Genomic DNA, 56,196 nt, shown 5'->3' with positions numbered 1-56,196 from the left:
CGGCTACCCGGACTTCTCCATCTCGGTGGAGACCCAGGCCGACTGCTTCGCCGGTGCGTGGACCTCGTGGGTCGCCGACGGCGAGGCCGAGTTCTCCACGATCCGGGCGCCCGAGCTCGACGAACTGCTGCGCGGCTACGTGCTGCTCCGCGACCCGCCGGGCACCAGCGCCACCGTGGACGCGGCGCACGGGTCCTTCTTCGACCGGGTCTCGGCGTTCCAGGAGGGCTTCGAGAGCGGCCCGACCGCCTGCCGCGACAACTTCACCGCGCAGCGGCCCTACACGCAGGGCCGGTTCCTCGACCCCCAGGACCAGGCCAGCCAGGGCAACGCCTCCTTCGACGAGGCCCAGCGGATCGCCGGCACCGCCCTGCCGGAGTTCTGGACGCGCGCGTTCTCCGAGGTCTTCGGCGAGACGTTCGACCCGCCGGCGCTGGAGCCCTTCGCGGGCGACCCGCCGGCGTGCGCCCCGGACGACGAGCGCGACCTCGTCTACTGCCCGGACGACAACCTGGTCGCCTACGACCAGCGGGACCTCGCCGGGCCGGTCTACGAGCAGTTCTTCGACTACGCCGTCGTCACGGCCCTGTCCCTGCCCTACGCGCAGGCCGCGCGCGACCAGCTCGGGCTCTCCGGCGACGACGCCGACGCCGTCCGGTCGGCGGTGTGCCTGACCGGATGGTTCTCGGCGGAGTTCCGGGACGGCGAGCTGGGAGCCACCATCTCCCCCGGCGACCTCGACGAGAGCGTGCAGTTCCTGCTCGAGTACGGCCGCGACCCCGCGGTGCTGCCGGAGACCCAGCTGTCGGGCTTCCAGCTGGTCGACCTGTTCCGCAACGGCTTCTTCCAGGGGCCCAGCGCCTGCGACGTCGGCGTCTGAGAGAGGACCCTCCTGCCCCCCACCGCTCGCACGCTCGCGCCGGGACCCTGCAGGAGGGCCAGAGAACTTAGTAGAGGGCGAGGGTGAGCGCCCGGCGGGCCTGACCGACCCGCGGGTCCTGGTCGCCGACGACCCCGAACAGCTCCACCAGGTGCTTGCGGGCCTGGTCGCGGTCCTCCCCGCTGGTGCGCCGGACGACGTCGAGGAGCCGGTCGAACGCCCCCTCGACGTCCCCGGTGCCGAGCAGGAAGTCGGCGGCGCGGGTCTGCGCGGTCACGTCGTCCGGGGCGGCGTCGGCGCGGGCGAGGGCGTCGGGGCCGGCCTCGTCGGCGCGGCGGAACAGCTGCACCTGGCGCAGTGCCAGGCCGGCGACGGGGTGGTCGGGCTCCACGTCGACGATCGCCTGGTAGGCGGCCTCGGCGGCGGTCAGGTCACCACGCTCGAGGGCGGCCTCGGCGGCGTCCAGCCGCGGGTCCTCGACCTCGGCCGCCTCCCCCTCGACGTCGGGGACGGCTCCGCCGGTGGTGGCGCGCACGAGCTCGGTGACGAACTGCCGGGCCTGCTCCTCGGGGATGGCGCCGGTGAACTCGGCGACCAGCTGCCCCTGCCAGACCGCCTTCACCGCCGGGATGCCCTGCACCCGCAGCCCCTGGGCGAGCGCCGGGTTGGCATCGACGTCCACCTTGGCCAGCACCCACGAGCCGCCGCCCTCGGTGGCCAGCCGCTCGAGCACCGGGGACAACTGCTTGCACGGCCCGCACCACTCGGCCCACAGGTCGAGCACGACCGGCACCTGGAAGGAGCGGTCGAGCACCTCGGTCTGGAACGTCTCCTCGGTGACGTCGACGACCGCACCGGCGGCGCCGGGAGCGCCGGTCGGGGCGGCAGCGGCGGGCGGGGGCGCGGCCTGAGCCCGCGCCGCCGCCTCGGAGCGGGCCTTCACGGCGGCGAGGTCGACCGCGCCGGCGAGTGAGGCGGCCAGCTGAGCCTGCTGGGCCTGGGCGCGCGGGTCGGGACGTCCGGGACGGGAGGGCTGCATGACCTCGATCATCCCACCGCCGCGCGGGCGGTGTCGGGGGGTACCGGGGCAGCCGGTCCGGCGGTCAGCCGACCGGGGACTCGGCCTCGGCGACGTCGCCGGCGCCGAGGCGGACCCGTTTGAGGACGGCGAAGAGCGTCTCCAGCTCGTCGGGCGGGATGTCGCCGAGCCCGAAGTCGAGCACGGTGAGCGCGGCGGTGGCCGACTCGACGACCTCGCGCCCCCGCTCGGTGATGCCGGCCAGCACGCCGCGGCCGTCCGCGGGGTTGGGCCGACGGTCGACGAAGCCGGCCGCGACCAGCCGGTCGATCGCGTTGGTGACGCTGGTCGGGTGCACCATCAGCCGGCTGCCGATCACCTTCAGCGGCAGCTCGCCGGTGCGGCTGAAGGTCAGGAGCACGAGGACCTCGTACCGGGCGAAGGTCAGCCCGTGTGGCCGCAGTACCTCGTCGAACCGGGCGAGCAGGATCTGCTGCACCCGGAACACCGACGTCGCGGCGCGCATGGTCGCCGCCGGCCCGAAGCGTGCCTCCCACGACTCCCCGGCGCGCTCGATGGGATCGAAGGGCAGCCCCAGCGGTCGCACCATGTCCACAGAGGCTACGGCGCACCCCCCGGCCGCCGGGACGCGCCCGGTGGCTGCCTCCCGCCGCCGGGAGGCCGCCGTCGGACGCTTCTCGGTCGCCCCTGTGGACGGCGACCGCACGCGCCGGTACCGAGCGGGCAGGGTGCCCCGGTGCCCGTGCCCCCGTCCCGCCCACCGGAGCTGCGAGGAAAGCTCTTCCGGGGCTCCCGGGCGGTGGCGGCCGGCACGCTCACGCGGGCCCAGCTGCGCAGCTCCGCGTGGGCGCGGCTCTTCCCCGACGTCTACGCGTGCACGAGCCTGCCGGTGACGCACTTGACGCGGACGCTGGCCGTCACCCGCGTCCTGCTGCCCGGCGCCGTGGCCAGCGGGCGCAGCGCCGCCGTCGTCTGGGGCGTCGACCTCGTCGGACCGGAGGACGACGTCGAGTGCACCCTCCCCCGTGGGTGCCGAGCCGGTGCGGCGGCCGGCGTGCGGGGGAACCGCAGGGAGCTCGCGTTCGACGACGTCACCGTCCACCGGGGCGTGCCGGTGACCACCCCACTGCGGACGGCACTCGACCTGGGCCGGATCCGGCCCGCGGACGAGGCGGTCGTCGCCCTCGACCGGTTCCTGCGGGCCGGTGCGGTCAGCCGGGCCGACGTCTGGGCAGCCGCCGTCGGGATGACCGGCCGCGGGTGTCGCGAGGTCCGCGCAGCCGTCTCGCGGGCCGACGGTCTGGCCGAGTCACCCCAGGAGACCCGGCTCCGCCTGCTGCTGCACCGATCGGGCCTCCCGGCACCGGTCGCCCAGCACGTCGTCCGGGACGAGCGGGGATTCGTCGCCCGCGTCGACTTCGCCTGGCCCGCGCACCGGCTGGCCGTGGAGTACGAGGGCGCCTGGCACGGCGAGAGGCAGCAGGTGGCGAAGGACCGGCAACGGCTGAACCGGCTCACGGCCGCCGGCTGGCGGGTCGTCTTCGTGACGGCGACGGACCTGCGCCGGCCCGAGCAGCTGGTCGCCCGGATCAGCGCGGAACTCTCCCGAGCGAGTTCCGTCTGAGGGCTGCCTCGGGACGGCGGGAGGCAGCTCTCAGCCGGATCTCGACGAGGCGAGCGACCTGGCTCCGGTCAGGCCGGCGGGGCGGGGCGCAGCGGCGGGACGTGCCGGACCCCGAACACCTCCCGCAGCGCCACCCGGGCCGAGAGGTCGCCGCAGGCGCCGTGCACGGCCGGCCCCGGCGGCGTCGCCGACGACGCGAGGTACACGCCCCGCACCGGCGTCTTGTAGGTGTTCCAGCGCGGGACCGGCCGGGCCAGCATCTGCCGCAGCGTCGCCTGGCCGTTGGAGATGTCCCCGCCGAGGTAGCTCGGGTTCCACCGCTCCATCGCGACCGCGTCCTTGGTGACCCGGTCGACGATCGTGTCCTTGAACCCGGGCGCGAAGCGCTCGACCTGGTTCTCGATGGCCTCGGTCATGTCGACGTCGGCTCCGTGCGGCACGTGCACGTAGGCCCAGAACACGTGCCCACCCTCGGGGGCCCGGGTCGGGTCGGGCACCGTCGGCTGGACCGCGAGGACGTACGGACGGTCGGTCAGCCGGCCCTGGTTGGGCGCCCGCTCCCCGGCGATCGTCTCCTCCAGGGTGCCGGCGACGTGGATGGTCCCCGCGCGACGCACGTCGGGGTTGGTCCACGGCACCGGCTCGGACAGGATCCAGTCGACCTTGAAGACGCCGGCGCCGTGCTTGTAGCGCCCGACCCACCGGCGGTAGCCCTCGTGCACGCGGTCCCCGGCCATCGAGACGAAGGCCTCGGGTGTGGTGTCCAGCAGCACGGCCGGCACCCCGTCGAACTCGCGCAGGTCGGTGACGAGGTGACCGGTGACGACCTCCCCACCCTGCTGCTCCAGCGCGGTGACCATCGCGTCGGCCAGGTTCTGCGAGCCGCCCTCGACGAGCGGCCAGCCGGCGTGGTGGGACAGCATGGTCAGCAACATGCCGAGCGCGGAGGTGAGCGGCTGGGTCAGGTCCAGCATCCCGTGCGCGGCGGCCCCGCCCAGCAGCGCGCGGGCCTCCTCCGTCTCGAAGTAGCGGTGCGCCAGCCAGCGCACGTTGGGCAGCCCGGTGAGCCCGAACTTGGTGATGGCACCGACGCTGCGCGTGGGCAACCGGCGCAACTGGCTGGTCAGGAAGAAGTCGACGACGTCGGTCCCGTGGTCGACCAGCGGCTCGAACAGGCGGCGGTAGGCCGGGCCGTCGGGCCCGAGCCCGTCGGCGGTCTCCACCAGCGAGCGCCGCGAGACCGAGGCCCGCCCCCCGTCGAGGGGATGCGCGAAGTTGATCTCGGGCTGGACGAGCCGGACACCACGGCTGGCCAGGTCGAACTCCCGGAAGAACGGCGCCGCGGCGGCCATCGGCTGGACGATCGAGCAGACGTCGTGCCGGAAGCCGGGGCGCATGAGCTCCTCGGTGCGCATCCCGCCGCCGGGGCGCTCGGCCGCCTCGACGACCTGGACCCGCAGCCCGGCGGCGGCCAGCCGCAGGGCCGCCGCCAGCCCGTTCGGGCCTGCTCCGACGACGACGGCATCCGGCTTCCCGTTCACCCGGCCATCGTGCCCGTCGCGGCTCAGACCTGCGCGAGGAGCGCGTCGGCCGCGCTGAAGGGGTCGGTCGCCCCGGCGGCCACCCGCTGAGCCAGGGCGTGCAGGGCCGCGGAGCCGCGGACGGCGGCCATGCGCTCGCGCAGGCCGGTGAGGGCGATGGCCTCGATCTCGCGGGCCGCCCGTCCGGTGCGGCGGCGGTGCCCCTCGCCCGAGGCGTCCAGCCACCGGCGGTGCGCGGCGGTCGCCTCCAGGACGACGTCGATGCCGTTGTCGGCCTCGCGCACGGCCACCGTCGCGCAGATCGGCGGCCGCCACGCGCCGTCGCCCCGCCCGCCCAGGGCGGTCATCGCCCGCAGGTCGCGCACCGTCCGGTCGGCGCCGTCCCGGTCGGCCTGGTTCACCACGAGCACGTCGGCGACCTCCAGGATCCCGGCCTTGGCCGCCTGGACGCCGTCCCCCATCCCGGGCGCGAGCAGCACGAGCGTCGTGTCGGCGAGCGAGGCGATCTCCAGCTCCGACTGCCCGACGCCCACGGTCTCGACCAGGACGACGTCGCAGCCGGCGGCGTCGAGGACGCGCAGCGCCTGCGGGGTGCCCCAGGCCAGCCCGCCCAGGTGCCCGCGGGTGGCCATCGACCGGATGTAGACACCGGGGTCGCCGGCGTGGTCGCCCATCCGCACCCGGTCCCCGAGCAGCGCCCCGCCGGAGAACGGCGAGGAGGGGTCGACGGCGAGGACGCCGACCCGCCGCCCGGCCCGCCGGTGGGCGCGCACCAGCGCGGTCGTGGTGGTGGACTTGCCCACCCCGGGCGGACCGGTCAGGCCGACGACGTGTGCGCGTCCGGCGTGCGGCGCCAGCGCGGCGGCCACCTCGCGGACCGCCGGGCCGCCGTCCTCGACCAGCGAGATCAGCCGGGCGACCGACCGGGCGTCGCCGTCCCGGGCGCCGGCCACCAGCTCGGGGACGCCGACCGCGCGACGGCCCCGCACCGCCGTCCCGCCGGGGACGTCGGTCACCGGCTCAGGAGCGCGCGGGCACGTGCAGGACCAGCGCGTCACCCTGACCGCCACCACCGCAGAGCGCCGCGGCGCCGACCCCACCGCCACGGCGGCCCAGCTCGAGGGCGAGGTGCAGCACGATCCGGGCGCCGCTCATGCCGATCGGATGGCCCAGGGCGATCGCGCCGCCGTTCGGGTTCACCTTCTCCGGGTCGATGCCCAGCTCGCGGGTCGAGACGATGCCGACCGCGGCGAAGGCCTCGTTGAGCTCGACCAGGTCGAGGTCGGCGGGGTCGATGCCCTCCCGCGCGCACGCCTTCGCGATCGCCCGCGACGGCTGGCTCTGCAGCGTCGCGTCGGGGCCGGCGACCACGCCGTGCGCGCCGATCTCCGCGATCGGGGTCAGCCCCAGCTCGGCGGCCTTCTTGGCACTCATGACGACCACCGCGCAGGCGCCGTCGGAGATCTGCGACGCGGAGCCCGCGGTGATCGTGCCGTCCGGCGCGAAGGCCGGCTTCAGCTTGGACAGGCTGTCGGCCGTCGTGTCGGCGCGGATGCCCTCGTCCTCGCGGAACTCGATCGGGTCGCCCTTGCGCTGCGGGATGACGACGGGGGTGATCTCGTCGTCGAACAGGCCGTTCTTCTGCGCGGCGGCGGCCTTCTGGTGGCTGGCGGCGGCGAAGGCGTCCTGCTCGGCGCGGGTGAGGTCGTAGCGGCTGTTGGCCTGCTCGGTGAGGACGCCCATGGCCACCTGGTCGAAGGTGTCCGACAGGCCGTCGTGGGCCATCGAGTCCAGGAGCGCCGTGTCGCCGTACTTGGTGCCCGTGCGGGAGCCGGCGAGCAGGTGCGGTGCCTGGGTCATCGACTCCATGCCACCGGCGACGACGACGTCGAACTCGCCGGCGCGGATGAGCTGGTCGGCCAGGGCGATCGCGTCGATGCCCGACAGGCAGACCTTGTTGAGCGTCAGCGAGGGCACCGACATCGGGATGCCACCCGCGACCGCGGCGGGCCGGGCCGGGTTCTGGCCCGCCCCGGCCTGGAGCACCTGACCCATGATCACGTAGTCGACCTGGTCCCCGGCGATGCCGGCCCGCTCCAGCGCCGCCTTGATGGCGACCCCGCCGAGCTCGGCAGCGGAGAAGTCCTTGAGCGACCCCAGCAGCCGGCCCATGGGGGTGCGGGCGCCGCTGACGATGACCGAACGGGGCATGGGTGCCTCCAGTGCGCAGGCCGCCGTCGGAGGCGGCCGGTTTCTCGGGCGACCGCGCGGAGCACGCGGTCGCCGGGCTCCGCCCAGGATAGGACGCCGCGGCCCCGGTGCGGCCCCGATCGGCGACCCCGGGGGCCGACGTGACTCGTGACACAGGGAGCTGTCGTCCTGGACGTCTCTTCGGGAGGATGCCGCCGTGACCACCCCCGACCCGAGCGCCGCGGGCACCGGCCTGCCCGCCGAGCTGTTCACCACCATCGACCACGTGGGCATCGCCGTCCCGGACCTCCGGGAGGCGATCGCGTTCTACGAGCTGGCCTTCGGGATCACCTCCGTGCACGAGGAGGTCAACGAGGAGCAGGGGGTGCACGAGGCGATGCTGGCGGTCGGCGACGGCGGCACCCGCATCCAGCTGCTCGCCCCGCTGACCCCCGAGTCGACGATCGCCAAGTTCATCGGCCGCTCCGGCCCGGGCCTGCAGCAGCTGGCCTTCCGGGTGGCCGACGTCGAGGCGGTGAGCGCGACACTGCGGGAGCGCGGCCTGCGACTGCTCTACGACACCCCGCGGCGGGGCACGGCCGGGAGCCGGGTCAACTTCGTGCACCCCAAGGACGCCGGCGGGGTGCTCGTCGAGCTGGTCGAGCCCGCCGCCGCGCCGCACTGAGCCGCACGGCGCCGACCCACACAGCCTGCTCGCCGACGACGACCCGGGAGACGCACGTGTTCGAGATCAGGGACGCCATCCTCGCCGACGAGCTGGACGCGATCGGAGGACTGCCGACCCCGGCGTCCTACCGGGCGGTGCTGGTGCGCAAGGACGAGCAGGACCTGTTCGCCGGGCTGCCCACGCGGGACAAGGACCCGCGGAAGTCGCTGCACGTCGAGGAGGTGCCCACCCCGGAGCTCGGCCCGGGCGAGGCGCTGGTCGCGGTGATGGCCTCCTCGGTCAACTACAACACCGTCTGGACGTCGATCTTCGAGCCGGTGTCGACCTTCGGCTTCCTGGAGCGCTACGGCCGGCTGCACGACTTGGCCCGCCGGCACGACCTGCCCTACCACGTGGTGGGGTCCGACCTGGCCGGCGTCGTCCTGCGCGTCGGGTCGGGGGTCAACAGGTGGAAGCCCGGGGACGAGGTCGTCGCGCACTGCCTGTCGGTGGAGCTCGAGGACCCGGCCGGCCACGACGACACGATGCTCGACCCGCAGCAGCGGATCTGGGGCTTCGAGACGAACTTCGGCGGCCTGGCCGAGCTGGCCCTGGTCAAGAGCAACCAGCTGATGCCCAAGCCGGCGCACCTGACCTGGGAGGAGGCGGCCGCTCCCGGGCTGGTCAACTCCACCGCCTACCGGCAGCTGGTCAGCCCCAACGGCGCGAACATGAAGCAGGGGGACGTCGTCCTCATCTGGGGCGCCTCCGGAGGACTCGGCTCCTACGCGACCCAGATGGCCCTCAACGGCGGAGCGATCCCGGTCTGCGTGGTCAGCAGCCCGGAGAAGGCCGCCATCGTGCGCACCATGGGCGCCGAGCTGGTCATCGACCGCTCCGCGGAGGGCTACGCGTTCTGGTCGGACGAGCACACCCAGGACCCGCGGGAGTGGCAGCGCCTGGGCAAGCGGATCCGCGAGCTCACCGGCGGGGACGACGCCGACATCGTCTTCGAGCACCCCGGCCGGGAGACCTTCGGCGCCAGCGTCTACGTGGCCAAGCGCGGCGGCACGATCGTGACCTGCGCCTCGACCAGCGGGTTCCAGCACACCTACGACAACCGCTACCTGTGGATGAACCTCAAGCGGATCATCGGCTCGCACTTCGCCAACTACAAGGAGGCGTGGGAGGCCAACCGGCTCATCGACCGGGGGCTCGTCCACCCGACCCTGTCCAAGGTCTACCCGATGGCCGACGTCGGGCAGGCCGCCTATGACGTGCACCGCAACCTGCACCAGGGCAAGGTCGGCGTGCTCACCCTGGCGCCCGAGGAGGGGCTCGGCGTCCGGGACGCCGAGAAGCGCGCACGTCACCTCACGGCGATCAACCGCTTCCGTGGCGTGTAGCCACGCCGGTCCGCTCGCGGGAGGCCATCACCGTCCGCGCCGGCTGCCGGCTGCGGCGGACGGACGCAGGTGGCGCGGGACGTGGCGCTCCCCCCGGACGGGCTGGCACCCTGCAGGGAGGGCGCTGGTGACCCGCCGGACCCACGCCGCCGACTCTGCGAGGATGACCGCATGAGCGATGCCCGCCGCGACCTGATCCCGATGCGCGAGGCCCAGCACTCGTTCGACGTCGTGCTCCGGGGCTACGACCGGCACCAGGTGGCCGAGACGATCGAACGCCTGGAAGCCGACATCCGTGTCGCCCTCGCCGATCGGGACGCCGCGGCGAACCGGTCGACCGACCTCGCCGGCCAGCTCTCGAGCATGCACGCGGAGATCGAGTCCCTCCGGCGCAAGGCGGCGTCGGCCGGGCCGGCCACCTTCGAGAACATGAGCGAGCGCATCTCGCACATGCTCCGGCTGGCCGAGGAGGAGGCCGCCGACATCCGGCAGAGCGCCGAGCGGGAGGCCGCGGCGCTGCGCGAGCAGACCGCCGCGGAGGAGCGGGCCATGCTCGAGCGGCACGCCGCCGGGCAGGCCGAGGTCGAGCGCATGATCGCCGAGGCCCGCCAGAGCGCCGAGCAGATCGCCAGCAAGGCGCAGATCCGCGCCGACGAGCTGGTCAGCAAGGCGCAGGAGAAGGCGGCCCGGCTCGACGCGGAGTCCCAGGCGCGGCGCGCGAAGGTCGAGGAGGACTTCGAGCTCGCCCAGCGCTCCCGCCGGCAGGAGGCGGCCCGCATCGACGAGGAGCGTGACCGCACCTCGGCGGAGGCGGCACGGCAGCGGATCGCCGCGGCCGAGAAGCACGCCGCGCAGGTGGTCGGCGAGGCGGAGGCCGCCGCGGCCGCCGTCCGGGCGGTCCGCGACGAGCTGACCGGCCGGCTGGTCGAGGCGCGCCGCGTGCTCGAGCAGCTGCCCGACCTCGGTGACCGGCGGCCCGAGTCGCGGCCCGCCGTCCCCGGTCAGCCGCCGGCGTCCTCGGCCCAGGGCGCGCAGCAGGGCTCGCCACCGCGGCCGCAGCCCTCGCCGCGGCACGGCAACCCGACCCCGCCGGCGCAGGCCCAGCCGGGTCATCCCGAGCCCCACCAGGTCGGTCCCCCGACGGCGCAGCAGCCGGCGATCCGCACGAGCACCGCGCCGCAGCCCGCGGTGTCCCGGCCGGTGGAGTCGCCGAGCGCCGGGAACGGCGAGGCGGCCGCGGCCCGGCAGCCCACGCGTCCCCCGGCCCCGCCGACGCAGCCGGCCGTCACCCCGGTCAGCGGCGAGCAGCCGCTGGTGCGGCAGCCCTCGCCCCAGCAGACCCAGGTGATCCGCCCGGTCTCCGCCGAGCAGGCCGCGGCCCCGCCGGTGCTCGGTCCGCCGACGCTGGTCCAGCCGGTGGCCGCCCAGCCAGCCGGGACCGATCGCACCGACACCGACGGCCAGTCGGTCTCCCCTGGGCGCCGCTGACCGCCGCGGTACCAGGTCCGCGAGTCCGGGCACCAGCGGACGGTCCGCGGGACGTAGCCGGGTCTCCCCCGGCCGTCCCGCCCACGGCAGACGGGGGACGGAGGTGCGGTGCCCGCCCGCCACGCCCGTCGTCCTCGTCACCTCGCGGCCGGGCGTCGCCGCCTCCTCGGATGGGGCGCCGCCGCCCTCGTCGTCGCCGTGGCGACGACCGTGGCGCTCCTGCTGACCGGCCAGCCCGGGTCCGCTCCCCCCGCGCCGGCCGGCGTCGCCGCGACCGGCGCCGCCGACCAGGCATCGGCCGACCTGCTGGCCTGGGCGGCGCAGGAGCTCCCGACCGGCGCCCGCCTGGAGGCCGCCGCGGACGTCCGCGCCGACCTGGTGGCCGCCGGCGCACCGGAGGAGCTCGTCACGACGACGGGCCCCACCGGCCCCGACGACGTCCTCCTCGAGGTGACGACCGGGGTTCCTCCGCCCGGCGCCCGGGTGCTCGCCCGCTTCGGGGACCTGCTGGTGGTCGACTCCTCCCCCGGCGTCCCGACCCCGGCGCAGCTCGACCGCCGACGCAGCCTGGCCGCAGCCCTGCTCGCCAACCCGACGGTCCGGGTGGATGCGCCGGCGGCAGCGGTGCTGGAGGGCGCCGAGGTCGATGCGCGGCTGCTGATGCTCCTCGCGGCGCTGGGGGCGCAGCAGGGTGTCGGCGTGGCGGCGTTCCCGGGCGTGTCGGGCACCGACGGACTCCCGGCCCGCAGCGTCCTGCTCGACTCCTTCGGCGGAGCCCCCGTCGGCACCGGCGCCGAGGGCACCGACACGCTCCTGACCTGGCTGGACGCCCAACTGCCGCCGTTCGCGCCCGACGGGGTCACGGTCACCGCCGACGGCGTCGTGATCAGCCACCGGTACGCCGCTGACCCGGATGCCGTGGTGTCGGCCCCGGGACCGTGACCCTCGGTTGGACAGCGCGGGCGCAGAGTGCGGGGATGGGGCGGGACAGGTCGGTCCCACCTCGATCGCATGGAGGAGAATCGTGCAACGGATGGCCCGCGCGCTGGGCGTCGTCCTGCTCGGCGCCGGGCTCCTGCTGGCCGGCATGCCCACCGCCGCAGCAGCCGAGAGCGGCCTGCTCCGCCTGGTGCACCTGTCACCGGACACCCCGGCGGTCGACGTCTACGTCGACTCGGTCTCCGACCCCACCGCGGGAGCCGCGCTGCTGACCCTGCCGGGCGTCGGCTACGGGACCATCTCCGACTACCAGGACGTACCACCGGGCGTCTACGCGGTGAGCATGCGCACGGCCGGCGCCGAGCCCACCAGTCCCCCGGTGCTGTCCACGACCGTCGAGGTGGCGGCGGGCACCGCCCGGACCGTCGCCGGGGTGGGACGGATGGCCGACCTCGGGCTCGCCGTCCTCGACGACGACCTCACCCCGCCGCCGACGGGTTCCGCCCGGGTCCGGGTGGTCGCCGCGGCCGCCGGCGCGCCGACCCTGGACGTCTCGGTCGCCGGGGGTGGGCAGCTGGCCGAGGGCCTGCAGTTCGCGGCGGCCGGGGAGTACGTCACCGTGCCCGCCGGGTCGACGACGCTGCAGCTGACCGCCGGGAGTGCACCGACCGAGGTGCCGGTCGACCTGCGGGCCGGCGCGGTGTACACCGTGCTGGTCCTCGACCGCCCGGAGGGCGGCCTGACGGTGCGACCGGTGCTGGACGCCGCCGGCGCCGCGATCGTGCCCAGCGGCGGCGTGGACGCCGGTGGAGGCGGTACTGCGGGCCGTCCGGCCGCCGGGCCGGTGGCCGTCGGTGCGACCCTGCTGGTGGGTGCCGCCCTCGGGCTGGGCGTGGGCCGGCACCGGTCGCGGCCGGGCCGTCGGTGAGCCGTCGGTGAGCCGCCGGTGAGCCGGCACCGGCTGCCCAGCCACCACGCGCCCCGCCGCCGGCGCCGGCCGGCCACCCTCGGGTCGCTGGCCGGGGCCGGCCTGGTCGCCGGCGGGGTCCTGTTGCTCTCCCCGTCCGCGCCCCCGGCGGCAGAGGCGGGGACGTCCGCACCCCTGCCCGTGGTCACCGAGAGCGTCGACACCGCCGGTGCGGCCCAGCCGATCCGGGTCCGGGTGCCGGCGATCGGCGTGGACCATCCGCTCGAGCGCCTGGGCGTGGATCCCGCCGGTGCCCTGGTGCCGCCCGCCGACCCCGACCAGGCGGGCTGGTTCACCGGCGGGCCGGCTCCGGGCGACGTCGGACCCGCGGTCATCGCCGGGCACGTCGACACCGCGCACAGGCCGGCGGTCTTCCACCGCCTCGGGGAGCTGACGCCCGGGGCCGAGGTCCTGGTCGACCGCGCCGACGGGACGACGGCCCGGTTCACGGTCACCGACGTCGGCCGGTACCCCAAGGCCGACTTCCCGACCGAGGCCGTCTACGGGCCGACGCCACGGGCGGAACTGCGGCTGGTCACCTGTGGCGGCGACTTCGACCGCTCCCGCCGCAGCTACACCGACAACGTCGTGGTGACGGCCCGGCTCACCTGAGTGGCCGGCCCCGTCCCGGGCACCGCCCCGCGCGTGGAGGGCTCGGGAGGACGGGGCTCGCCGTCACCGCCGCCGGTCGCGGGCCCGCCAGCAGGCGGTGTGCCAGTGCCGTCGCCAGTCCGCCGCCGACCCGGTGTCCCAGGGCTCGAGGTCGGAGTCCCGCGCGTAGGCGGGCCAGGTCACCACGTGCGGCGTCCCCGGTCGGATCTCCTGGTCGCACCCCGGGCACCGGTAGGTCTTCCCGGTGCCGGCGCCCGGGACGGGGCGGACCACCCAGTCGCCGTCCCCCGCCTCCTCCACCGGATCGGCAGGCCGCAGGGGGCCACGCCCGCCGGGACGTGACCCGCCCCGGGGGCGACGGCGGGGCACCGGCGTCAGCGACCGGCGTGGTCCCGGAACCCGCGGCCGGTCTTGCGGCCCAGGTAGCCGGCGGTCACGAGGTGCTCGAGCAGCGGCGCCGGCGCGAAGCCGGGCTCCCGGAACTCGGTGTACAGCTCCCGTTCGATGGCCAGGGAGACGTCCAGGCCCACGACGTCGAGCAGCTCGAAGGGCCCCATCGGGTAGCCGCAGCCGACCTTCATCGCCGCGTCGATGTCGTCGGCGGTCGCGTAGTGCGCCTCGAGCATCTTCACCGCGTCGTTGAGGTAGGGGAACAGCAGGGCGTTGACGATGAAGCCGGCGCGGTCGGTGCAGGAGACGGGGTGCTTGCCCAGCCGCAGCGACACCGCGTGCGCGGTCGCGGCGACCTCGGGCGCGGTGGCGATCGTGGACACGACCTCCACCAGCGCCATGACCTGCGCCGGGTTGAAGAAGTGCATGCCGACCACGTCCGCCGGCCGGCCGCTCGCCCGGGCGCACTCGATGACCGGCAGGCTGGAGGTGGTCGTGGCCAGCACCGCGCCGGGCTTGGCGATCTCGCCGAGGTTGGAGAACAGCGCCTCCTTGACCGGCATCGACTCGACCACCGCCTCGATGACCAGGTCGCGGTCGGCGAGGTCCTCCACCGACGCCGACCCGCTGACCCGGGCGAGCACCTCGTCCCGGCCGGCCTCGTCGAGCCGGCCGCGCTGCACCTGCTTCTCCAGCGACTTCGCCAGCGCCTTGTGCACCGCGGCCACCTTGTCCGCCGAGCGGGCGACGAACCGGACGTCGTAGCCACCCTTGGCCACCACCTCGACGATCCCGGTGGCCATCGTGCCCGAGCCGACGACGCCGACCGTCGCCACGTCCCGGGCCCCCTCGGCGGCACCGCCGGGGGCCGGCGTCCCGGCGTCGGGGACCACCTCGGCGGAGTCGCGGCCGGCGTAGGTGTAGAAGCCGCGGCCGGTCTTCCGGCCCAGGAGCCCGGCGGTCATCATCTGCTTGATGACCGGCGTCGGGGCGTGCAGCCGGTTGCGCGACTGCTTGTACATCGTGTCGAGGATCTCGTAGGCGGTGTCGATGCCGATGAGGTCCATGAGCGCCAGGGGGCCCATCGGCAGGCCGCACCCCAGCCGCATGGCCGCGTCGATGTCCTCGCGGGTGGCGTAGCGATTCTCGTACAGCGCGACGGCGTGGTTGAGGTAGCCGAACAGCAGCGCGTTGGCGATGAAGCCGGCCTTGTCGCCGATCGTCACGTCCACCTTGCCCAGCCGCGCGGCCAGGGCCTCGACGTCCTCGACGACCGAGGGCTCGGTGACGACGGTGCGCACGACCTCGACCAGCTTCATCACCGGCGCCGGGTTGAAGAAGTGCATCCCGATGACCTTGCTCGGCCGGCCGGTGGCGACCGACAGCTCGGTCACCGACAGGCTGGAGGTGTTGGTCGCCAGGATGGTGTCCGCCGGGCAGATCTTGTCGAGGGCGGAGAAGATCTCGCGCTTGAGCTCCATGCGCTCGGGCACGGCCTCGACCACCAGCTCCGCGTGCGCGAGGTCCTCCAGCGAGGTGCTGAACCGGATCCGCTCGAGGACGGCGTCGCGGTCCTCGGCCGCCAGCTTCCCGCGCGCCAGGGCCTTGCCGGTGGACTGCTCGACGTGGCCGCGGCCGCGTTCCACCGCCGCCTCGTCGACGTCCACCGCGGTCACCGACAGGCCGGCGCGGGCCATCACCTCGGCGATGCCGGCCCCCATGGTGCCCAGCCCCACGACGCCGACCTCGGTCAGTTCTCTGGCCACGCTGCCACTCCTCCGCCGTCCGGTGATCGCACGCAGTCTCCCACCCGGGCGGCCCGGCACCGGTGCGGCCCGGCCCCTCTGCAGGAGCCCGCCGCGAGCTTGCGAGGGGTGGGGGGCAGAGGGGTCCTCTCTCAGAAGAGGCGCTGGGAGGGGTCGTCGGTGCCCTTGAGGACGGCGTAGTCCACGGTGAGGCAGTCGATGCCGCGGTCCCCGGCCAGGACCCGGGCCTGGGGCTTGATCTCCTGGGCGGCGAACACCCCGCGGACCGGGGCCAGCAGCGGATCGCGGTTGAGCAGCTCCAGGTAGCGGGTGAGCTGCTCCACGCCGTCGATCTCCCCCCGGCGCTTGATCTCCACCGCGACCACCGCGCCGGCGGCGTCCCGGCAGAGCAGGTCGACCGGGCCGATCGCGGTCGGGTACTCACGGCGGACCAGGGACCAGCCGGCCCCGAAGGTCTCGACGTGCAGCGCCAGCAGCCGCTGCAGCTCGGCCTCGACGCCGTCCTTCTGCAGGCCCGGGTCCACACCCAGCTCGTGCGAGGAGTCGTGCTCCACCGACTCGATGGTGATGATCAGCTGCTCACCGGTCTTGTTGGTCACCGTCCAGGTGCCGCTGCCGTCGCTGAGCTCGTCCCGCAGCGAGCAGGGCGGGCTCATCCAGTTCAGCGGCTTGTAGGCGCGGTCGTCGGCGTGCACCGACACCGAGCCGTCGGACTTGACCAGCAGCAGCCGGGAGGCCATCGGCAGGTGGGCGGTGAGCCGACCGACGTAGTCGACCGAGCAACGGGCGATGACCAGGCGCACGGGGACCGACGGTACCGAACCGGCAACGGTCGGGCCGCGCACCGGGGACGAGCGCCCGGCGAGCGGCATCCTGGCGGACGTGACCGTCGCCAGCGTCGTCCGGCCCGCCGCCCTGGCCCTGCTCCTGGTGCTGTGCGGCTGCGCGCAGCGAGGCGGGGACGCCGGTACCCGCCCGGCGCCGCCACCGGAGGGGCCGGGCCGGCTGGTGCTGCAGGTCGAGCACGTGGGGGGCTTCGTCACGCCGGAGATGCTGGCCGCCCGGATCCCGCTGGTGAGCGTCTACTCCGACGGGCGGGTGCTCGCCGAGGGCCCGCAGATCGCGATCTACCCGGGTCCGGCGCTGCCCAACGTGCTGGTCTGGCAGCTGGACGCCGACGGGGTGCAGACGGTCGTGGACCGGGCGCTGGCCGCCGGCGTGGCCGAGACGGGCGACCTGGGCAGCCCGCCGGTGGCCGACGTCCCCGCGACCCGCTTCACCCTGGTCACCGACGCGGGCACGTCGGTGCGCGAGGTGCAGGCGCTCTTCGACCTGCCGGACGGCGGTGGCCTGAGCGCGGAGCAGCTGGCGGTGCGGGGCGAGCTGCAGGGGCTGGTCGACGTCCTCACCTCCCCGGAGGACCCGCTGGGCGCCGAGGGCCCGGAGAGCTACCGGCCCGAGGTCCTCACCGCCGTCGTCCGGCCCTGGACGTCGGGGCCCGACCCCGAGCTGGCGCAGCCCGACGTCCCCTGGCCCGGGCCCGCGCTGCCCGGGGAACCGCTGGACGCCCGCCTGGAGCTCTCCTGCGTGGCCGCCCGCGGCGCGGACGTGGAGCCGGTGCTGCAGGCCGCGGGCGGGGCCAACACGCTCACCCCCTGGGTCGCCGGGGACGGCAGCCGCTGGGCGCTGACCTTCCGGCCGCTGCTCCCGGACGAGACCGGCTGCGCGGACCTGGGCTCCTGACGACGACGGGCCCGGCCCTCCAGGTGGAGGACCGGGCCCGCGGCCGCCCCCTGCAGGGTCCCGCCGCGAGCTCGCGAGCGGCGGGGGCAGGGGGTGTTCGTCAGACGGTGGCCGGCTGACGCAGGTCGGCGTCCACGCCACCGCGCTCGTCGACGCGGGCCAGCGGGTCGATCGTGGAGGTCGACCGGTACCGCTCGACGTCCAGGATGCCCTCCCGCTTGGCCACGATGGTCGGGACCAGCGCCTGGCCCGCGACGTTCACCGCGGTGCGGCCCATGTCGAGGATCGGGTCGATCGCCAGCAGCAGGCCGACGCCGGCCAGCGGCAGCCCCAGGGTCGACAGCGTCAGGGTCAGCATGACCACGGCGCCGGTGACCCCGGCGGTGGCGGCCGAGCCGATCACGGAGACCAGCGCGATCAGCAGGTAGTCGGTGATCGACAGGTCCACGCCGAAGAACTGGGCGACGAAGATCGCGGCCAGCGCCGGGTAGATGGCCGCGCAGCCGTCCATCTTGGTGGTCGCGCCCAGCGGGACGGCGAAGGACGCGTAGGACCGCGGGACACCGAGGTTCTGCTCGGTCACCCGCTCGGTCACCGGCAGGGTGCCGATCGAGGACCGCGAGACGAAGGCCAGCTGGATCGCCGGCCAGGCGCCCGCGAAGTACCGCAGCGGCGAGAGGCCGTGCAGCCGGAGCAGCACCGGGTAGACGACGAAGAGCACCAGCGCCAGGCCGACGTAGACGGCACCGGCGAAGACACCGAGCGAGCTGAGCGACTCCCAGCCGTAGCTGGCCACGGCGTTGCCGATCAGGCCGACGGTGCCCAGCGGCGCGAGCAGGATGACCCACCACAGCACCTTCTGCACGATCGCCAGCGCGGACCGGACGAAGCCCACGAACGGCTCGGCCGGCTCGCCGATCTTGAGCGCCGCGACGCCGATGGCGGCCGAGATGACGATCAGCTGCAGCACGTTGAAGGACAGCCCGACCGAGCCGTCGGCACCCGCGGACGCCTGCAGGCCGAAGATGTTGCCCGGGACGATGCCGGTGAGGAAGTCGAACCAGGAGCCGGTGCTCTCGGGGGCCTGCTGGGCGGCGGCGTCGACGGAGCTGTTGCGGCCGGGCTCGGTCAGCAGGCCGAGGCCGATGCCGATCGCGACGGCGATCAGCGCCGTGATCGCGAACCACAGGAGGGTCTGGCCGGCCAGCCGCGCGGCGTTGGAGACCTGCTTGAGGTTGGCGATGCTGACGATGACGGCGGTGACGATCAGGGCCGGGACGAGCGCCTTCAGCAGCGTGACGAAGGTGCCGCCGATGGTCTGGAGGGTGCTGGTCAGCCAGTTGGGCGACCCGTCGACGACGGGGCCCAGGTCGCGGGCGACGAGGCCGAGGACGATGCCCAGCACGAGGGCGAGGAGGACCTGCGCCGCGAACGGGACGCGGCGGAGACGGGCGAGCACGAGGAGGGGGGCCTTTCGGGGGGACGGAGGGGGACGACGAGCCTGGCCGGCGTCAACAGCCGGCGGTCGTCATCCGTCCGAAGTCCAGGGCACGCCGACGCGTGAGCCCCCACAGGTTCTGCACAGGATGGTCAATGCAACCGGCCGGGACGGTCATCCCCCTGTGGCCGGACTCACCCCCGTGGCCCCGTCCGGAGGCTCGCGCCGAGCGCGAGAGGCGTGAGGACCGGGTCCTCTCTCATCCGGACCAGACCGGACGCCGCTTCTCCAGGAACGCGGTCATCCCCTCGCGGGCGTCCGGGAGCTGGCTCGCGGCGGCCATGACCTCGACCGCGGTCGTGTAGGCGTCCCGCTCGGGCCGGTCGAGCTGGGCGTACATGGTCTGCTTGCCCCACGCCTTGCTGGCCCGCGAGCCGCGGGTGGCCCGCGCCATGAGGTCGGCGACGGCCGCGTCGAGCTCCGCGTCCGGGACCACCCGGTTGACCAGCCCCCAGTCCAGAGCCGTGGCCGCGTCGATGACGTCGCCGGTCAGCGCCAGCTCCATGGCCCGCTTGCGGCCGACGTTGCGGGCGATGGCGACCATCGGCGTGTGGCAGAACCAGCCGCCCTTGCCGCCCGGGGCGGCGAACCCGGCCGACTCGGCCGCCACCGCGAGGTCGCAGGAGGCGACCAGCTGACAGCCGGCCGCCGTGGCCAGGGCGTGCACCCGGGCGAGCACCACCTGGGGCACCTGCTGCACGGTCTGCATCAGCTCGGTGCACAGCAGCAGCAGGCTGCGGACCTCGGGCACCGGCCGTCCGGCGACGTCGGCGAAGTCGTGGCCGGCACTGAACACCGGGCCCTCCGCGGCCAGCACGATGCCCGCCGCGTCGCTCTCGCCCGCCTCGGTCACCGCCGCCAGCAACTGGCCGAGGTGTTCCCGCGAGAGCGCGTTGCGCCTGGCGGCCCGGACCATCGTGATGGTCACGACGTCGCCGTCGCGCTCGACCCGTGGCGCGCCGTCTGCAGTCATGGCCCGACTCCACCACGACCGGCCCCGGGCGGGCAACGAGAGGCCGCGGGCGCCGCGCACCCGGTCCCCGGGGCATGATCCCGGCATGGAGCCCGTGCGGTTCGGACTGGTGGGATACGGCTTCGGCGGCCGGTGGTTCCACGCGCCCCTGCTGGCCGCCGCCCCGGAGTGCGCGTTCCTGGGGGTGGTCACCTCCTCCCCCGAGCGGCGCGCCCTCGTGGCCGGCGAGCACCCGGGTGCGCGCACCTTCGGCTCGCTCGAGGAGCTCGTGGCCGGCGGGGCCGAGGCGGTGGCGATCTCGACCCCGGCGGACACCCACACCGCCCTGACCGAGCAGGCGCTGGGCCTGGGCCTCGCCGTGGTGTGCGACAAGCCGTTCGCGCTGGACGCGGAGGCCGCGCGCGGCTCCGTGCGGTCGGCGGCGGAGCGCGGCCTGGCGCTGGCGCCGTACCAGAACCGTCGCTGGGACTCCGACTTCCGGACGGTCCGGGCACTGGCCGACGGGGGCCGGCTGGGCACGCTGCGGCGACTGGAGTCCCGGTTCGAGCGGTGGGCGCCCGAACCCGGCCCGCCGGCCTCGGGCGGGGGCACCCTGCTGGACTTCGGCAGCCACCTGGTCGACCAGGCGCTGGTCCTGCTCGGCCCGGCGACCTCGGTCTACGCGGAGTGGCGGCCGCGCGCCGGCGGCCTGGACGACGACGTCTTCGTGGCCCTCTCCCACGCCGGCGGCGCACACTCCCACCTGTACGGCGGCTGGAGCGAGGGCGCCCCGGGCCTGCGGTTCCGGGTCACCGGCAGCGAGGGCAGCTACGTCGTGGACGGCCCGATGGACGGCCAGGAGGACGCGCTGCTCGCCCGGCGGACGCCGGCCACCGAGGGCGACCGGTGGGGCGCCGAGCCCGAGCACCGCTGGGGGCGGCTCCTGCGCGGGGACGACGGCGGGACGGTGCCGTCCGAGCGCGGCCGCTGGGACACCTTCTACCCCGCGTTCGCCGCCGCCGTCCGCGGGCTGGGCCCGGTGCCGGTCGACCCGCAGGACGCCGTCGCCACCGCCACCGTCCTCGACGCCGCCCGCCGCAGCGCCACCGAGGGCGTCGTCGTCCGGCTCCCGTGACGTGCTGGAGCGGCCTGCCCGCAGGGGCCCGCGCCGAGCTGGCGAGGCGTGGGGGGCGGGGAGGTCCTCCTACAGACCGTTGGCGGCGCGGACGACGTCGACGATCTGGCCCATGATGTCGGTCAGGCCGAAGTCCTTGGGCGTGAAGACCCGGGCCACCCCCTGCTCGCGCAGCAGCCGGGCATCGGCGTCGGGCACGATCCCGCCCACCACCACCGGGACGTCGTCCAGCCCGGCCGCGCGCAGCCCCCGGAGCACCGCCGGCACGACCTGCAGGTGCGACCCCGACAGCACCGACAGGCCGACGACGTGCACGTCCTCCTCGACCGCGGCGGACACGATCTGCGCCGGTGTGAGCCGGATGCCCTGGTAGACGACCTCGAAGCCGGCGTCCCGGGCGCGGACGGCGATCTGCTCGGCACCGTTGGAGTGCCCGTCGAGGCCCGGCTTCCCGACCAGCAGGCGCAGCCGCCGGCCCAGCTCCGCACCGGTGGCCCGCACGCGTTCCCGCACCTCGGCGAGCGTCGCGTCGGCCGGACCGGCGGAGGCGGCCGCGACCCCGGTCGGCGCCCGGTACTCGCCGAACACCGCGCGCAGGACGCCGGCCCACTCCCCCGTCGTCACCCCGGCCCGGGCGCAGTCGAGGGTGGCGGCCATGAGGTTGGCGTCGCCGGCGGCGGCCGTCCGCAGCGCGTCGAGCGCGGCCCGCACCGGCTCGGGGTCGCGGCGGTCCCGCCACGTCCGCACCGCCGCGCAGGCCGCCGCCTCCACCGCGGGGTCGACCACCGTGATCGCCCCGTCGAGGTCGGCGGTGAGCGGGCTGGGCTCCGTGGTCTGGAACCGGTTGACGCCGACGACGACGTCCTCCCCGCTCTCGATCCGCCGGCGGCGCTGCGCCAGCGAGCCGACCAGCTGACCCTTCATGTAGCCGGACTCGACGGCCGCCACCGCGCCGCCCATCTCCTCCACCCGCGCGATCTCCGCGCGGGCACCCGCGACCAGCTCGGCGACCTGCTGCTCCACCACGACCGACCCGGTGAACAGGTCCTCGTACTCCAGCAGGTCGGTCTCGTGGGCCAGCACCTGCTGCAGGCGCAGCGACCACTGCTGGTCCCAGGGGCGCGGCAGCCCGAGCGCCTCGTTCCAGGCCGGCAGCTGCACGGCGCGGGCGCGGGCGTCGCGGGAGAGGGTGACGGCGAGCATCTCCAGGACGATGCGCGCGACGTTGTTCTCCGGCTGCGCCTCGGTCAGGCCGAGGGAGTTGACCTGGACGCCGTAGCGGAACCGGCGGAGCGTGGGGTCCTGGACGCCGTAGCGCTCCTCGGTCAGCTCGTCCCACAGCTGGGTGAAGGCGCGCATCTTGCACATCTCCTCGACGAAGCGGACGCCCGCGTTGACGAAGAAGGAGATGCGCGCGACGACCTCGCCGAAGCGCTCCGGCGGCACCTGCCCGGAGTCCCGGACCGAGTCCAGCACCGCGATCGCGGTGCACATGGCGTAGGCGATCTCCTGCACCGGCGTCGCCCCCGCCTCCTGCAGGTGGTAGCTGCAGATGTTCACCGGGTTCCACCGCGGCAGGGCGGTGACCGTGTAGGCGACCATGTCGGTGACCAGCCGCATCGACGGCCCGGGCGGGAAGACGTACGTCCCGCGCGAGAGGTACTCCTTGATGATGTCGTTCTGCGTCGTCCCGGCCAGCGCCGCGACGTCGTGCCCGTTCTCCTCCGCGACGACCTGGTAGAGCGCGAGCAGCCACATCGCCGTCGCGTTGATCGTCATCGACGTGTTCATCTCGTCGAGCGGGATGCCGTCGAACAGTGCCCGCATGTCGCCGAGGTGCGTGACCGGGACGCCGACCTTGCCGACCTCGCCGACCGCCAGCTCGTCGTCGGGGTCGTAGCCGGTCTGCGTCGGCAGGTCGAAGGCCACCGAGAGTCCCGTCTGGCCCTTGGCCAGGTTGCGGCGGTAGAGGGCGTTGGACTCGGCCGGCGAGGAGTGTCCGGCGTAGGTGCGCATCACCCAGGGACGATCGCGCTCCGGTGACGACGGGAACGGCATGTCCGCGGAGTGTAGGTGCCGTTACCGGCCAGTAGCCCCGGCGCCCGCCGCAGTCGCCGGTGGCACACTCGCAGGGGCGCGCGGGAGGAGGACACCGATGCCGATCGGAGCGGGCAGCGACCTGCACTTCCTGGTGGGCCCGAGCATCGCCTTCCTCGCCCTCGGGCTGCTCATCCTCTTCCTGCGCTGGGCCTTCGCCTCCGACGAGCGCAGCCACCCCCCGGTGGACGACGGCCTGCTGACCCGGGTCGCCACCCTGTCCCGGCGGGAGTCGGCTCTGGCGCTCCGGGCCGTGCTCTCCGACGCCGGCATCCGGTCGACGATCCGCTTCCCGGCCCCGCACCGCGCCGACGTGCTGGTGTTCCCCGAGGACGCCGAGCGGGCCCGCCGGCTCGCGTCCTCCTTCCCGGCCAACTGAGGAGCGCTCCGATCGAGCAGATCGGGACGGCCCTCGTGCAGGGGCCGGAGCGAGGTCCGGGGGCACGAGGACCCCGTCTCAGTCGGGGCGCTGCACCCGTTCGATCTGGACGCCCAGGCCACGCAGCTGCTGGACGAAGTCGGGGTAGCCGCGGTCGACGTGGTGCACGTCCTGCACCTCGGTGACACCGTCGGAGAGCAGCCCCGCCAGCACCAGTCCGGCCCCGGCGCGGATGTCGGTGGCGACCACCGGCGCGCTGGAGAGCCGCTCGCGGCCCCGGACGACGGCGTGGTGGCCGTCGATGCGCACCGAGGCGCCGAGCCGGACCAGCTCGTTGACGAACATGAACCGGCCCTCGAACACGTTCTCGGTGATCAGCGCGGTGCCGGTGGAGACGGCGGCCAGGGCCACCGCCATCGGCTGCAGGTCGGTCGGGAACCCCGGGTAGGGCAGCGTGACGACGTCCACGCAGCGCGGCCGACCGTCCATGGCCACCCGCACGCCGTCGGCCAGCGGCTCGACGTGCGCCCCGGCGTCGGTGAGCTTGGCCAGCGCGACGGTGAGGTGGTCGGCGACGGCCCGCTCGATGACGACGTCGCCCCTGGTCATCACCGCGCCGATGGCCCAGGTGCCGGCCACGATCCGGTCGGGGACGGTCGTGTACGTGACCGGCTTGAGGTCCTCGACCCCCTCGACGGCGATCGTCGAGGTGCCGGCGCCCTCGATGACCGCGCCCATCGCGGTCAGCATCGAGCAGAGGTCGACGATCTCGGGCTCACGGGCGGCGTTGTCGATCACGGTGGTGCCCTCGGCGAGGACCGCGGCCATCACCAGGTTCTCGGTGGCCCCCACGGAGGGGAAGTCCAGCCACAGGGAGGTGCCGGTCAGCCGGGGCGCCGTGGCCACCAGGAAGCCGTGCTCGCTCTCGATCGTCGCGCCCAGCCGCTCGAGGCCGGAGATGTGCATGTCCAGCCCGCGGGATCCGATCGCGTCGCCGCCGGGCAGGGCGACCCGGGCAGATCCGCAGCGGGCGACCAGCGGGCCCAGCACGCTGATCGACGCGCGCATCTTGCGCACGAGGTCGTAGTCGGTCTCGGTGGCCGGCTCGTCGGGCACGTCGACCACGACGCGGCCGCCGCCGCCCCCGTGGGGGTAGCGCTCGTACCGGACGTCGCAGCCCAGCCGGCGCAGCACCTCGCTCATGATCGAGACGTCGAGGATGTCGGGGACCTCCTCGATGGTGGTCCGCCCGGCGGCCAGCAGCGCGGCGGCCATCAGCTTGAGGGCGCTGTTCTTGGCGCCGGTGACCCGCACCCGACCGGTCAGGGCCGTGCCGCCGGTGACCTCGAAGCACTCCACCGGCCCACCCTACGGGTGGCCCCGCTGGAGCAAGCCGCCGCGAGGGGACGGACCCCGTCCTCCTCGTCCCCGCGCGCTCGGGACGCCCAGCGGGACTCGGCCGGGGGCAGCGGGGTCCTCCTCTCCTAGGCTCGCGGGCATGACCGTCCGGTTGACCCGCATCTACACGAAGACCGGCGACGCCGGCCAGACGCACCTCGGCGACATGAGCCGGGTGGCCAAGACCGATCCGCGGCTGGTCGCGTACGCCGACGTCGACGAGGCCAACAGCGTGCTCGGCGTCGCCCTGGCGCTCGGCTCGCCGGCGGCGGACCTGGCCGAGCTGCTGCGCGAGGTCCAGAACGACCTCTTCGACGTCGGTGCCGACCTGTCGACGCCGATCACGCCCGCTCCGGAGTACCCGCCGCTGCGGGTGACGGCGGCCTACACCGAGCGGCTCGAGCGCGCCTGCGACGTGCACAACGAGGCCCTGGCGGCGCTGACCAGCTTCATCCTGCCGGGCGGCACCCCGCTGGCCGCCCTGCTGCACCAGGCCCGGGTCGTCGTGCGCCGGGCCGAGCGCAGCGTCTGGGCGCTGCTGGCGGCCGACGGCGACCGCACCAACCCCGAGACCGCGCGCTACCTCAACCGGCTGTCGGACCTGCTGTTCATCCTCGCCCGCGAGGCCAACCCCGGCGGCGACGTCCTCTGGGAGCCGGGCGCGCACAGCGGGGCACACACCCAGCGCGCGGCCCGCGGGACCTGAGAGAGGGCCCCCTCCTCCACACCGCTCGCACGCTCGGGGCGGTGCCCAGGCTGCCCCCTGCAGGGTCCCGCCGCGAGCCTTCGAGCGGTGGGGGGTCCTTCCTCATCGGACGGGGGGCGCGGACTCCACCCAGGAGAGGAACCCGGTCACCGTCGAGAGGTCCATGGCCAGTTCCCGGGGGCCGTCCGCGGTGGCGCAGGAGAGCACGACCACGTCCGCGGGCAGGGACACGTCCTCGACCGCGACCTGGCGCCGACCCTCGACCTGCAGCTCGGCCCGGCACAGCCGGTGCTGGGGGCGGACGGAGAGCGACAGGGCGCGGTACCAGAGCAGCGCGTCCCCGCCGTACCAGGCGACCCCCACCGACCAGCGGGGCGACCCGGTCGGCCGCAGCCACATGGTGACCGCGCCCAGACCGGAGAGCAGGAACCGCCGGCGGAGCAGGAAGGCGACCACCAGCGCGACGACGAGCGCGCCGGCCAGGACGAGCAGGAAGGTGGTCATCCCGGGGGCCGGCGGGTCACGGGCGGTGGGTCAGCTCGCGGCTCAGGCGTCCTGACCAGCGGCGGCCAGCCGGGACTGGGCCCGGCGCGCGGCAGCCATGGCGTCGGGGTCGTCCCCGCCCTCCTCCGCGCGGCGCAGCGCCTCGCGGGCCCGCTCCACGTCGATCTCGGAGGAGATCTCCGCCGTCTCGGCGAGGATCGACACCCCCCGCTGGGTCACCGACAGGAAGCCGCCGTGCGCGGCGACGATCATGTCGTCGCCGTCGGTGGTCCGGATGCGGACGACGCCACCTGGTGCCAGCTCACCGAGCAGCGGCGCGTGCCCGGGCAGGACGCCCAGCTCGCCCTCGGTCGTGCGCGCGATGACCATGCTCGCCTCGCCGGACCAGATCAGCCGCTCGACGGCCACCAACTCGACCTGCAGGGTCGCCACGACACTCCTCGGGGTCCACCGACGGGGCGGTGCTCAGATCGCCGGGAACCACGGCTCCGGCGACGGGTCGTCGTCCACAATAGCGGCGGAGCCGGCGCACCCGTGCGGCGGTGCCACACAGTGGAGGAGGGGCGGATGCGCATCCTGGTGGAGCTGGCGTCGCCGGTACCCGAGGGGCCGGCCGCCGGCCCGTCCGTCCCGGCCCTCCGCGTCCGGCCGCTTCGGGCCGGGTGATGCCGCCGTGTCCCTGCACCGGCACTACCCCCCGGACCTCTACCGCGGCAGCACCGGCGAGGTCAGCGCCTGGACCCGACGCGCCGACCAGGCACCCGACACCACGTCGGCCAGCGGTGTGACCTGCGAGTTCCTGGCGACCGGCGACCAGACCCAGGGCCGGTTCGGCCTGTACCGGTGGACCTTCGGCCGCGAGGAGTCCGGACCCGACGCGCACTTCCACCGGGCGATCTCGGAGCAGTTCTACGTGCTCTCCGGTGAGGTACGGCTGTTCGACGGGACCACCTGGCTGACCGCGACGACCGGGGACTTCCTGTACGTCCCGGAGGGCGGCATCCACGGCTTCCGGGGCGGCGACCACGCCTCGATGCTGCTGATGTTCGCGCCGGGCGGGCCGCGCGAGGACTACTTCGAGACCCTGGCGCGCGGTGAGCAGATGAGTCCCGAGGAGCGCGCGGAGTTCATGGTCCGCCACGACACCTACTGGCTGTGACCGCCTGGCTGTGACCGACCGACCGGGACCGCGGCCGGCTCAGGCCGCGCGGCGGTAGAGCAGCGTCCAGCGGCCGACGCGCACCCACGGGTGGCGCACCGTGGACGCCGGCGCCCAGTGCTCGGTGACGAACTGCTGTCCGCTGGTGTAGGGCACACCGCCCGACGGCGGCCAACTCCAGTCGGCTCCGTCCGGCATGACCCCGCTCGTCCCGTCCACCATCGTCTCCCGCACGTCACCCGGGCTCTCCGGGCGTCCTCGCTGTCTGATCGGCACCGAGCATCCCGCGCTTGAGGCGGGGGACACCAGGTCTTTCGTCACTGGTGCCCAGGTCTGGGGGTCTCCATGCACCGACACGCGCGACGGCCGGGTCCCCCGTGGGGGACCCGGCCGTCGTCGTGGTGGCCTCCGCAGAGGGCCGGCCACCCTTCAGGGCTCCCCGCCGGACGTGCGAGGCATGGGGCCCTGAAGGGTGGGCCTCACCCCTTCTTGAGCTTGTCGGCGTTGCGCTCGAGGTCCTCGAGCCCGCCGCACATGAAGAACGCCTGCTCGGGCAGGTGGTCGTACTCGCCCTCGGTCAGGGCCTTGAACGACTGCAGGGTCTCCGACAGCGGCACGAACGAGCCCGGCTGACCGGTGAAGGCCTCGGCCACGAACATGTTCTGCGAGAGGAACCGCTCGATGCGCCGCGCCCGGTTGACGGTGACCTTGTCCTCCTCGCCGAGCTCGTCGATGCCGAGGATGGCGATGATGTCCTGCAGCTCCTGGTAGCGCTGCAGGATGCGCTGCACCTCGCGGGCGATCGAGTAGTGCTCCTGGCCCACGTACTGCGGGTCGAGGATCCGGCTGGTGGAGTCCAGCGGGTCCACGGCCGGGTAGATGCCCTTCTCCGAGATCGGCCGGGAGAGCACGGTCGTCGCGTCGAGGTGCGCGAACGTGGTGTGCGGGGCCGGGTCGGTGATGTCGTCCGCGGGGACGTAGATCGCCTGCAGCGAGGTGATCGAGTGACCGCGCGTCGAGGTGATCCGCTCCTGCAGCTCACCCATCTCGTCGGCCAGCGTCGGCTGGTAGCCCACCGCGGAGGGCATGCGGCCGAGCAGCGTGGAGACCTCGGAACCGGCCTGGGTGAACCGGAAGATGTTGTCGATGAAGAGCAGCACGTCCTGGTTCTGCTCGTCCCGGAAGTACTCCGCCATCGTCAGCGCGGAGAGGGCCACCCGCAGCCGGGTGCCCGGCGGCTCGTCCATCTGGCCGAAGACCAGCGCCGTGGACTCGATGACGCCGGACTCGGTCATCTCCGTGATGAGGTCGTTGCCCTCGCGGGTGCGCTCGCCGACGCCGGCGAACACCGAGACGCCACCGAACTCCTGGGCGACGCGGCGGATCATCTCCTGGATCAGCACGGTCTTGCCGACGCCGGCACCGCCGAACAGGCCGATCTTCCCGCCCGCCACGTACGGCGTCAGCAGGTCGATGACCTTGATGCCGGTCTCCAGCATCTCGGTGCGGCCCTCGAGCTGGTCGAACCGGGGGGCGTGCCGGTGGATCGTCCAGCGCGGCAGGTCGGCGCCGTAGCCGGGCTCGTCCAGGCACTCGCCCAGGGCGTTGAACACGTGCCCGGTGACGCCCGGGCCGACCGGCACGTTGATCGCCGTGCCGGTGTCGATCACCTCGGCGCCGCGGACCAGGCCGTCGGTCGGCTGCATGGAGATGGTGCGCACCACGTTGTCGCCGAGGTGCTGGGCGACCTCGAGGGTCATGGTCTTGCCCAGGTCGGCGAGGGTGACCTCCACCTTCAGGGCGTTGAACAGGTCGGGCATCGCGTCGCGCGGGAACTCGACGTCGACGACCGGCCCGGTGACCCGCACGACGCGGCCGGACCCCGTCGTCTGCTGGTTGGTCGGACGGTCCTCGGTGACGGTCATCTGAACTGCTCTCCTGCCCTCGGGCTCGCTTGCTCGTCGCGTGTCAGTGTCCCCGCCGGAACGGGGAGGGGGTCAGTCGTCGGCGCCGGCCGACACGAGCGCGTCGGCACCGCCGACGATCTCGCTGATCTCCTGGGTGATCTCCGCCTGGCGGGCCTGGTTGGCCTGCCGGGAGAGGTTCTTCGCCAGCTCCTCGGCGTTGTCCGACGCCGACTTCATCGCCCGCCGCCGCGACGCCGACTCCGAGGCCGCGGCCTCCAGCATCGCCGCGTAGATGCGGGTGGTGACGTACTTGGGCAGCAGCGCGTCCAGCAGCGCCTCGGCCGAGGGCTCGAACTCGTAGGAGGTCGGCACCCCGCCGTCGCCGGACACGCCCTGCTCGCGGTCCTCCCGCTCGTAGTCGAACTCCTCGACCTCCTCGACCTCCAGCGGAGCCATCCGCTTGGCGACCGGGACCTGGGAGAGCAGCGAGCGGAACTCGGTGTAGACGATGTGCAGCTCGTCCACGCCGTCGACGTCCGACCCGTCGTCGTCCTCACCGGCGGTGAAGGCGGCGATGAGCTCCTCCCCCACCCGCTGGGCGTCGGGGTAGTTCGGCTGCTCGGAGAAGCCGGTGAACGTGTCGGCCATCGGACGGTCGCGGAAGGAGTAGTACGTCTCCCCCTTGCGGCCGACGACGTAGAGGACCGGCTCCTTGCCCTCCTGGCGCAGCAGCGCGAGCAGCTCCTCGGTGCGGCGCAGCACGTTGACGTTGTACGACCCGGCGAACCCGCGGTCGGACGTGATCACGAGGACCGCCGCCCGGCGCGCGTTCTGCCGCTCGGTGAGCAGCGGGTGGTCCAGGGACGCCGAGGACGCCAGCGCCGACAGCACCCGGGTGATCTCCCGGGCGTAGGGCTTGGACGCCTCCACCCGGGCCTGGGCGCGCACGATGCGGGCACCGGCGATCAGCTCCTGCGCCGAGAAGATCTTCTTCGTCGACTGGGTGGAGCGGATGCGGCGCCGCAGCGCGCGGAGGGAACCGGCCATGGTCAGGCGCTCCGCTTGACCTGGACGCGCTCCTGGCCGCGCTGGGACGCGTCCATCGCCTCGGCCTCGGGCTCGTTGAGGTGCAGCGTCCCGCCGTCGGACAGCTGGAACTGGCCGTAGAAGTCCTCCACCGCCGCCTCGAGGCCGCGGGTGGCGTCGTCGCCGAGGGTCCGGCTCTGCCGGATCTCGTCGAAGATGCCGTTGTGGCTGCGGCCGACGAAGTCGAGGAACTCGGCCTCGAACCGGCGCACCTCGGGCACCGGGACCTTGTCGAGCTTGCCGGTGGTGCCCAGCCACAGCGAGACGACCTCGCGCTCGACCGGGAACGGTGAGTACTGGCCCTGCTTGAGCAGCTCGACCAGGCGCTGACCGCGGTCCAGCGTCGCCCGGCTGGAGGCGTCCAGGTCGGAGGAGAAGGAGGCGAAGGCCTCGAGCTCGCGGAACTGGGCCAGGTCCAGGCGCAGCCGGCCGGCGACGGACTTCATCGCCTTGATCTGCGCCGATCCACCCACGCGGGACACCGAGATGCCGACGTTGATCGCCGGGCGCACACCGGAGTTGAACAGACCCGTCTCGAGGAAGATCTGCCCGTCGGTGATCGAGATGACGTTGGTCGGGATGTAGGCCGACACGTCGTTGCCCTTGGTCTCGATCAGCGGCAGCCCGGTCATCGAGCCCGCGCCGAGCTCGTCGGAGAGCTTCGCGCAGCGCTCCAGCAGGCGGGAGTGCAAGTAGAAGACGTCGCCCGGGTAGGCCTCGCGGCCCGGCGGACGGCGCAGCAGCAGCGAGACGGCGCGGTAGGCCTCGGCCTGCTTGGACAGGTCGTCGAACACGATGAGGACGTGCTTGCCCTCGTACATCCAGTGCTGGCCGATGGCCGAGCCGGTGTAGGGGGCGATGTACTTGAAGCCCGCGGCCTCCGACGCCGGAGCGGCGACGATGGTCGTGTACTCCATCGCGCCGGCCTCCTCGAGGGCGGAGCGGATGGCGGCGATCGTGGAGCCCTTCTGGCCGACCGCGACGTAGATGCAGCGCACCTGCTGCTTCGGGTCGCCGGTCGCCCAGGCCTCCTTCTGGTTGATGATCGTGTCGGTGACGATCGCCGTCTTGCCCGTCTGGCGGTCACCGATGACCAGCTGGCGCTGACCGCGGCCGATCGGGGTCATGGCGTCGATCGCCTTGATCCCGGTCTGCATCGGCTCGTGCACCGACTGCCGCTGCACCACGGTCGGCGCCTGCAGCTCGAGGGCGCGACGGCCGGTGGTCTCGATCGGCCCCGCGCCGTCGATCGGGTTCCCCAGCGGGTCCACGACACGACCCAGGTACCCGTCGCCGACGGCCACGGAGAGGACCTCACCGGTACGACGGACCTGCTGGCCCTCCTCGATGCCGGCGTAGTCGCCGAGGACGACGACACCGACCTCGCGCACGTCCAGGTTCAGGGCCAGCCCACGGACGCCGCTCTCGAACTCGAGCAGCTCGTTGGTCATGACCGAGGGCAGGCCCTCGACCCGGGCGATGCCGTCGCCGGCCTCGGTGACGATCCCGACCTCTTCCCGCGAGACGTCCGGGGAGTAGTCGGTGACGTAGTTCTGGATGGCACTGCGGATCTCGTCTGCGGAGATCGTCAGCTCGGCCATGGGTGGCGTCCTCTTCCCTGCTGGGTGGTGTCTGTCTGCTGGAGTGGGGCCGGGATCAGCCGACGAGCCGCCGGCCGGCGGCCTCGAGTCGGTGCACGATGCTGCCGTCGATCACCTCGTCACCGACGCGGATCACCAGGCCGCCGAGGACGCTCGGGTCGACGGTCACCTGCAATCCGATGGGACGGCCGTAGAGCCGGCTGAGCACGCCGGCCAGCCGCTGCTCCTGCGCCGCGGTCAGCGGGACGGCCGAGGTCACGTGCGCGACCGACCGGCCGCGGCGGCTGGAGGCCACCTCGGAGAGCCGCTCGATCGCGGTCTCGGCGTTCCCGACGTGCCGGGTGGTGAGGTGGTTGCGCAACAGCAACGCGGTGATCGGGCTGACCCGGTCGGCGAGCAGCCGGTCGAGCAGCGCGGTCTTGCCCGCTGCCGGGGCGGCGCGGTCGGTGAGGATCCGCGACAGGGCGGGGTCACCGGCGACGATCCGGCCGAACCGGAACAGCTCGTCCTCGACACCGTCGAGCTCCCCGCGGGCGTCGGCGGCGTCGAGGGCGGCGTCGGTGGCCAGGATCTCGGCGGCCTCCACCAGGTCCAGCGGCCGCGACCAGCGCTGCCGGGCCACCGTCTCGACCAGGTCGAGCGCCGCGTCGGACACCTTGCCGCCGAACACCCGCCGGGCCAGCGCCGACCGCTCGGCCGGCTTGCCCGACGGGTCCGAGAGCGCCCGCCGGAGCCCCACCTGCTCGCCGAGCAGCCGGGCCACGGCGAACAGCTCGTCGGCGAGACCGACGATCTCGTCGCCGGAGTCGACCCTCGGCTGTCCGGTGAGGCGGTCCCGGGCCTTCTCGATCAGGCCCGAGGCCGGTCGGGTCAGCTCGTCCAGGCGCTCGCGCGCCTGTTCCAGCGCCGCACGGCTCGAGGCGTCCATCAGCGGTTGCCCTCCGGGGCGTACACCGAGCTGCCGGTGCGTCCGTCGGGCGAGCCGGCGGACATGCCGTCGAGCTGGTCGAGGAACCGGTCGACGGTGCCGCTGCGGCGGGCGTCGTCCTCCAGGGACTCCCCGACCACCCGGCCGGCGAGGTCCACGGCCAGCGCGCCGATGTGGCCGCGCAGCTCGTTGACCACCTGCTGCCGCGAGGTGGCCAGCTGCTCCTCGCCGCGGGCGACGATCCGCGCGGACTCCTGCTGGGCCTGGGCCCGCAGCTCCTCGAGGATCTGCTGGCCCTCCGCGCGCGCCTGGTCGCGGATCTGGGCGGCCTCGGTGCGGGCCTCGGCCAGCTGCGCGCGGTACTGCTCCAGCGAGGCCTTCGCCTCGGCCTGCATCGCCTCCGCCCGCTCGATGCCGCCCTCGATCGCCTCACGGCGAGCGCGGAACACCTGCTCCAGGCGGGGCCAGACGAACTTGGCCAGCACGAAGAACGCGATGGCGAAGGTGATCGTCCCGACGATGATCTCCCCCAGCGGGGGGAGCAACGGGTTGGTCGACTCCGCAGCCAGGACACTCATGCTCGTTCCGTCCCTACGTCAGGTGGGTGCGATCCGGCGCGCCGGCTCACTGACCGAAGATGAAGGGCACGACCAGGCCGATGAGGGCCAGGGCCTCGGAGAGTGCGGCACCGAGGAAGGCGTAGGTGCGGGTGAGGCCGGCGGACTCGGGCTGCCGGGCGGTCGCCTGGATGTAGGCGGCCCAGACGATGCCCACACCGATACCGGGTCCGATGGCGGCGAGGCCGTAACCCACCGAGCCGATGCTGCCGGTCAGCTCTGCGAGGACGTCGAGGTCCATGACGAGGTCTTCCTCCTGTGTCGGTCGCCCGGGATCGTTCCCGAGCGGCTGGCGGGGGTGGTGCGGGTGGAGCGGTCAGTGGGCGGGTTCGACGGCGCCGTTGAGGTAGGTCGCCGTGAGCACCGTGAAGACATAGGCCTGCAGGACGATGACCAGCAACTCGAAGAAGGTCATGACCAGCGCCATCAGGAACGCGAACGGGCTGAAGATCACCGAGAAGTTGCCGACCGTCAGCAGGTACGTCGTCCCGAGGGCGAACACCACCAGCAGCATGTGGCCGGCGAACATGTTCGCGAAGAGCCGGACGGCCAGGGTGAACGGCCGGATGACGAAGACCTGGAGCAGTTCGATCGGCGTGACGAGGATCAGCGCGCCGATCGGCACGCCCGGCGGGATCGCGGCGTCCTTGAAGTACCTGCCCGCGCCCTGCTCCCGGATGCCGACCCAGTTGTAGAGCACCCAGACGATCACCGCGAGGACCAGCGGGATGGCGAACTTGGAGTTCGGCGAGATCTGGAAGAACGGGACGATGCTCATGAAGTTGTTCGCGAGGATGAAGAAGAACAGCGACGCGAGGAACGGCGCGAACGGCAGGCCCTTGGGGCCGATGACGTCGCGGGCCATGCCGTCGCGGATCAGCGAGTAGCCGCTCTCGGCGATGTACTGCAGCTTGCCCGGCACGACGGTCGCCTTGCGGGCGGCCATGACCAGCAGGATCACGATCGCGGCGGTGGCGATCCACATGATCACGGTGATCCGCGTGATGTCGAAGTCGATCCCCAGGAGGGAGAACGAGACGAGCGGCTCCGGGTAGAACTCCTCGATGCTCGGAGACTGGAAGCCACTGTCGCCGCCGCCTTCGGCGGCGAGCACGTCGGCGAGCGCGAGGGCGCTGGAGGTCACCGTTGTCCCTTCTGCGTCCTGGTCGGGCGGCGTCGCCCGGCCTGGCTGGAGCCTGTGCCCCGCGCCCCCTCGGCTGGGGGCACGGCACCGTACTTGACGACCACCAGGTAGATGGCCACCGTCAGGCCGAGGAGAACGCCGATCAGGGCGACGAAGCTCGTGCCCCACCAGCGGTCGAGCAGCAGCCCGACCCCGCCCCACACGATGATCCCGGAGAGCATCGTCCCGGTGATCCCCCAGCCGATGTCGGCCCCACTGGGCTGACGAGCTGGATCTGCAGGTCGAGGTCCGGAGTTCCCGCGAGAGGAGCTGTCCCCGGCCATCGGTTCCGGACACTATCAGCCGCGTGTCGCGGCGCCTCCCGGCGGCGGGGAGGTCCCCCGGTCGGGCGGTCCTGGGGCCGGTTCAGGTCGGCGGAGCGGGGGGTTGCACGTAGTACAGGCGCCGGGTCCACACCCACCGCTGCTGGACGCCGCTCCACAGCAGCGCCCCGGCGATCACCGTCCAGGCCAGCGTCCGGCGGTCCGCCCACCCGTCGGCCGGGAGCGCCTGCAGCACCGTGGCCAGGACCAGGACCTTGACGAGGAAGGACCCCAGGGCCGCCGGCAGGGTGAAGGCCTCTCCGTACCGACCGGCCCAGGCGATGACCACCCCCGAGACGGCGAAGAAGGAGGTGACGACCGCCGCCCCGACCAGCACGGCGAGGGCGTCGTCCCAGCCGCCGAGGACCCCGGCGAGCGGGGCGGCGACGGCGGTCAGCGCGGCCGTGACCGCCGTCCCCACGCGCAGGAAGGAGAGGTCCCAGGGGATCTCCCGGGACGTGTCGGCGCTGGTCATCGGACTCCCTGCCCCGCGCCCGCGGCACGCGGGGCGGGCTCGGCGGCCGGGTCGGTGGACCGGCCGGGGACGGTCGGGGGGACGGCTCGGACCGCGCGCGCCGTGGGGTGGTCGGCCCGGCTGCGCTGCCGCTGGGCGACGAGCTCCGCGGCACGGGCCTCACGGGCGGCCCGGCGGGCCCGGGGGCTGAGCACGACGACGACGCCGACGACGAGCAGGACGGCGATGGCGACCAGGAGCTCGGCCCGGCCCCCGGTGATCGACAGCGCCACCGCGCCGAAGGACAGCAGGGCGGCCCAGAAGTACATGACCAGCACCGCCCGGCGGTGGGAGTGGCCGATCGCGAGCAGCCGGTGGTGCAGGTGCATCTTGTCCGGCGAGAACGGCGACTGGCCGCGCAGGCTCCGGCGGATGACGGCCATCACCAGGTCGATGAACGGGATGAACAGGACGGCGATCGGCACCAGCAACGGCAGGGCGAGGGGCAGCAGGCTCGCCGCGGAGTCGAACGACTGCGGGTCCACCCGTCCGGTCGCGCTCACCGCGGCCGCCGACAGCATGAGACCGACCAGCATCGACCCCGAGTCACCCATGAAGATCCGGGCCGGGTTGAAGTTGTGCGGCAGGAACCCCAGGCAGGCGCCGGCCAGGACGGCGGTGATCAGTGCCGGGGCGCTGGCCACCTGGTCGTAGCCGACGACGCCCAGGTGGTAGCTGTAGGCGAAGAAGGCCAGCGCGGCGAGCGCCGACACCCCCGCCGCCAGCCCGTCCAGGCCGTCGATGAAGTTCAGCGCGTTGACCGTGAGGACGGTCAGCAGGATGGTCAGCGGCACGCCGATGGACGGACCCAGGGACAGCGTGCCGATGTCGGCGACCGGCAGGAAGACGAACGCCAGTTGCACGCCGAGCAGGACCATCACGCCGGCCGCGGCGATCTGGCCGGTGAGCTTCGTCAGGGCGTCCAGGCCGAACTTGTCGTCGAGGACGCCGAGCGCGCAGATCAGCCCACCGGCGACGAGGACCGCCGCGGTCTGGGAGTCCTCGAAGGTGCGCTGCAACGCCGGCAGCCGGGTCGCCACCAGGATCGCCGCGGCGACGCCGAGGTACATGGCGACGCCGCCACCGCGCGGGGTCGGGATGACGTGCACGTCCCGCTCGCGGGGGGCCGCCATCATCCGCAGCCGGATCGACGCCATCCGCACCACCGGGGTGGCCAGGAAGGTGACCAGCCCCGCGGTGAGCAGGACGACGGCGTACTCGCGCATGGGTCAGGCGGGGCGGCGCGGGCTCGCGCCCGCGGACGTCCGGCCCGCGCCGGGGCCCCCGGAGGACGTGCTCATCGCGGCGGGACTCCTGGGATCGGGACGACGGCGGTCGTCCCACGGTAACGCTCCGGTGGCCGGCCGAGCGGGACCGCGCGCGGCCCCTCCCCTCCTCGGCGTGGCCGAGCCCTCGTGGCCCCGTCCCCGAGCCCGCGGAGACCGGGCGGGCCCTCCCTCAGTCGGTGAGCTCCGGCACGACCTCGCGCAGCCGGTCGACCGGCAGCGCGCCGATGCGCAGCACCCGGGGGACCGGGCCGGTGCAGTCCACGATGGTGCTGGCGCCCGACCCGGTACGCGGGCCCCCGTCGAGGACCACCGCCGCGTGCAGGCCGAGTTGCGCGATCGCCTGCTGGGCGCTGGTCGCCGCCGGGCGCCCCGACCGGTTGGCGCTGGACACCGCCAGCGGGCCGGTGCGGCGCAGCAGGTCCCGCGCGATGTCGTCGTCGGGCAGCCGGACGGCGACGGTGCCCTCGGCGTCCCCCAGGTCCCAGGCCAGGGACGGCGCGTGCTCCAGGACGAGGGTCAGCCCACCGGGCCAGAACGCCTCGGCCAGCTGGGTGGCCACCGGCGGCACGGCACCCACGAGGCCGGCCAGGGTGGACGCCTCGCCGATGAGCACGGGCACCGGCATGGTGCGGCCGCGGTTCTTCGCGGCGAGCAGGCGGAGGACCGCGGCCGGGGTGAACGCGTCGGCGGCCACGCCGTAGACGGTGTCGGTGGGCAGCAGGACCAGGTCCCCCTGGCCGATCGCCGTCCTCGCGGCCTCCAGCCCGGCGGCGCGGGCGTCGGGGTCGGTGCAGTCGAAGGTCGCCGGGGTGGAGGGAGTGGACACGTCGCGGGAGTCTGTCATCCCGCCGCGCGGCGGGCGGTGGTGAACCGGGGTCGCCCGGCCAGGTCGGGGTGGTCCTCGACGTCGGCGAACCCGCCGTGCGCGCGGACGACGGCGGGCAGCGCGCTGCCCTGCTGGTCGGCGTGCTCGATCCCGAGCCAACCACCGGGGTGCAGCAGCCGCGCGGCGACGGCCAGCAGTCCGCGGACGACGTCCAGCCCGTCGGGGCCGCCCCAGAGCGCCAGCGGCGGGTCGTGCTCGGCGACCTCCCGGGGCACCCGGGCGCCGTCGGGCACGTACGGCGGGTTGGACACGACGAGCGCGACCCGCCCGTCGAGCTCCGACAGCAGGCCCGGATCGGTCATGTCGCCCTCGACGACCCCCACGGGGGTGTCCCCAGCCCCCACGCGGGTCAGGGCGTTGTGCCGGGTCCAGGCGATGGCGCCGGGGTCGCGCTCGACCGCGGTCACCCGGGCACCGGGGTGCTCGTGCGCGATGGACAGCGCCAGCGCGCCGGAGCCACTGCCCAGGTCGACGACGATCGGTCCGTCGGTGCCGGCCAGCCGCTCCAGCGCCCAGCCGGCCAGGAGCTCGGTCTCCGGCCGCGGCACGAAGACGCCGGGGCCGACGGCGAGCTCCAGGAAGCGGAACGGTGCCCGCCCGGTGAGGTGCTGCAGCGGCACCCGGTCCGCCCGCTGCCCGACGAGCGCCTCGAACCGCGCGGCGGCGTCGGCGGGGACGTCGTCGAGGGTCAGCAGCCGGGTCCGGGGAACGGCCAGCACGTGGGCGAGCAGCAGTTCGGCGTCCACCCGCGGGGACTCGACGCCGGCGTCGGCCAGCTGCCGCGCGGCGTCGGCGAGCAGCGGACGGGTGTTCAGGAGCCCGCCGCCATGAGCTCGGCGGTGTGCGCGCGGGTCAGCGCGTCGATGACCGCGTCGAGCTCGCCGTCGAGGACCTGGTCGAGGTTGTGCGCCTTGAAGCCGACCCGGTGGTCGGCGATCCGGTTCTCCGGGAAGTTGTAGGTGCGCACCCGCTCGCTGCGGTCCATCGTCCGCACCTGGCTGCGGCGCTGGTCGCTGGCCACGGCGGCGGCCTCCTCACGGGCGGCCGCCAGCAGCCGCGAGCGCAGGATCCGCAGGGCGGACTCCCTGTTCTGCAGCTGGCTCTTCTCGTTCTGGCAGCTGACCACGATGCCGCTGGGCAGGTGCGTGATGCGGACGGCGGAGTCGGTCGTGTTCACGCTCTGCCCGCCCGGCCCCGAGGACCGGAAGACGTCGATGCGGAGGTCGTTCGGGTCGACGGTGACGTCGACCTCCTCCGCCTCGGGGAGGACCAGGACACCGGCAGCCGAGGTGTGGATGCGGCCCTGCGACTCGGTGACCGGCACCCGCTGGACGCGGTGCACGCCGCCCTCGAACTTCAGCCGCGACCAGATGCCCTCGTCCCCGCGTGACTTCACCGCGACCGAGACGTCCTTGTACCCGCCCAGGTCGGCCTCGACCGCGTCGATGACCTCGGCCGACCAGCCCCGCCGCTCGGCGTAGCGCAGGTACATGCGCAGCAGGTCGCCGGCGAACAGGGCCGACTCCGCGCCGCCCTCCCCCGCCTTGATCTCGAGGATGACGTCCTTGTCGTCGTCGGGGTCCTTGGGCAGCAGGAGCTCGCGCAACCGGCCGGTCAGCTCGTCGATCCGCAGCTCGAGCCCGGCGGCCTCGGTGGCGAAGGTCGGGTCCTCGGCGGCCAGCTCGCGGGCGGTGCCGAGGTCGCCACGCGCCTCGTCGAGGGCGCGGGCGGTCTCGACGAGCGGCGCGAGCTGTGCGTACCGGCGCCCCAGGCGCCGGGCGCGCGCCTGGTCGGCGTGCACGGCCGGGTCGGCCAGCTCGCTCTCCAGCGCGGCGTGCTCGGCCAGCAGCCCGCTCAGCAGGTCGGGCTGGCCGGTCGGCCCGGCCACGGTGCTGCTGCTCATGGGGGCACCTCTCGGGACGTGCGGTCATGCGAACGGGGTCCGGACATGGCAACGGCGCCCGCCCCACCGTCGAGGGTGGGGCGGGCGCCGTCGGGTGTGCTACTTCTCGGCGCCGGTGCCGGCGTTGCGCTTGCCGAACCGCTTCTCGAAGCGGGCGACGCGGCCGCCGGTGTCCAGGATCCGCTGCTTGCCCGTGTAGAAGGGGTGGCAAGCGGAGCAGGTCTCGACGGTCAGCGTGCCGCCGGGCGCCGTGCTGCGGGTGGTGAACGTGTTCCCGCAGCCACAGGTCACCGTGGTGGTGTGGTAGTCGGGGTGGATTCCCTGCTTCATCTCGCCTCTTCCGAAGTCTGTGTCGTTCGAGTGGTGGAACGCCGGCGGCCGGCCGGTCATTCCGGCCACGCCGCGGGGCTCGATCGCCCAGTATCCCCGACGGCCCACACCCGCCGGTGACGGCCCCGCTGCGGGGCCCCACGCGAGCTCGCGAGCGGTGGGGCCCCGGGGTCCTCGTTCAGTCGTTGCCGGGGCCGAGCGTCGTCTTCTGGATCTGCATGAGGAACTCGATGTTGTTGCGGGTCTTCTTCAGCTTGTCGAGCAGCAGCTCCAGCGCCTGCTGCGGCTCGAGCGCGGCGAGCACCCGGCGCAGCTTGATGACGATGGCGAGCTCGTCGGGCGACATGAGGATCTCCTCCTTGCGCGTGCCCGACGCGTTGACGTCGACGGCCGGGAAGACCCGCTTGTCCGCCAGCCGGCGGTCGAGCTTGATCTCCGCGTTACCGGTGCCCTTGAACTCCTCGAAGATGACCGTGTCCATCGTGGAGCCCGTCTCCACCAGCGCCGAGGCGATGATGGTCAGCGAGCCGCCGTTCTCGATGTTGCGGGCGGCGCCGAGGAAGCGCTTCGGCGGGTACAGCGCCGTGGAGTCCACACCACCGGACAGGATGCGCCCGCTGGCCGGGGCCGCCAGGTTGTAGGCGCGACCCAGCCGGGTGATCGAGTCCAGCAGGACGACGACGTCGTGGCCCATCTCGACCAGGCGCTTGGCCCGCTCGATGGACAGCTCCGCGACCGTGGTGTGGTCCGACGGCGGCCGGTCGAAGGTCGAGGCGATGACCTCGCCCTTCACCGAGCGCTGCATGTCGGTGACCTCCTCGGGCCGCTCGTCGACGAGGACGACCATGAGGTGGCACTCGGGGTTGTTCGTCGTGATCGCGTTGGCGATCGACTGCAGCACCATCGTCTTGCCGGCCTTGGGCGGGCTCACGATCAGTGCCCGCTGCCCCTTGCCGATCGGCATGACCAGGTCCATGACGCGGGTGGTCAGCAGGTGCGGCTCGGTCTCCAGCCGCAGGCGCTCCTGCGGGTAGAGCGGGGTCAGCTTGGTGAAGTCCGGCCGCTGGCGGGCCTGCTCGGGGTCCAGGCCGTTGACGGTGTCGAGCCGGACCAGCGCGTTGTACTTGTCCTTGCGCTCGCCCTCGCGCGGCTGGCGGACGGCGCCGGTGATCGCGTCACCGCGGCGCAGGCCGTGCCGGCGCACCTGTGACAGCGAGACGTAGACGTCGTTCGGCCCGGTCAGGTAGCCCGACGTGCGGACGAACGCGTAGTTGTCCAGGACGTCGAGGATGCCGGCGACGGGCAGCAGGACGTCGTCGTCGCTGACCGTGGGCTCGGTGGGCTCGAAGCGCTCCCGGCCGGTGGTGGTCCCGCGGCGGTTGCGGTCGCGGTAGCGGCGCCCGCGACGGCCGCGCCCACCCTCGAAGTCGTCGTCGTCCTCGTCCGGGCGGTCGTTGCCGCCCCGGTCGGTGCGGTCGTTGCGGCTGGCGTTGTCGCGGGTGTCCGGCCGGCCGGCACGCTCGTTCCGGTCCGGGCCGCGGCCGGCGCCCTCGCGGTTGGCGTTGTCACGGTTGCCGCCGTCGCGGTTCGCGTTGTCCCGAGGGGCGTTGTCCCGGGCGGCGTTGTCGCGCGTGCGGTCGCCGTTGTCACGGAGACCGCGCTCGGGCCGGTCGGCGCCGTCGCGGGTGTCCCGGGTGCGGTCGCCGTTGTCGCGGGGGCCGCGCTCGGCACGGTCGCCGTTGTCGCGACTGTCCCGGCCGGCGCCGTCCCGGTCGCCGCGGGTGCGGGTACCGCGCTCGCCGCGGTCCCGGCTCCGCTGCGGCCGCTCGCCCTCGGGGCGCTCGTCCTCGGTGCGCGCGGGCGCGGGCGCCGGCGCGGTGCTGTCGGCGGCGGGCGCCTCGGTGCGCGGCTCGGGGGTGGTGGAGGGGGCCTCGGCGGCGGGCGCGGGGGCGGAGGCGTCTGCCCCCGGTGCTCCGGCAGGCCGGCTCGCGGCGCGGCGGCGACGGGGCGCCGCCTCCGGCATGGTGTCGCTGGTGGGGGTCACCGGCGTGCCGTTGGCGCCGCCGCTGACCGGGGCCTCGATGGGCGGAGCCGGGGCGGGCTCGGCGGCGGGGGTCCCGGCGCCGGCGGCGTCGGGGACGTCGGCCACTGGGCCGCCGGACGGCGTGCCGTTGACCGGCGCGGCGGGAGCGGGCTCGCCCACCTGGCGCTCGGAGATGGCGGCGACCAGGTCGCCCTTGCGCATCCGGCCGGTGCCAGGGATGCCGAGCTCGGCCGCCAGCCGCTGCAGCTCGGGCAGCAGCATGCCGGACAGCCCGCTGCCGCGGCGGCGGGTGCGGCCTGCCGTCCCAGGAGCGGCAGGTGCCTCGTCCGTGCCAGCGCCCTGAGGGGCGTCCGCGACGAGGTCGGTGGTGTCACTCACGTACAGGTCCTTCCCTGCGGTGACCTGCGCCTACCAGCGCAGGGGGTGACCTGGCCCTCCCGTCCGGCCCCGGGAGCGGGACAGAGGGGAGAACGAGATCGAGTGGGTGCGAGGCGGATCTGCGGCGACGGAATGGATCGTCTGCAACGTCCCGCGCGAGGCTCGCCCGACTGGGCGGCTACGCCGTGAGCCTAGTAGCAGCTCACGGCCACGACAACACTGGTCGGTACCGGTGTGTTCCTCGTTACCGAGACGATACCTGAGGTCGCCCGGCGAGCACGCGGGCCCCCGAGGTGTCCACCTCCACGGGGAGGACGGTCCACCCCGGAGGGGTGAGTCCCGCGACCTCCTGCGCCGCCGCGGGGCCCTGCGCGAGCGTCAGGACCGTCGGTCCGGCGCCGGACACGACCGCGGCGTGCCCTGCCGCGCGCAGCCGGTCCACGAGCGCCAGCGAGGCCGGCATCGCCTCGGCGCGCTGCCGCTGGTGGAGCCGGTCCTCGGTGGCCTCGAGCAGCAGGGCCGGCTCGGTGGTCAGTGCGTGCACCAGCAGCGCGGCCCGCCCGGCGGTGAAGGCGGCGTCACCGTGCGGGACGACGTCGGGCAGCAGGCCGCGGGCCAGGTGCGTCGACAGCGTCGCGTCGGGGACCAGCAGCACCGGCACGACGTCCGGGTGCACCGTGAGCCGGTCGGCGCGCGCACCGTCGGCGGTCATCCACGACAGGGTCGCCCCTCCCAGCAGGCAGGCGGCCACGTTGTCGGGATGGCCCTCGAGCTCCGTGGCCAGCCGCAGCACCTCGTCGAGGTCGATGGTCTCGACGTCGGGGCACAGCCCCCAGGCGCCCAGCACCCCGGCGACCACGGCGGCGGCCGAGGAGCCCATCCCCCGCCCCTGCGGGATGCCGTTCTCGGCGACCACGCGCAGCCCCGTCGGACTCCAGCCGAGGTCGGCGCAGGCCGCCCGGAAGGCCCGGACGACGAGGTGCGTCTCGTCGGTGGGCAGCTCGCCGGCGCCGACGCCGGTCACCTCCACGGCCAGCCCGGCCGGTGCGACCGTGAACTCCAGGACGTCGTGGCAGGTCAGCGCCAGCCCGGCGCAGTCGAACGCGGGCCCCAGGTTGGCGCTGGTGGCCGGCACGCGGACGCGGACGGTCGGGCTCACAGGCCCAGCTGGGCGGCGGCCACGCCGGCGTCGACGGGGACGGTCACCGGCGCGGGCGCTCCGGAGATGGCCCAGTCGGGGTCCTTGAGGCCGTTCCCGGTGACCGTGCAGACGACCCGCTGGCCCGGCTCGAGCTCCCCGGCCTCCGCGACCTGCAGCAACCCCGCGACCGAGGCCGCCGACGCGGGCTCGACGAACACCGCCTCGCTGCGGGCCAGCAGCCGGTAGGCGGCCAGGATAGCGCGGTCGGTGACCGCGTCGATCCGCCCGCCGGACTCGTCGCGGGCGGCCAGCGCCTTGGTCCAGGAGGCCGGGTTGCCGATCCGGATCGCGGTGGCGATGGTCTGCGGCTGCTCGACGACCTGCCCGCTGACGATCGGCGCCGCGCCGGCGGCCTGGAAGCCCCACATCCGCGGCGTCCGGGTCGCGGTGCCGTCGGCGGCGTACTCGCGGTACCCCTGCCAGTAGGCGGTGATGTTGCCGGCGTTGCCGACCGGCAGGCAGTGGATGTCGGGGGCGTCGCCGAGGACGTCGACGATCTCGAAGGACGCCGTCTTCTGGCCCTCGATGCGGTACTGGTTCACGCTGTTGACCAGGCTGACCGGGTAGTCGATCGAGAGCTTGCTGGCGAGCGCGAGGCAGTCGTCGAAGTTGCCGTCGACCTGCAGCAGCTTGGCCCCGTGCACCAGCGCCTGGGCGAGCTTCCCCAGAGCGATCTTGCCCTGCGGCACGAGGACGGCGCAGACCAGGCCGGCACGGGCGGCGTAGGCCGCGGCGCTGGCGCTGGTGTTGCCGGTGGAGGCGCAGATGACCGCCTGCGCGCCCTCCTCGACGGCCTTGGTGATGGCCATCGTCATCCCGCGGTCCTTGAACGACCCGGTCGGGTTGGCGCCCTCGACCTTGAGGTACACGTCGCAGCCCGTGCGGCGGGACAGCTCCGGCGCCGGCACCAGCGGCGTCGCACCCTCCTGGAGGGTGACCACCGGCGTGCTGTCGCTCACCGGCAGCCGGTCGCGGTAGGCCTCGATCAGCCCTGGCCAGTACGGCGAGGCCGTGCGCCGCACCGGCAGCTCCGTGGTCATGAGAGTCCCTCCACCCGCAGGATGCTGGTCACAGCGCGCACGGCGGGCATCTCCCGGAGCGCGGTGACGGTTCGCGACAGGGCGGCGTCGGGAGCGCTGTGGGTGACGATCACCAGCGTGGCGGCGTCGCCGTGCCCGTCCTGACGGACGGTGGCGATGCTCACCCCGTTGCGCGCGAACTCCTGCGCGACCGTGGCGAGCACACCGGGCTTGTCCGCGACGTCGAGGCTGACGTGGTACCGCGTCGGGGTCTCGGCGATCGGCCGCGCGGGCAACCCCGCGTAGGTCGTGACGCCGGGGCCGGCGACGCCGGCCGCCCGGTTGCGCGCGACGGCGACGAGGTCGCCGAGGACGGCGCTGGCGGTGGGCTCCCCACCCGCGCCCTGGCCGTAGAACATCAGCTGGCCGGCGGCCTCGGCCTCGACGAAGACGGCGTTGAACGCCCCGCCGACGGCGGCCAGCGGGTGCGTCGTCGGGATCATCGCCGGGTGCACGCGGACGGCGACGGAGTCCCCGCCCTCGGCGTCCTCGCCCGCCGGCGCGACCCGCTCGCAGATGGCCAGCAGCTTCACCGTGCAGCCGATCTCGGCGGCCCGGGCCACGTCGGTGGCGGTGACCGCGGAGATGCCCTCGCGGTAGACGTCCGCGGCGGTGACCTCGGTGTGGAACGCCAGCGAGGCGAGGATCGCGGCCTTGGCGGCGGCGTCGAAGCCGTCGACGTCGGCGGTCGGGTCGGCCTCGGCGTAGCCGAGCTCGGTCGCCTCGGCCAGCGCCTCGGTGAAGCCGGCCCCGGTCTCGGCCATGCGGGAGAGGATGTAGTTGGTCGTCCCGTTGACGATGCCCACCACCCGGCGCAGCTGGTCGCCGGCCAGCGACTCCCGCAGGGGGCGCAGCAGCGGGATCGCCCCGGCGACCGACGCCTCGTAGTAGAGGTCCACGCCGGCCTTGGCGGCGGCGTGGTGCAGCGCGGAGCCGTCGTCGGCCAGCAGCGCCTTGTTCGCGCTGACCACCGACTTGCCCGCCTCGAAGGCGGCCAGCAGCAGCGAGCGCACCGGCTCGATGCCGCCGATGACCTCGACGACGAGGTCGACGTCGGGCCGGGTCACCAGGCCGTGGGCGTCGGTGGTGAGCAGGTGCGCCGGCACCTCGGGGTGCCGGTCGGGACGGCGGACGGCGACGCCGGCCACCTCCACCGGCCGGCCGATGCGGGCGGCGAGGTCCTCGGCCTGCTGGTCGAGCAGCCGGAGCACCGCCCCGCCGACGGTGCCGCAGCCCAGCAGGGCCACCTTGAGCGGAGCGCTCACGACTGCACCTCCACGTCGACCCGCGAGCTCGTCGAGCGGACCCCCGCGGCGTGCTCCGGCGCGGGCTGGTCGATGGCCGGGGAGGGCGCGGGCAGGTCGGCGAGGACGGCGTCGAGGGCGAACACGTCCGACAGTGTCTGACGCCGCACGATCTCGGTGGCGACGCCCTCCCGCACCGCGACCACCGGCGGCTTCAGCAGGTAGTTGTAGTTGCTGGCCATCGACCAGCAGTAGGCGCCGGTGGCGGCGACGGCGAGCAGGTCGCCGGGCTGCACGTCCGAGGGCAGCCAGAGGTCGCGGACCAGGATGTCGCCGCTCTCGCAGTGCTTGCCGACCACCCGGCACAGCGCGGGCGCGGCGTCGGAGGTGCGGTTGGCCAGCACGCAGGTGTAGGCGGCGTCGTAGAGGGCGGTGCGGATGTTGTCGCTCATCCCGCCGTCCACCGAGACGTAGTTGCGCACCAGCGGCGTCCCCGGGGCACCGCTGGCCCCCAGCTGCACCGGCTTGATGGTGCCGATCTCGTACAGGGTGACGGTGCCCGGCGCCGCGATCGCCCGGCCCGGCTCGACGGCCAGCCGCGGCATCGGCAGGTCCAGCTCGGCGCACTCGCGGGCCACCACGGCCCGCAGCCGCGACGCCACGTCGTCCGGGCTGACCGGGTCGTCCTCGGGCAGGTAGGCGATGCCGAAGCCGCCCCCGAGGTTCAGCTCGGGCAGCACCTCGCCGGTCGCGTCCCGGACCGCACCGAGCAGGCCGACCACGCGGTGGGCGGCGGCCTCGAAACCGGCGGTGTCGAAGATCTGCGAGCCGATGTGGCTGTGCAGGCCGGTCAGCCGCAGCGCCGGCTCGGCGACCACCCGGCGGGCCGCGGCCAGCGCGTCGCCGGTGGCGAGCGAGAAGCCGAACTTCTGGTCCTCGTGGGCGGTGGCGATGAACTCGTGGGTGTGCGCCTCGATGCCCACGGTCGTGCGGATCAGCACCGGCACCGGGGCGCCCCCGGCGGCCACCCGGGCGCCGGCCAGCGGCAGCAGCCGGTCGATCTCGTCGAAGGAGTCGAGCACGACGTGCCCGATGCCGGCGTCGACGGCCAGCTGCAGCTCGACCAGGCTCTTGTTGTTGCCGTGCAGCGCGATCCGCCCGGCCGGGAAGCCGGCGGCCAGCGCGACGGCCAGCTCGTTGCCGGAGCAGGCGTCCAGGTGCAGGCCGTCGTCGGCGATCCACCGGGCCACCTGCCCGCAGAGGAAGGCCTTGGAGGCGTAGTGCACGTCCGCGCCGTCGAAGGCGGCCGCGAAGTCGGCGGCCCGGCCACGGAAGTCGGCCTCGTCGAGGACGAACAGCGGCGTCCCGTGGGCGCGGGCCAGCTCGGTGACCGGCCGGCCGCCCAGCCGCAGTTCGCCGTCTACCCGCTGGGCCGAACGGGGCCACACGTGCGGGTCGAGGACGCCGAGGTCGGCCGGGGGCGCGCCGGCGGCCGGCGGCGGGGCGATGCCCGCGTGCAGCGGCCCCGCGGGGTGCGCCCTCACATCCGCTCCGGGGCGCGGACGCCCAGGACGCCGAGACCGTTGCGGAGCACGACCGCGGTGGCCGCGCACAGCCACAGCCGGGCGGTGGTGAGCGGAGTGGCCTCCTCGTCGCCCCGGGGCAGCACCCGGCAGGAGTCGTAGAACCGGTGGTAGGTGCCGGCCAGCTCCTCCAGGTAGCGGGCGACCCGGTGCGGGGCCCGGAACTCGGCGGCGGAGGTGACCACCCGCGGGAACTCGCCGATCGCCCGCAGGAGGTCGTTCTCCCGCTCGTGGGTCAGCTGGGCGGCGTCGACGGCGCCGGCCTCGCCGAGGGACAGCCCCAGGTCGGCCGCGTTGCGCAGCACCGAGGAGATCCGGGCGTGCGCGTACTGCACGTAGAAGACCGGGTTGTCGTTGGTCTGCCGGCTCCACAGGTCGGCGTCGATGTCGATCTGCTGGTCGACCGACGCCCGGGCCAGGGCGTAGCGGGCGGCGTCGATCCCGACGGCGTCCACCAGGTCGGTGAGCAGCACGAAGTTGCCCTTGCGCTTGCTCATCCGGACCGGCTCACCGTTGCGCACCAGGTTGACCAGCTGGCCGATGAGGATCTCCAGGTGCGTGGCCGGGTCGTCACCGGCCGCGGCCACCAGCGCCTTGTACCTGCCGACGTACCCGGAGTGGTCGGCCCCCAGCATGATCACGACGCGGTCGAAGCCGCGGGCGCGCTTGTCCAGGTAGTAGGCGCAGTCCGCCGCGAAGTAGGTGGGCTCACCGCCGGCCTTGACCAGGACCCGGTCCTTGTCGTCGCCGAAGTCCGTCGTCCGGAGCCAGACCGCACCGTCGGCCTCGTAGACGTGGCCCTGGTCGCGCAGCGTGGCGACGGCCTTCTCCAGGGCTCCGGACTCGTGCAGGGTCCGCTCGGAGAAGAACGTGTCGAAGTGCACGCCGAAGCCGTCGAGGGTGGCCCGGATGTCGGCGACCATGGCGGCCACCCCGCGCTCGGCGAACACGGCGAGCTGCTCGTCCTCGGGCCGCTCCAGGAGACCCGGGACGTCGGCGACCAGCTGCCGGGCGACGGTCTCGACGTAGTCGCCCTGGTAGCCGTCCTCCGGCACCGGCCGGCCCAGCGCGACGGCCTGCAGGCTGCGGCCGAACCGCTCGATCTGCGCACCGGCGTCGTTGACGTAGTACTCGCGGCTCACCTGCGCGCCGCTGGCCTCCAGCAGCCGGCCGAGGGCGTCGCCGACGGCGGCCCAGCGGGTGGATCCGAGGGTCACCGGGCCGGTCGGGTTGGCCGAGACGAACTCCAGGTTCAGCCGCTGGCCGGCCAGGGTGCCGGTGCGGCCGTAGCCCGCCCCCGCCGTGACCGCGTCCACCGCGATCCGGCCCAGCGCGCCCTGCGCGAGGGTGATGTTGAGGAAGCCGGGACCCGCGACGTCCACCGCGGCGATGCCCGGGTGCGCCGCGAGCTCCTCGGCGAGCACCTCCGCGACCGCGCGCGGTGGGCGCCCCGCCGGCTTGGCCAGCCGCAGCGCGACGTTGGTCGCGTAGTCACCGTGCTCGGGGTTCTTCGGGCGCTCGATGACGACCGCATCGGGGACCGCGACGGGCAGCACGCCGCGGTCGACGGCGGCGGCCACGGCGCTCCGGACGACGTCGCCCAACTGCTCCGGTGTCACCGCGTGATCGTACGCAGCGACGCAGCCGACCCCCGCCGGCCGCCCCCGCCGCGGGGCCGCGGTTGCCGGGGGCTCCCAGGCGACCGCCCTACAGTGGTCTCCCGGTGAGGGGCACCGGCCTCTCCCCGGGGCCGGCGCACGTGCGCGGTCCGCGAGCGGAGCCAGACGAGCACGAGGAGCAGGCCGTGGCCAAGGACCCCAAGCCCCAGGACGGCCGCGCGCGCGGCGGGTCCAGCAGGTCGGGCTCCGGGAGCCGGCCGGCCACGGGTGCCAAGGGTGGCCGCACCCGGCCCCCGGCCGCCAACGTGGTGAGCCCCCAGCGACCGTGGGGCCTGATCGCCGCGGCGATCGCCGTCGTGGTGTTCGCCGTCGCCGTCATCGCGTACGCGGTGGTGCAGGTCAACGAGTCCGAGGCCGGCCGGGTCGAGTCGGTGGACGAGATCGCCGGCGTGGAGACCTTCGACTACGCCGCCGGGCAGGACCACGTGACCACCCCCGTGCAGTACGACCAGTCCCCGCCGGTGGGCGGTCCGCACGACGGCGAGTGGGCCGACTGCACGGGCACGGTCTACGACGTCGACATCCGGCACGAGAACGCCGTCCACAGCCTCGAGCACGGCGCGGTCTGGATCACCTACGACCCCGACGCGGTCTCCGCCGACGACATCGACGTCCTCGCCGGGCTGGTGGACGAGTCCGGCCGGATGCTGTCCCCCTACGCCGACCAGGACTCCCCGATCAGCATCCAGTCGTGGAACCACCAGCTGGAGGTGGACTCCGCCACCGACGAGCGGCTGGCCCAGTTCGCCGACTTCCTCACCTACAACCAGGACTTCTTCCCCGAGCCCGGTGCCAGCTGCGAGAACCCGCAGTTCGCCGCCGAGCCGCTGACCGTGGACGACGGCAGCCGCGGCAGCGCGTCGACGACCACCGACGCCCCGACCACTCCCGAGGCCGGGGCCGAGACCGGGACGCCGTGACCTCCGCCGGCGACTCCCTGACCGGCGCTCGCGGTCTCCGGACGGCACTGCTGGCGGTGATCGCCGTCGGGCTGGTCCTGCTGGGCGGCGGCGCGGCGGTGGCGCTGGGCATCGGCCGCGGGGAGGCGGCGCCCGGAGCCGCCTCGGTGGACGCCGGCTTCGCCCGCGACATGTCGCGCCACCACCTCCAGGGGGTGGAGATGGCCAACCTCGCGCTCGACCGGAGCGAGGACGCCGAGGTCCGCCAGCTCGCCTTCGACATCTCGGCCACCCAGACCAACCAGACCGGCCGGATGCAGGGCTGGCTGTCGTTGTGGGGGCTGCCCCCCACCGGCGGGGAGACCATGGCGTGGATGGGCTCGGGGCACTCCGCGCACGAGACGGCGGGGACGTCCGGGGACCTCATGCCCGGGATGGCGACCGGCGAGGAGCTGGCGCGCCTGCGGGAGCTGACCGGCACGGCGTTCGACGTCGAGTTCCTCCGGCTGATGATCCGCCACCACCAGGGCGGCCGGGAGATGGCCGAGTACGCCGCCGAGCACGCGACGCAGCCCGCGGTCGCGACGCTGGCCGGGACGATCGCCGAGACCCAGGCCGCCGAGACCACGACGATGGCCCGGATGCTCACCGCTCGCGGCGGGACCCCGCTGCCGGCTCCCTGAGAGCCGCCGTCCGGGACGGCCGCCGGGGCTGGTAGTTTCTTCCTCGCCCCACCGCAGAGCCCCCGTAGCTCAGGGGATAGAGCACCGCCCTCCGGAGGCGGGTGCGCAGGTTCGAATCCTGCCGGGGGCACCACAGGGACGTGCCGGTCAGCGACCGGCGCCGGTCGTCGGGCGGCACGTGGCGCGGCAGGTCGAACAGCGACCACCAGCCCAGCACGCCGCCGAGTGACGCCGAGTGGTGGGGCGATGCTCCGTCGCACACCGGGACAGCAGGTGGGCGAGGGCCGGACTCCTGGGTCTCCTGCGGCGACGGTCGCCCGGTTGCGCCCGCGGCGGAGTGGGTACGCCGGGACGGATCACGGGAGCCCCACTGGACTCGAGCTCACCGGGCCTCGGCTCCCCGATGCCGGTCGCGCGGACCTCCGCGGGCCGGGGAGGATCCAGCATGAGCAGCAGCAGTGAGCGGGTCACCTGGGAGACCTGCCCCGGATGCGGTCGGGCCGCAGCCGTGGGCTGGCGCGACGGGATGCCGGTCCGGACCGACTGTCCTGGGGGCTGCGGCCTGACGGCCGGTGAGTTCGTCCGGGCCCCGGGGGCGGTGCGCCCCTCGTCGTCCGTCGCCCGCTGGGCGGCCGTGGCCCGGACGTGGGCATGAGGGCGACCGCGGCCGGGTGACCCTCAGCCGCCGACCCCGCCGGGGGTCAGCGCCCGGGCCAGGCGCAGGAACCACCACGGCATCGCGAGCCAGCCCGCACCGCCGGGCACGCCGCCGACCGCGAGGGCGGCCCGCCGCGGGACCGACCCCTTCGGCAGGAGCAGCCCGACGCCGACTGCGGCGCCGCCGGCGAGCACCCCGCCACCGGACAGGAGGCCCAGCCTGGTCACCTCGGCGGGCAGGGCCCCCCGGCGGCCGCGGCTGCTCAGCACGAGCCAGCCGGCGAGCGCCTCGAACGCGCCGATCGCGACCGGCATCTGCACGGCGAAGGGCACCAGGCCGAGCACGAGGGCCGGTCCGGCGACGGTGAGGACGCCCGTCGCCGTCAGTCCCAGCCGGCGGGTCCACCGGCCCGGGCTGACCGCCAGCACCACCGGGACCATCAGCGCCGTGCCGACCGAGCCGACGACGTCGTTGGCCGATCCGAGGGACACGGGCAGGACCCGGCGCCGTCCCGCCTCGACCGCGTAGAAGGCCACGAGCAGGACGTTCGCGGACATCCCCGCGACCCCGGCCGCGCGGGCCCAGGGGGCGGCTCGCCTCAGGTCCACCCCGCCTCCTCCCGCCGGCGCCCCGACCGGACCCCGCGGGCCGGCGGCGCAGTCGACCGTGACAGCCCACGTCGCGGGGTGTCCAGGGACCGAGGCCCCGATGCGGCGCCGGCCGGGCTCAGTGCGGCTGCGGACCGGCGTCCGCCGCGAACGCCGCCGCGACCGCCGACCGGGAGCGGACGCCGCGCTTGCGGAGGACCGCCGTCAGGTGGTGCTCGACGGTCCTCGGGCTCAGGAACAGCGCCGTGGCGATCTCGCGGTTGGACATCCCGCGGGCGACCAGCAGGGCGACCCGCGTCTCCTGGGAGGTCAGCTGGTCCGAGGGGCCGGGCCGGCGCCGCGCCCGCTGCCCGGTCGCGGCGAGCTCGGCGGCGGCGCGGGCGGTCCACCCGTCCAGGCCCATGGCGTCGAACGCGTCCGCGGCGAGCTGCAGCTGGCGACGGGCGTCGACGCGCCGGCCCGCGCGGCGCAGCCGGCTGCCGTGCAGCAGGCGCGTGCGGGCGGCGCCGAAGGGGTCGGCACCGGCCCCGTGGGCCTCGTGCGCGCGGGCGAAGGCGGCGTCGGACCCGGCCTCGTCGTCGGCGAGCAGTCCGGCCAGCCGCTCGACGTGGGCACGGACGTCGGGATCCGCGGTCCCGCGGTGCAGCGCCGCGTGCCGACCGGCCAGCGCGACGGCGTCGGCCCGCCGTCCGAGCCCCAGGTAGGCCTCGACGAGGTCGGGGGCGACGGCCAGCTCGTACTCCCCGCGTGGCAGCCGGCCGCCGTCGGCGACGATCCGCTGTTCGAGGACGGCGGCGACCCGGGCGAGGTCCCCGCGGCACAGGGCGGTGAACGCGTCGACGAGGTGGATCTGCACCGCGCCGTCCGCCACCCCGGCCCGGGCGGCGAGGTGGCGCGCCGCCGACAGCGCCGCCGCGGCCTGCTCGTGCCGCCCCCGCGCGGCCTCCTCGAAGGCCAGCAGCTCCTGTGCCGTGGCGACGTCGGCGACGTAGCCCAGTTCGGTGCCCAGTTCCACGACCTCCCCGGCCGCGGCGTAGGCGACCCGGTGTTCGGCCATGGCCAGGGCTCCCGCGGCGACCAGGCTGAGCGCGAGCGGCAGGACACCGAGCGCTCCAGCGGCGCGGGCGGCGGCCAGCCTGCGGTCGACGAAGCCGCGGGCCAGGTGCAGTTCGCCCGCCCATCCCGGCGCCAGCAGGGCGAGGTGGAGGAACCGGGGGTCCTCCCGCATCACCGGGTCGCTCTCCAGCCGGTCCAGCGCCCGCAGCGCGGGCGCGCGCGCCTCGGCCCACCGCCCACCGAAGGCCAGGGCCGACGCCTCGGTGTAGTCGGCCAGCATCGCCTGCACCGCATCGGCCGGATCGGCCAGCGCCCGGGTCTCGGCGGCGACGTCGGCCACCGTGGCCGGTGAGCCCAGTCGGTACCCCACCACGGCCAGCTCCTGCAGCGCCTGCAGCCGGAGCGCGCCCTCGCCGGCCGCGACCGCCTCGCGGAGCAGCGCCGGGGCGGCCGGGACCGATCCGGCGTGGTGCTCGAGGACGCCCAGGCAGAACAGCGCCCGCGCGCGGGCGGGCGCCGGCGCGGTACCGCCCAGCACGTCCCCCGCGAGGGCGCGGACCCGGCGGGCGTCCCCCGACAGCAGGGCGTCCTCGACGCCGAGGGCACGGGCGGTCGCCGCCCGCTCCGCTGACCGGTAGAGCCGCGCGGCCCCCTCCTGCAGCTCCGCGGCCGCCGCGAGTCCGCGGCGCGCCCGTTCGCGGGCGGCCAGCTCCTCCAGGTCCGCGGCGAGGTCGTCGTCGGAGCCGACCGCGGCCTGCGAGCGGTGGCGGGTGCGGCGGTCCGGGTCACCGGCGAGCGCGTCGGCCAGGGCCGCGTGCCCCGCCCGGCGCTCGGCGGGCGACGACGACCGGAGCACCGCCGCCCGGAGCAGCGGGTGGGGGAAGGCCACCGTCCCGGCCCGGACGGTGACGACACCCAGCTCCTCGGCCTCGGCGAGGGCGTCGTCGGGGTCGACGCCCTCGGCCCGGAGCGCGGCGACCACCGGCCCCGCGCCGGGGTCGGAGCTCAACGCGGCGAGCAGCAGCGCCCGCCGGGCGCCGGCCGACAGGCGCTGCAGGGGCCGGCCGAAGCCCTCCGTCAGCCGCTCGCCCACGGGGAGGGCGGCCGGCAGCGGAGCCGAGCCACGGCGTTCCTCCGGCGTCAGTGACCGGACGACCTCCTCGAGCGCGAGCGGGTTCCCGCCCGTGGCCTCGACCAGCGCCGGCACGAGGGAGTCGGCCACCCGGCCGGCCAGGAGCCGCCCGACCGCCGCGGCGTCCAGGCCGGGCACGGGGCGACGCGTCAGGTCGGCCAGGTCGTCGGTCCCCGGACCGGACTGCGGACGACGGGTGAGGACGACGGCGACCCGGTCGTGCTGCAGGCGGCGCGCGGCGAAGGCCACCGCCCCGACCGACTCCTGGTCGACCCAGTGCAGGTCGTCCACCAGGACCAGCAGTGGCTCCCGCTCGGCCGCGGCACCGAGCAGCGACATGGTCCCGGCGGACACCAGGAACCGATCGCCCGGGGACGTGGCGTCGGACCAGCCGAGCGCGGCGGCCAGCGCCGCCTGCTGCCGGCCGGGCACCCGGGGCAGGTCCGGTCGCAGCGGGGACAGCAGCTGCAGCAGGACCGCGTGGCCGACCGCCAGCTCGGCGGGCACCCCGGCCCCGCGCAGACAGCGGAAACCGGTGGCCAGGTCGGCGGCCGCGGCCAGCAGCGTCGTCTTCCCGACGCCGGGCTCGCCCTCGAGCACGAGCGTGGCGGAGTGACCGCGTCGGGCAGCGTCGAGGGTCGCCGCGATCGCGGCCACCTCGGACCCGCGGCCCACGAGCACGGAAGAGGAAGGTACGCGGCCCCGGGTGGGGATGGGGGATCTGCCCGACGCGAGGGAGTGCCCGCCGTCCCGAGGCTGGCGGCATGACCACCTCTCCCCTGGCGGACCGGCCACCGACCGGCCCCTCCCCCCTCCTCCGTCTGGCCCACCTGCTGGGACCCGACCTGGCCCTCGTCGCGATGGCCTGCGGGGCGCCCGTCCGGCCCCGGGACGTCGTCGCACTCCGGGCCTCCCGCCGCGAGCAGCTGGGCGGCTCGCGGTGACGGCCCCCTCGCCGCGACTGCTCGGGCTGTCGCACCTCGCGCTCAGCGTCGTCGACCTGGACGCCGCCGCCCGGTTCTGGACGACCGTGCTGGGCTTCGAGCCGCTGGAGCCGGCCGAGTCGGTCCGGTTCCTGATCCACCGCGGAGCCCGCCTCGGCGTGGTCCTGACCGACCACGCCGGGGCGGTGACCCACCCCTTCGACGAACGCCGGACCGGCCTGGACCACCTCGCCCTCGCCGTCCCCGGCGAAGCGGACCTGCGGGCGTGGGAACGCCGTCTCGACGAGCTCGGCGTGCCGCACTCCCCGGTGACCGCCACCGACGCCGGACACCACCTGAACCTGCGGGCGCCCGACCGGTTCCCGGTCGAGCTGTACGCGATGGCGCCGTCCTTCGCCGCGGTCGTCGGTCTCGCCGACCCCGTGGACGCCGTGGCCCGGACCCACTGACGCCGGCCCGGGCGGCCCTCGCTCGGCCGGCGACGGGCCCGGCTAGCGTCGGCGTCCGTGGAGAGCATCGAGGTTCAGCGCGCCCGCGTCGGCGACATCGAGATCGCGTACGAGACCTTCGGCTCGGCGGAGGACCCGCCGCTGCTGCTGGTCATGGGGCTGGCGACGCAGATGATCGGCTGGCCGGACGAGTTCTGCCGCGGGCTGGCCGACCGGGGCCTGTTCGTCGTCCGGTTCGACAACCGCGACATCGGGCTGTCCACCCACCTCGACGACGCCGGCGCGCCCGACATGGGCGCGCTGCTGACCGGTTCGGGGAGCGCGCCCTACGCCCTGGCCGACATGGCCGACGACACGGCCGGCCTGCTCGACGCCCTCGGGCTCGACAGCGCGCACGTGGTCGGCGCCTCGATGGGCGGGATGATCGCCCAGCTCCTGGCGATCCGGCATCCCGCCCGGGTCCGGAGCCTCACCTCGATCATGTCGACCACCGGCGACCCCGCGGTCGGCACGCCGGCCGAGGCCGCGATGGGTGTCCTCCTCGCCCCGCCGGCGGTCGACCGGGACGGCGCCGTCCAGCGGGCGGTGGACACCTACCGCGTCATCGGCTCGCCCGGATTCGAGTTCGACGAGGCCTCGGTGCGCGACCGCGCCGGACTGTCGTTCGACCGCCGGCACAACCCGGCCGGGGTGGCGCGGCAGCTCGCCGCGATCCTCACCACGTCCGACCGCACGGCCGACCTCGGCTCGGTCGCCGTCCCCACGCTCGTCGTGCACGGGGCGCAGGACCCGTTGGTGCAGGTCAGCGGCGGCCGGGCGACGGCGGCGGCCATCCCGGGCGCGGACCTGCACGTCGTCGAGGGCATGGGCCACGACCTGCCGCGGGCGGTGTGGCCGGAGCTGACCGACCGC

At 74.7% G+C, this 56,196-nt stretch carries 55 protein-coding genes, 1 tRNA gene and 1 pseudogene (2 of these 57 running past the window's edge); 20 read left to right on the top strand and 37 right to left on the bottom strand.

Annotated elements, in window-relative coordinates; all coding sequences use genetic code 11:
* A pseudogene (locus GCU56_RS06040) lies at positions 1–880 on the top strand (neutral zinc metallopeptidase) (its annotated part extends 554 nt beyond the left edge of the window); the annotation flags it as partial.
* A gap of 67 nt (positions 881–947) precedes the next feature.
* Here the strand turns inward: GCU56_RS06040 and GCU56_RS06035 are convergent.
* Together GCU56_RS06035 and GCU56_RS06030 are read right to left on the bottom strand one after the other, a co-directional pair.
* Positions 948–1,919 (bottom strand): tetratricopeptide repeat protein, encoded by a 972-nt coding sequence (locus tag GCU56_RS06035; protein ID WP_163480603.1) that lies wholly within the window; start codon positions 1,917–1,919, stop codon positions 948–950.
* A 64-nt stretch (positions 1,920–1,983) separates the two neighbouring features.
* Positions 1,984–2,508, bottom strand: a complete 525-nt coding sequence (locus GCU56_RS06030) for a MarR family winged helix-turn-helix transcriptional regulator (RefSeq protein ID WP_163480602.1) — start codon at positions 2,506–2,508, stop codon at positions 1,984–1,986.
* 147 nt (positions 2,509–2,655) lie between these two features.
* Between GCU56_RS06030 and GCU56_RS06025 the strand changes: the two genes are divergently transcribed.
* Entirely contained in the window at positions 2,656–3,543 is an 888-nt protein-coding gene (locus GCU56_RS06025; protein ID WP_163480601.1) for a DUF559 domain-containing protein, read from the top strand.
* Between the two features lie 68 nt (positions 3,544–3,611).
* On the opposite strand, the gene GCU56_RS06020 is transcribed toward GCU56_RS06025, so the two are convergent.
* The 3 genes from GCU56_RS06020 to GCU56_RS06010 are packed head-to-tail and all read right to left on the bottom strand — an operon-like array spanning position 3,612 to position 7,295.
* Positions 3,612–5,084 (bottom strand): FAD-dependent oxidoreductase, encoded by a 1,473-nt coding sequence (locus tag GCU56_RS06020; RefSeq protein ID WP_163480600.1) that lies wholly within the window; start codon positions 5,082–5,084, stop codon positions 3,612–3,614.
* A gap of 23 nt (positions 5,085–5,107) precedes the next feature.
* A complete protein-coding gene (meaB, locus tag GCU56_RS06015; RefSeq protein ID WP_345771667.1) occupies positions 5,108–6,100 on the bottom strand; it encodes a methylmalonyl Co-A mutase-associated GTPase MeaB in 993 nt (330 codons plus the stop codon).
* Between the two features lie 4 nt (positions 6,101–6,104).
* Entirely contained in the window at positions 6,105–7,295 is a 1,191-nt protein-coding gene (locus GCU56_RS06010) for an acetyl-CoA C-acetyltransferase (RefSeq protein ID WP_163480599.1), read from the bottom strand.
* A gap of 196 nt (positions 7,296–7,491) precedes the next feature.
* Between GCU56_RS06010 and mce the strand changes: the two genes are divergently transcribed.
* The 6 genes from mce to GCU56_RS05980 all read left to right on the top strand — a co-directional run bounded on the left by mce (position 7,492) and on the right by GCU56_RS05980 (position 13,353).
* Positions 7,492–7,959, top strand: a complete 468-nt coding sequence (gene mce, locus GCU56_RS06005; RefSeq protein ID WP_163480598.1) for a methylmalonyl-CoA epimerase — start codon at positions 7,492–7,494, stop codon at positions 7,957–7,959.
* Positions 7,960–8,015: 56 nt separating this feature from the next.
* The gene (ccrA, locus tag GCU56_RS06000; RefSeq protein ID WP_163480597.1) at positions 8,016–9,347 is read left to right on the top strand and encodes a crotonyl-CoA carboxylase/reductase; all 1,332 of its coding nucleotides are present in this window, start codon (positions 8,016–8,018) and stop codon (positions 9,345–9,347) included.
* 171 nt (positions 9,348–9,518) lie between these two features.
* The gene (locus tag GCU56_RS05995) at positions 9,519–10,835 is read left to right on the top strand and encodes a hypothetical protein (protein ID WP_163480596.1); all 1,317 of its coding nucleotides are present in this window, start codon (positions 9,519–9,521) and stop codon (positions 10,833–10,835) included.
* A 108-nt stretch (positions 10,836–10,943) separates the two neighbouring features.
* Positions 10,944–11,777 carry a hypothetical protein gene (locus tag GCU56_RS05990; protein WP_163480595.1) on the top strand — a complete coding sequence of 278 codons (834 nt, stop codon included), beginning with the start codon at positions 10,944–10,946 and terminating at the stop codon, positions 11,775–11,777.
* Positions 11,778–11,868: 91 nt separating this feature from the next.
* Positions 11,869–12,702, top strand: a complete 834-nt coding sequence (locus GCU56_RS05985; protein ID WP_163480759.1) for a DUF4397 domain-containing protein — start codon at positions 11,869–11,871, stop codon at positions 12,700–12,702.
* A gap of 18 nt (positions 12,703–12,720) precedes the next feature.
* Positions 12,721–13,353, top strand: a complete 633-nt coding sequence (locus tag GCU56_RS05980; protein ID WP_163480594.1) for a class F sortase — start codon at positions 12,721–12,723, stop codon at positions 13,351–13,353.
* Positions 13,354–13,416: 63 nt separating this feature from the next.
* Here the strand turns inward: GCU56_RS05980 and GCU56_RS05975 are convergent, their stop codons facing one another.
* From GCU56_RS05975 to nucS, 3 genes are all read right to left on the bottom strand, one after another.
* On the bottom strand, positions 13,417–13,626 hold the full coding sequence (locus tag GCU56_RS05975) for a hypothetical protein (protein WP_345771666.1): 210 nt from the start codon (positions 13,624–13,626) through the stop codon (positions 13,417–13,419).
* Positions 13,627–13,727: 101 nt separating this feature from the next.
* Complete coding sequence (locus GCU56_RS05970) at positions 13,728–15,509, bottom strand: 3-hydroxybutyryl-CoA dehydrogenase (protein WP_163480593.1); 1,782 nt, start codon at positions 15,507–15,509, stop codon at positions 13,728–13,730.
* Between the two features lie 131 nt (positions 15,510–15,640).
* On the bottom strand, positions 15,641–16,312 hold the full coding sequence (gene nucS / locus GCU56_RS05965; protein WP_163480592.1) for an endonuclease NucS: 672 nt from the start codon (positions 16,310–16,312) through the stop codon (positions 15,641–15,643).
* 79 nt (positions 16,313–16,391) lie between these two features.
* Between nucS and GCU56_RS05960 the strand changes: the two genes are divergently transcribed.
* Positions 16,392–17,252, top strand: a complete 861-nt coding sequence (locus GCU56_RS05960; protein WP_163480591.1) for a hypothetical protein — start codon at positions 16,392–16,394, stop codon at positions 17,250–17,252.
* Between the two features lie 100 nt (positions 17,253–17,352).
* Here GCU56_RS05960 and GCU56_RS05955 read toward each other — a convergent pair whose 3' ends face one another.
* The gene (locus tag GCU56_RS05955; RefSeq protein ID WP_163480590.1) at positions 17,353–18,711 is read right to left on the bottom strand and encodes a cation:dicarboxylate symporter family transporter; all 1,359 of its coding nucleotides are present in this window, start codon (positions 18,709–18,711) and stop codon (positions 17,353–17,355) included.
* A 238-nt stretch (positions 18,712–18,949) separates the two neighbouring features.
* Complete coding sequence (locus GCU56_RS05950) at positions 18,950–19,723, bottom strand: enoyl-CoA hydratase-related protein (protein WP_163480589.1); 774 nt, start codon at positions 19,721–19,723, stop codon at positions 18,950–18,952.
* 85 nt (positions 19,724–19,808) lie between these two features.
* On the opposite strand from GCU56_RS05950, the gene GCU56_RS05945 reads away from it, so the two are divergent.
* A complete protein-coding gene (locus GCU56_RS05945) occupies positions 19,809–20,837 on the top strand; it encodes a Gfo/Idh/MocA family protein (protein ID WP_163480588.1) in 1,029 nt (342 codons plus the stop codon).
* A gap of 69 nt (positions 20,838–20,906) precedes the next feature.
* On the opposite strand, the gene GCU56_RS05940 is transcribed toward GCU56_RS05945, so the two are convergent.
* Positions 20,907–22,895 (bottom strand): methylmalonyl-CoA mutase family protein, encoded by a 1,989-nt coding sequence (locus GCU56_RS05940; RefSeq protein WP_163480587.1) that lies wholly within the window; start codon positions 22,893–22,895, stop codon positions 20,907–20,909.
* Between the two features lie 97 nt (positions 22,896–22,992).
* On the opposite strand from GCU56_RS05940, the gene GCU56_RS05935 reads away from it, so the two are divergent.
* On the top strand, positions 22,993–23,313 hold the full coding sequence (locus GCU56_RS05935) for a hypothetical protein (RefSeq protein ID WP_163480586.1): 321 nt from the start codon (positions 22,993–22,995) through the stop codon (positions 23,311–23,313).
* A 78-nt stretch (positions 23,314–23,391) separates the two neighbouring features.
* Here GCU56_RS05935 and murA read toward each other — a convergent pair whose 3' ends face one another.
* Positions 23,392–24,672 (bottom strand): UDP-N-acetylglucosamine 1-carboxyvinyltransferase, encoded by a 1,281-nt coding sequence (murA, locus tag GCU56_RS05930; RefSeq protein ID WP_163480585.1) that lies wholly within the window; start codon positions 24,670–24,672, stop codon positions 23,392–23,394.
* 139 nt (positions 24,673–24,811) lie between these two features.
* Here murA and GCU56_RS05925 point away from each other — a divergent pair, with 139 nt between their 5' ends.
* A complete protein-coding gene (locus tag GCU56_RS05925) occupies positions 24,812–25,417 on the top strand; it encodes a cob(I)yrinic acid a,c-diamide adenosyltransferase (protein WP_163480584.1) in 606 nt (201 codons plus the stop codon).
* Positions 25,418–25,519: 102 nt separating this feature from the next.
* On the opposite strand, the gene GCU56_RS05920 is transcribed toward GCU56_RS05925, so the two are convergent.
* Together GCU56_RS05920 and GCU56_RS05915 are read right to left on the bottom strand one after the other, a co-directional pair.
* Positions 25,520–25,921 (bottom strand): DUF2550 domain-containing protein, encoded by a 402-nt coding sequence (locus GCU56_RS05920; RefSeq protein ID WP_163480583.1) that lies wholly within the window; start codon positions 25,919–25,921, stop codon positions 25,520–25,522.
* 42 nt (positions 25,922–25,963) lie between these two features.
* Complete coding sequence (locus GCU56_RS05915; RefSeq protein ID WP_163480582.1) at positions 25,964–26,353, bottom strand: F0F1 ATP synthase subunit epsilon; 390 nt, start codon at positions 26,351–26,353, stop codon at positions 25,964–25,966.
* A 241-nt stretch (positions 26,354–26,594) separates the two neighbouring features.
* Here GCU56_RS05915 and GCU56_RS23755 point away from each other — a divergent pair, with 241 nt between their 5' ends.
* On the top strand, positions 26,595–27,080 hold the full coding sequence (locus tag GCU56_RS23755) for a cupin domain-containing protein (RefSeq protein ID WP_345771665.1): 486 nt from the start codon (positions 26,595–26,597) through the stop codon (positions 27,078–27,080).
* Positions 27,081–27,119: 39 nt separating this feature from the next.
* Here GCU56_RS23755 and GCU56_RS05905 read toward each other — a convergent pair whose 3' ends face one another.
* From GCU56_RS05905 to argS, 21 genes are all read right to left on the bottom strand, one after another.
* Positions 27,120–27,278 carry a hypothetical protein gene (locus GCU56_RS05905; protein ID WP_163480581.1) on the bottom strand — a complete coding sequence of 53 codons (159 nt, stop codon included), beginning with the start codon at positions 27,276–27,278 and terminating at the stop codon, positions 27,120–27,122.
* A 281-nt stretch (positions 27,279–27,559) separates the two neighbouring features.
* Positions 27,560–29,005, bottom strand: coding sequence for a F0F1 ATP synthase subunit beta (atpD, locus tag GCU56_RS05900; RefSeq protein ID WP_163480580.1), 1,446 nt, complete (start codon positions 29,003–29,005; stop codon positions 27,560–27,562).
* Positions 29,006–29,077: 72 nt separating this feature from the next.
* Positions 29,078–30,034 (bottom strand): F0F1 ATP synthase subunit gamma, encoded by a 957-nt coding sequence (locus GCU56_RS05895; RefSeq protein WP_163480579.1) that lies wholly within the window; start codon positions 30,032–30,034, stop codon positions 29,078–29,080.
* Between the two features lie 2 nt (positions 30,035–30,036).
* The gene (atpA, locus tag GCU56_RS05890) at positions 30,037–31,674 is read right to left on the bottom strand and encodes a F0F1 ATP synthase subunit alpha (protein ID WP_163480578.1); all 1,638 of its coding nucleotides are present in this window, start codon (positions 31,672–31,674) and stop codon (positions 30,037–30,039) included.
* A 55-nt stretch (positions 31,675–31,729) separates the two neighbouring features.
* Entirely contained in the window at positions 31,730–32,602 is an 873-nt protein-coding gene (locus GCU56_RS05885; RefSeq protein WP_163480577.1) for a F0F1 ATP synthase subunit delta, read from the bottom strand.
* Positions 32,602–33,180 carry a F0F1 ATP synthase subunit B gene (locus GCU56_RS05880; protein ID WP_163480576.1) on the bottom strand — a complete coding sequence of 193 codons (579 nt, stop codon included), beginning with the start codon at positions 33,178–33,180 and terminating at the stop codon, positions 32,602–32,604. Before GCU56_RS05880 ends, GCU56_RS05885 begins: the two co-directional genes overlap by 1 nt.
* Before the next feature lie 46 nt (positions 33,181–33,226).
* A complete protein-coding gene (gene atpE, locus GCU56_RS05875; protein ID WP_163480575.1) occupies positions 33,227–33,460 on the bottom strand; it encodes an ATP synthase F0 subunit C in 234 nt (77 codons plus the stop codon).
* Between the two features lie 75 nt (positions 33,461–33,535).
* Positions 33,536–34,363, bottom strand: coding sequence for a F0F1 ATP synthase subunit A (atpB, locus tag GCU56_RS05870; RefSeq protein ID WP_163480574.1), 828 nt, complete (start codon positions 34,361–34,363; stop codon positions 33,536–33,538).
* On the bottom strand, positions 34,360–34,584 hold the full coding sequence (locus GCU56_RS05865; protein ID WP_239521817.1) for a hypothetical protein: 225 nt from the start codon (positions 34,582–34,584) through the stop codon (positions 34,360–34,362). The genes atpB and GCU56_RS05865 overlap by 4 nt, the downstream gene beginning before the upstream one ends.
* Positions 34,585–34,768: 184 nt before the next feature.
* Complete coding sequence (locus GCU56_RS05860) at positions 34,769–35,200, bottom strand: hypothetical protein (protein ID WP_163480572.1); 432 nt, start codon at positions 35,198–35,200, stop codon at positions 34,769–34,771.
* Positions 35,197–36,465: a glycosyltransferase family 4 protein gene (locus GCU56_RS05855; protein WP_163480571.1), complete on the bottom strand. Its 1,269-nt coding sequence runs from the start codon at positions 36,463–36,465 to the stop codon at positions 35,197–35,199. Before GCU56_RS05855 ends, GCU56_RS05860 begins: the two co-directional genes overlap by 4 nt.
* A 232-nt stretch (positions 36,466–36,697) precedes the next feature.
* Positions 36,698–37,354, bottom strand: coding sequence for an L-threonylcarbamoyladenylate synthase (locus tag GCU56_RS05850; protein WP_345771664.1), 657 nt, complete (start codon positions 37,352–37,354; stop codon positions 36,698–36,700).
* A 14-nt stretch (positions 37,355–37,368) separates the two neighbouring features.
* Positions 37,369–38,214 carry a peptide chain release factor N(5)-glutamine methyltransferase gene (gene prmC, locus GCU56_RS05845; RefSeq protein ID WP_275585737.1) on the bottom strand — a complete coding sequence of 282 codons (846 nt, stop codon included), beginning with the start codon at positions 38,212–38,214 and terminating at the stop codon, positions 37,369–37,371.
* 11 nt (positions 38,215–38,225) lie between these two features.
* Positions 38,226–39,317, bottom strand: coding sequence for a peptide chain release factor 1 (prfA, locus tag GCU56_RS05840; RefSeq protein WP_163480569.1), 1,092 nt, complete (start codon positions 39,315–39,317; stop codon positions 38,226–38,228).
* 99 nt (positions 39,318–39,416) lie between these two features.
* A complete protein-coding gene (rpmE, locus tag GCU56_RS05835) occupies positions 39,417–39,647 on the bottom strand; it encodes a 50S ribosomal protein L31 (RefSeq protein WP_163480568.1) in 231 nt (76 codons plus the stop codon).
* 178 nt (positions 39,648–39,825) lie between these two features.
* A complete protein-coding gene (gene rho, locus GCU56_RS05830) occupies positions 39,826–42,069 on the bottom strand; it encodes a transcription termination factor Rho (protein WP_163480567.1) in 2,244 nt (747 codons plus the stop codon).
* A gap of 244 nt (positions 42,070–42,313) precedes the next feature.
* On the bottom strand, positions 42,314–43,204 hold the full coding sequence (gene thrB, locus GCU56_RS05825) for a homoserine kinase (RefSeq protein WP_345771663.1): 891 nt from the start codon (positions 43,202–43,204) through the stop codon (positions 42,314–42,316).
* Positions 43,205–43,224: 20 nt separating this feature from the next.
* Positions 43,225–44,310 carry a threonine synthase gene (gene thrC / locus GCU56_RS05820; protein WP_163480565.1) on the bottom strand — a complete coding sequence of 362 codons (1,086 nt, stop codon included), beginning with the start codon at positions 44,308–44,310 and terminating at the stop codon, positions 43,225–43,227.
* On the bottom strand, positions 44,307–45,614 hold the full coding sequence (locus GCU56_RS05815) for a homoserine dehydrogenase (protein WP_163480564.1): 1,308 nt from the start codon (positions 45,612–45,614) through the stop codon (positions 44,307–44,309). Before GCU56_RS05815 ends, thrC begins: the two co-directional genes overlap by 4 nt.
* On the bottom strand, positions 45,611–47,137 hold the full coding sequence (gene lysA, locus GCU56_RS05810) for a diaminopimelate decarboxylase (protein ID WP_163480563.1): 1,527 nt from the start codon (positions 47,135–47,137) through the stop codon (positions 45,611–45,613). The genes GCU56_RS05815 and lysA overlap by 4 nt, the downstream gene beginning before the upstream one ends.
* On the bottom strand, positions 47,134–48,795 hold the full coding sequence (gene argS / locus GCU56_RS05805; RefSeq protein WP_163480562.1) for an arginine--tRNA ligase: 1,662 nt from the start codon (positions 48,793–48,795) through the stop codon (positions 47,134–47,136). Before argS ends, lysA begins: the two co-directional genes overlap by 4 nt.
* Before the next feature lie 185 nt (positions 48,796–48,980).
* On the opposite strand from argS, the gene GCU56_RS05800 reads away from it, so the two are divergent.
* The 4 genes from GCU56_RS05800 to GCU56_RS05785 all read left to right on the top strand — a co-directional run bounded on the left by GCU56_RS05800 (position 48,981) and on the right by GCU56_RS05785 (position 51,092).
* Positions 48,981–49,775, top strand: coding sequence for a DUF3105 domain-containing protein (locus tag GCU56_RS05800; RefSeq protein WP_163480561.1), 795 nt, complete (start codon positions 48,981–48,983; stop codon positions 49,773–49,775).
* A complete protein-coding gene (locus tag GCU56_RS05795) occupies positions 49,772–50,437 on the top strand; it encodes a DUF305 domain-containing protein (protein ID WP_345771662.1) in 666 nt (221 codons plus the stop codon). Before GCU56_RS05800 ends, GCU56_RS05795 begins: the two co-directional genes overlap by 4 nt.
* A 58-nt stretch (positions 50,438–50,495) precedes the next feature.
* Positions 50,496–50,570: transfer RNA gene (locus GCU56_RS05790), tRNA-Arg, on the top strand.
* A gap of 312 nt (positions 50,571–50,882) precedes the next feature.
* Positions 50,883–51,092 carry a hypothetical protein gene (locus GCU56_RS05785; protein WP_163480560.1) on the top strand — a complete coding sequence of 70 codons (210 nt, stop codon included), beginning with the start codon at positions 50,883–50,885 and terminating at the stop codon, positions 51,090–51,092.
* A 23-nt stretch (positions 51,093–51,115) separates the two neighbouring features.
* On the opposite strand, the gene GCU56_RS05780 is transcribed toward GCU56_RS05785, so the two are convergent.
* Together GCU56_RS05780 and GCU56_RS25040 are read right to left on the bottom strand one after the other, a co-directional pair.
* Positions 51,116–51,703, bottom strand: coding sequence for a hypothetical protein (locus tag GCU56_RS05780; RefSeq protein ID WP_163480559.1), 588 nt, complete (start codon positions 51,701–51,703; stop codon positions 51,116–51,118).
* Positions 51,704–51,821: 118 nt separating this feature from the next.
* A complete protein-coding gene (locus tag GCU56_RS25040) occupies positions 51,822–54,572 on the bottom strand; it encodes an AAA family ATPase (protein ID WP_163480558.1) in 2,751 nt (916 codons plus the stop codon).
* An 83-nt stretch (positions 54,573–54,655) separates the two neighbouring features.
* Between GCU56_RS25040 and GCU56_RS05770 the strand changes: the two genes are divergently transcribed.
* The 3 genes in view from GCU56_RS05770 to GCU56_RS05760 are tightly spaced (at most 57 nt apart) and all read left to right on the top strand, a layout consistent with a single transcriptional unit that may run on beyond the window.
* Positions 54,656–54,835 (top strand): hypothetical protein, encoded by a 180-nt coding sequence (locus GCU56_RS05770; RefSeq protein WP_163480557.1) that lies wholly within the window; start codon positions 54,656–54,658, stop codon positions 54,833–54,835.
* A complete protein-coding gene (locus tag GCU56_RS05765) occupies positions 54,832–55,284 on the top strand; it encodes a VOC family protein (protein WP_163480556.1) in 453 nt (150 codons plus the stop codon). The genes GCU56_RS05770 and GCU56_RS05765 overlap by 4 nt, the downstream gene beginning before the upstream one ends.
* Positions 55,285–55,341: 57 nt before the next feature.
* Positions 55,342–56,196: the 5' portion of an alpha/beta fold hydrolase gene (locus GCU56_RS05760; RefSeq protein WP_345771661.1), read on the top strand. 42 nt of this gene lie beyond the right edge of the window; the window shows 855 of its 897 coding nt (coding positions 1–855); the start codon lies at positions 55,342–55,344; the stop codon falls past the right edge of the window.

The sequence above is a fragment of the Geodermatophilus sabuli genome, assembly GCF_010686765.1.
GTDB classification, from domain to species: Bacteria; Actinomycetota; Actinomycetes; order Mycobacteriales; family Geodermatophilaceae; genus Geodermatophilus; species Geodermatophilus sabuli_A.
This window is presented reverse-complemented; position numbering and strand designations above follow the sequence as displayed.

Excerpts from the sequence above, each read along its gene's own strand:
- GCU56_RS05895 (WP_163480579.1), bottom strand. The coding sequence starts at position 30,034 with ATGGCCGGTTCCCTCCGCGCGCTGCGGCGCCGCATCCGCTCCACCCAG.
- GCU56_RS05860 (WP_163480572.1), bottom strand. The coding sequence starts at position 35,200 with ATGACCAGCGCCGACACGTCCCGGGAGATCCCCTGGGACCTCTCCTTC.
- prfA (WP_163480569.1), bottom strand. The coding sequence starts at position 39,317 with ATGAGCAGCAGCACCGTGGCCGGGCCGACCGGCCAGCCCGACCTGCTG.
- GCU56_RS05945 (WP_163480588.1), top strand. The coding sequence starts at position 19,809 with ATGGAGCCCGTGCGGTTCGGACTGGTGGGATACGGCTTCGGCGGCCGG.
- atpA (WP_163480578.1), bottom strand. The coding sequence starts at position 31,674 with ATGGCCGAGCTGACGATCTCCGCAGACGAGATCCGCAGTGCCATCCAG.
- GCU56_RS06035 (WP_163480603.1), bottom strand. The coding sequence starts at position 1,919 with ATGCAGCCCTCCCGTCCCGGACGTCCCGACCCGCGCGCCCAGGCCCAG.
- GCU56_RS05940 (WP_163480587.1), bottom strand. The coding sequence starts at position 22,895 with ATGCCGTTCCCGTCGTCACCGGAGCGCGATCGTCCCTGGGTGATGCGC.
- atpD (WP_163480580.1), bottom strand. The coding sequence starts at position 29,005 with ATGACCGTCACCGAGGACCGTCCGACCAACCAGCAGACGACGGGGTCC.
- GCU56_RS05880 (WP_163480576.1), bottom strand. The coding sequence starts at position 33,180 with ATGAGTGTCCTGGCTGCGGAGTCGACCAACCCGTTGCTCCCCCCGCTG.
- rpmE (WP_163480568.1), bottom strand. The coding sequence starts at position 39,647 with ATGAAGCAGGGAATCCACCCCGACTACCACACCACCACGGTGACCTGT.
- GCU56_RS05785 (WP_163480560.1), top strand. The coding sequence starts at position 50,883 with ATGAGCAGCAGCAGTGAGCGGGTCACCTGGGAGACCTGCCCCGGATGC.
- GCU56_RS05865 (WP_239521817.1), bottom strand. The coding sequence starts at position 34,584 with ATGCTCTCCGGGATCATCGTGTGGGGCGGGGTCGGGCTGCTGCTCGAC.
- GCU56_RS06030 (WP_163480602.1), bottom strand. The coding sequence starts at position 2,508 with ATGGTGCGACCGCTGGGGCTGCCCTTCGATCCCATCGAGCGCGCCGGG.
- thrC (WP_163480565.1), bottom strand. The coding sequence starts at position 44,310 with ATGACCACGGAGCTGCCGGTGCGGCGCACGGCCTCGCCGTACTGGCCA.
- atpE (WP_163480575.1), bottom strand. The coding sequence starts at position 33,460 with ATGGACCTCGACGTCCTCGCAGAGCTGACCGGCAGCATCGGCTCGGTG.
- GCU56_RS05950 (WP_163480589.1), bottom strand. The coding sequence starts at position 19,723 with ATGACTGCAGACGGCGCGCCACGGGTCGAGCGCGACGGCGACGTCGTG.
- GCU56_RS05885 (WP_163480577.1), bottom strand. The coding sequence starts at position 32,602 with ATGGACGCCTCGAGCCGTGCGGCGCTGGAACAGGCGCGCGAGCGCCTG.
- GCU56_RS05925 (WP_163480584.1), top strand. The coding sequence starts at position 24,812 with ATGACCGTCCGGTTGACCCGCATCTACACGAAGACCGGCGACGCCGGC.
- GCU56_RS05905 (WP_163480581.1), bottom strand. The coding sequence starts at position 27,278 with ATGCCGGACGGAGCCGACTGGAGTTGGCCGCCGTCGGGCGGTGTGCCC.
- GCU56_RS05920 (WP_163480583.1), bottom strand. The coding sequence starts at position 25,921 with ATGACCACCTTCCTGCTCGTCCTGGCCGGCGCGCTCGTCGTCGCGCTG.
- GCU56_RS06010 (WP_163480599.1), bottom strand. The coding sequence starts at position 7,295 with ATGCCCCGTTCGGTCATCGTCAGCGGCGCCCGCACCCCCATGGGCCGG.
- GCU56_RS05855 (WP_163480571.1), bottom strand. The coding sequence starts at position 36,465 with ATGCGCGAGTACGCCGTCGTCCTGCTCACCGCGGGGCTGGTCACCTTC.
- GCU56_RS05770 (WP_163480557.1), top strand. The coding sequence starts at position 54,656 with ATGACCACCTCTCCCCTGGCGGACCGGCCACCGACCGGCCCCTCCCCC.
- GCU56_RS05985 (WP_163480759.1), top strand. The coding sequence starts at position 11,869 with ATGGCCCGCGCGCTGGGCGTCGTCCTGCTCGGCGCCGGGCTCCTGCTG.
- GCU56_RS05935 (WP_163480586.1), top strand. The coding sequence starts at position 22,993 with ATGCCGATCGGAGCGGGCAGCGACCTGCACTTCCTGGTGGGCCCGAGC.
- GCU56_RS05995 (WP_163480596.1), top strand. The coding sequence starts at position 9,519 with ATGAGCGATGCCCGCCGCGACCTGATCCCGATGCGCGAGGCCCAGCAC.